General features: G+C 67.4%; 52 protein-coding genes and 2 tRNA genes (2 of these 54 cut by a window edge). 32 read left to right on the top strand and 22 right to left on the bottom strand.

Annotation, left to right across the window (positions count from 1 at the left end; all coding sequences use genetic code 11):
* Nucleotides 1–231, bottom strand: partial view of a replicative DNA helicase gene (dnaB, locus tag IEZ21_RS13495; protein WP_033321282.1) — the start only. Its footprint begins 1242 nt before the window's first position; only the first 231 of its 1473 coding nucleotides appear in the window; it begins with the start codon at nt 229–231; its stop codon lies off the left edge, out of view.
* A gap of 459 nt (nt 232–690) precedes the next feature.
* On the opposite strand from dnaB, the gene IEZ21_RS13490 reads away from it, so the two are divergent.
* Nucleotides 691–2028, top strand: coding sequence for an MATE family efflux transporter (locus tag IEZ21_RS13490; protein WP_189322103.1), 1338 nt, complete (start codon nt 691–693; stop codon nt 2026–2028).
* A 212-nt stretch (nt 2029–2240) separates the two neighbouring features.
* Here the strand turns inward: IEZ21_RS13490 and rplI are convergent, their stop codons facing one another.
* From rplI to rpsF, 4 genes are all read right to left on the bottom strand, one after another.
* Nucleotides 2241–2687 carry a 50S ribosomal protein L9 gene (rplI, locus tag IEZ21_RS13485; RefSeq protein WP_033321283.1) on the bottom strand — a complete coding sequence of 149 codons (447 nt, stop codon included), beginning with the start codon at nt 2685–2687 and terminating at the stop codon, nt 2241–2243.
* 18 nt (nt 2688–2705) lie between these two features.
* Nucleotides 2706–2942 carry a 30S ribosomal protein S18 gene (gene rpsR, locus IEZ21_RS13480; protein ID WP_003949403.1) on the bottom strand — a complete coding sequence of 79 codons (237 nt, stop codon included), beginning with the start codon at nt 2940–2942 and terminating at the stop codon, nt 2706–2708.
* 45 nt (nt 2943–2987) lie between these two features.
* Nucleotides 2988–3590: a single-stranded DNA-binding protein gene (locus tag IEZ21_RS13475; protein ID WP_189322102.1), complete on the bottom strand. Its 603-nt coding sequence runs from the start codon at nt 3588–3590 to the stop codon at nt 2988–2990.
* Between the two features lie 78 nt (nt 3591–3668).
* The gene (rpsF, locus tag IEZ21_RS13470) at nt 3669–3959 is read right to left on the bottom strand and encodes a 30S ribosomal protein S6 (RefSeq protein ID WP_033321285.1); all 291 of its coding nucleotides are present in this window, start codon (nt 3957–3959) and stop codon (nt 3669–3671) included.
* A 275-nt stretch (nt 3960–4234) separates the two neighbouring features.
* Between rpsF and IEZ21_RS13465 the strand changes: the two genes are divergently transcribed.
* The 3 genes from IEZ21_RS13465 (at nt 4235) to IEZ21_RS13455 (ending at nt 6966) form a co-directional block, all read left to right on the top strand.
* The gene (locus IEZ21_RS13465) at nt 4235–4537 is read left to right on the top strand and encodes a hypothetical protein (RefSeq protein ID WP_033321286.1); all 303 of its coding nucleotides are present in this window, start codon (nt 4235–4237) and stop codon (nt 4535–4537) included.
* Between the two features lie 210 nt (nt 4538–4747).
* Nucleotides 4748–5869: a peptidoglycan bridge formation glycyltransferase FemX gene (gene femX, locus IEZ21_RS13460; protein ID WP_189322101.1), complete on the top strand. Its 1122-nt coding sequence runs from the start codon at nt 4748–4750 to the stop codon at nt 5867–5869.
* A gap of 65 nt (nt 5870–5934) precedes the next feature.
* The gene (locus IEZ21_RS13455; RefSeq protein WP_033321288.1) at nt 5935–6966 is read left to right on the top strand and encodes an alanine racemase; all 1032 of its coding nucleotides are present in this window, start codon (nt 5935–5937) and stop codon (nt 6964–6966) included.
* Between the two features lie 79 nt (nt 6967–7045).
* On the opposite strand, the gene IEZ21_RS13450 is transcribed toward IEZ21_RS13455, so the two are convergent.
* Both IEZ21_RS13450 and IEZ21_RS13445 read right to left on the bottom strand, forming a co-directional pair.
* Nucleotides 7046–8560, bottom strand: coding sequence for a glycosyltransferase family 87 protein (locus tag IEZ21_RS13450; protein WP_189322100.1), 1515 nt, complete (start codon nt 8558–8560; stop codon nt 7046–7048).
* A gap of 183 nt (nt 8561–8743) precedes the next feature.
* The gene (locus tag IEZ21_RS13445; RefSeq protein ID WP_189322099.1) at nt 8744–11461 is read right to left on the bottom strand and encodes a transglycosylase domain-containing protein; all 2718 of its coding nucleotides are present in this window, start codon (nt 11459–11461) and stop codon (nt 8744–8746) included.
* A 375-nt stretch (nt 11462–11836) separates the two neighbouring features.
* Here IEZ21_RS13445 and IEZ21_RS13440 point away from each other — a divergent pair, with 375 nt between their 5' ends.
* The 4 genes from IEZ21_RS13440 to IEZ21_RS13425 all read left to right on the top strand — a co-directional run bounded on the left by IEZ21_RS13440 (nt 11837) and on the right by IEZ21_RS13425 (nt 15619).
* A complete protein-coding gene (locus IEZ21_RS13440; RefSeq protein ID WP_033321290.1) occupies nt 11837–12520 on the top strand; it encodes a PadR family transcriptional regulator in 684 nt (227 codons plus the stop codon).
* A 44-nt stretch (nt 12521–12564) separates the two neighbouring features.
* Nucleotides 12565–13647, top strand: coding sequence for an inositol-3-phosphate synthase (locus IEZ21_RS13435; protein WP_189322098.1), 1083 nt, complete (start codon nt 12565–12567; stop codon nt 13645–13647).
* Nucleotides 13648–13745: 98 nt separating this feature from the next.
* Nucleotides 13746–15026, top strand: coding sequence for an MFS transporter (locus IEZ21_RS13430; protein WP_189322097.1), 1281 nt, complete (start codon nt 13746–13748; stop codon nt 15024–15026).
* A gap of 101 nt (nt 15027–15127) precedes the next feature.
* Nucleotides 15128–15619, top strand: a complete 492-nt coding sequence (locus IEZ21_RS13425; protein ID WP_189322096.1) for an LppU/SCO3897 family protein — start codon at nt 15128–15130, stop codon at nt 15617–15619.
* Between the two features lie 116 nt (nt 15620–15735).
* On the opposite strand, the gene IEZ21_RS13420 is transcribed toward IEZ21_RS13425, so the two are convergent.
* Nucleotides 15736–17202 carry a CCA tRNA nucleotidyltransferase gene (locus IEZ21_RS13420; RefSeq protein ID WP_189322095.1) on the bottom strand — a complete coding sequence of 489 codons (1467 nt, stop codon included), beginning with the start codon at nt 17200–17202 and terminating at the stop codon, nt 15736–15738.
* Between the two features lie 233 nt (nt 17203–17435).
* Here IEZ21_RS13420 and IEZ21_RS13415 point away from each other — a divergent pair, with 233 nt between their 5' ends.
* The 7 genes from IEZ21_RS13415 to trxA all read left to right on the top strand — a co-directional run bounded on the left by IEZ21_RS13415 (nt 17436) and on the right by trxA (nt 27135).
* A complete protein-coding gene (locus IEZ21_RS13415) occupies nt 17436–19823 on the top strand; it encodes a DUF6049 family protein (RefSeq protein ID WP_189322094.1) in 2388 nt (795 codons plus the stop codon).
* Between the two features lie 45 nt (nt 19824–19868).
* A complete protein-coding gene (gene murJ, locus IEZ21_RS13410; RefSeq protein ID WP_189322093.1) occupies nt 19869–22097 on the top strand; it encodes a murein biosynthesis integral membrane protein MurJ in 2229 nt (742 codons plus the stop codon).
* A 119-nt stretch (nt 22098–22216) separates the two neighbouring features.
* A complete protein-coding gene (locus IEZ21_RS13405) occupies nt 22217–23938 on the top strand; it encodes a protein kinase family protein (RefSeq protein WP_189322092.1) in 1722 nt (573 codons plus the stop codon).
* Nucleotides 23939–23963: 25 nt separating this feature from the next.
* Nucleotides 23964–24680 carry an RNA polymerase sigma factor SigM gene (gene sigM / locus IEZ21_RS13400; protein WP_189322091.1) on the top strand — a complete coding sequence of 239 codons (717 nt, stop codon included), beginning with the start codon at nt 23964–23966 and terminating at the stop codon, nt 24678–24680.
* Entirely contained in the window at nt 24677–25603 is a 927-nt protein-coding gene (locus IEZ21_RS13395; RefSeq protein WP_189322090.1) for an anti-sigma factor family protein, read from the top strand. The genes sigM and IEZ21_RS13395 overlap by 4 nt, the downstream gene beginning before the upstream one ends.
* Nucleotides 25604–25788: 185 nt before the next feature.
* Nucleotides 25789–26760 carry a thioredoxin-disulfide reductase gene (gene trxB, locus IEZ21_RS13390; protein ID WP_189322089.1) on the top strand — a complete coding sequence of 324 codons (972 nt, stop codon included), beginning with the start codon at nt 25789–25791 and terminating at the stop codon, nt 26758–26760.
* 42 nt (nt 26761–26802) lie between these two features.
* Nucleotides 26803–27135 carry a thioredoxin gene (gene trxA / locus IEZ21_RS13385; protein ID WP_033321301.1) on the top strand — a complete coding sequence of 111 codons (333 nt, stop codon included), beginning with the start codon at nt 26803–26805 and terminating at the stop codon, nt 27133–27135.
* Between the two features lie 114 nt (nt 27136–27249).
* On the opposite strand, the gene IEZ21_RS13380 is transcribed toward trxA, so the two are convergent.
* The 9 genes from IEZ21_RS13380 to rpmH all read right to left on the bottom strand — a co-directional run bounded on the left by IEZ21_RS13380 (nt 27250) and on the right by rpmH (nt 34304).
* Complete coding sequence (locus IEZ21_RS13380; protein ID WP_189322088.1) at nt 27250–27867, bottom strand: GNAT family N-acetyltransferase; 618 nt, start codon at nt 27865–27867, stop codon at nt 27250–27252.
* A gap of 325 nt (nt 27868–28192) precedes the next feature.
* Nucleotides 28193–29305 (bottom strand): ParB/RepB/Spo0J family partition protein, encoded by a 1113-nt coding sequence (locus IEZ21_RS13375; RefSeq protein WP_189322087.1) that lies wholly within the window; start codon nt 29303–29305, stop codon nt 28193–28195.
* Nucleotides 29302–30375, bottom strand: a complete 1074-nt coding sequence (locus IEZ21_RS13370) for a ParA family protein (RefSeq protein ID WP_189322278.1) — start codon at nt 30373–30375, stop codon at nt 29302–29304. Before IEZ21_RS13370 ends, IEZ21_RS13375 begins: the two co-directional genes overlap by 4 nt.
* A gap of 301 nt (nt 30376–30676) precedes the next feature.
* Nucleotides 30677–31393, bottom strand: a complete 717-nt coding sequence (gene rsmG, locus IEZ21_RS13365) for a 16S rRNA (guanine(527)-N(7))-methyltransferase RsmG (protein ID WP_033321304.1) — start codon at nt 31391–31393, stop codon at nt 30677–30679.
* Nucleotides 31394–31533: 140 nt separating this feature from the next.
* Nucleotides 31534–32046, bottom strand: coding sequence for a Jag family protein (locus tag IEZ21_RS13360; RefSeq protein WP_189322086.1), 513 nt, complete (start codon nt 32044–32046; stop codon nt 31534–31536).
* Nucleotides 32047–32061: 15 nt separating this feature from the next.
* The gene (yidC, locus tag IEZ21_RS13355; RefSeq protein WP_189322085.1) at nt 32062–33408 is read right to left on the bottom strand and encodes a membrane protein insertase YidC; all 1347 of its coding nucleotides are present in this window, start codon (nt 33406–33408) and stop codon (nt 32062–32064) included.
* Between the two features lie 3 nt (nt 33409–33411).
* Complete coding sequence (yidD, locus tag IEZ21_RS13350) at nt 33412–33777, bottom strand: membrane protein insertion efficiency factor YidD (protein ID WP_033321307.1); 366 nt, start codon at nt 33775–33777, stop codon at nt 33412–33414.
* Entirely contained in the window at nt 33774–34145 is a 372-nt protein-coding gene (gene rnpA / locus IEZ21_RS13345; RefSeq protein ID WP_189322084.1) for a ribonuclease P protein component, read from the bottom strand. The genes yidD and rnpA overlap by 4 nt, the downstream gene beginning before the upstream one ends.
* A 21-nt stretch (nt 34146–34166) precedes the next feature.
* The gene (gene rpmH / locus IEZ21_RS13340; RefSeq protein ID WP_030354375.1) at nt 34167–34304 is read right to left on the bottom strand and encodes a 50S ribosomal protein L34; all 138 of its coding nucleotides are present in this window, start codon (nt 34302–34304) and stop codon (nt 34167–34169) included.
* 418 nt (nt 34305–34722) lie between these two features.
* Between rpmH and dnaA the strand changes: the two genes are divergently transcribed.
* From dnaA to IEZ21_RS13295, 9 genes are all read left to right on the top strand, one after another.
* Entirely contained in the window at nt 34723–36624 is a 1902-nt protein-coding gene (dnaA, locus tag IEZ21_RS13335) for a chromosomal replication initiator protein DnaA (RefSeq protein WP_189322083.1), read from the top strand.
* Nucleotides 36625–37572: 948 nt separating this feature from the next.
* Entirely contained in the window at nt 37573–38703 is a 1131-nt protein-coding gene (gene dnaN / locus IEZ21_RS13330) for a DNA polymerase III subunit beta (protein WP_033321309.1), read from the top strand.
* Nucleotides 38704–38830: 127 nt separating this feature from the next.
* Nucleotides 38831–39706: a phosphogluconate dehydrogenase (NAD(+)-dependent, decarboxylating) gene (gene gnd, locus IEZ21_RS13325; protein ID WP_189322082.1), complete on the top strand. Its 876-nt coding sequence runs from the start codon at nt 38831–38833 to the stop codon at nt 39704–39706.
* Nucleotides 39707–39811: 105 nt separating this feature from the next.
* Nucleotides 39812–40936 (top strand): DNA replication/repair protein RecF, encoded by a 1125-nt coding sequence (gene recF / locus IEZ21_RS13320; RefSeq protein WP_189322081.1) that lies wholly within the window; start codon nt 39812–39814, stop codon nt 40934–40936.
* Complete coding sequence (locus IEZ21_RS13315) at nt 40933–41475, top strand: DciA family protein (RefSeq protein ID WP_189322080.1); 543 nt, start codon at nt 40933–40935, stop codon at nt 41473–41475. The genes recF and IEZ21_RS13315 overlap by 4 nt, the downstream gene beginning before the upstream one ends.
* 310 nt (nt 41476–41785) lie before the next feature.
* Nucleotides 41786–43828 carry a DNA topoisomerase (ATP-hydrolyzing) subunit B gene (gene gyrB, locus IEZ21_RS13310; protein ID WP_189322079.1) on the top strand — a complete coding sequence of 681 codons (2043 nt, stop codon included), beginning with the start codon at nt 41786–41788 and terminating at the stop codon, nt 43826–43828.
* Nucleotides 43829–43870: 42 nt separating this feature from the next.
* The gene (gene gyrA, locus IEZ21_RS13305) at nt 43871–46462 is read left to right on the top strand and encodes a DNA gyrase subunit A (protein WP_189322078.1); all 2592 of its coding nucleotides are present in this window, start codon (nt 43871–43873) and stop codon (nt 46460–46462) included.
* Between the two features lie 18 nt (nt 46463–46480).
* Nucleotides 46481–47200: a DUF3566 domain-containing protein gene (locus IEZ21_RS13300; protein WP_189322077.1), complete on the top strand. Its 720-nt coding sequence runs from the start codon at nt 46481–46483 to the stop codon at nt 47198–47200.
* A 165-nt stretch (nt 47201–47365) separates the two neighbouring features.
* Nucleotides 47366–47439: transfer RNA gene (locus tag IEZ21_RS13295), tRNA-Ile, on the top strand.
* A gap of 106 nt (nt 47440–47545) precedes the next feature.
* On the opposite strand, the gene IEZ21_RS13290 is transcribed toward IEZ21_RS13295, so the two are convergent.
* On the bottom strand, nt 47546–47860 hold the full coding sequence (locus IEZ21_RS13290; RefSeq protein ID WP_308429631.1) for a DUF6344 domain-containing protein: 315 nt from the start codon (nt 47858–47860) through the stop codon (nt 47546–47548).
* Between the two features lie 344 nt (nt 47861–48204).
* On the opposite strand from IEZ21_RS13290, the gene IEZ21_RS47030 reads away from it, so the two are divergent.
* Both IEZ21_RS47030 and IEZ21_RS13280 read left to right on the top strand, forming a co-directional pair.
* Nucleotides 48205–48333 (top strand): DLW-39 family protein, encoded by a 129-nt coding sequence (locus IEZ21_RS47030; protein ID WP_003999697.1) that lies wholly within the window; start codon nt 48205–48207, stop codon nt 48331–48333.
* A gap of 208 nt (nt 48334–48541) precedes the next feature.
* On the top strand, nt 48542–49945 hold the full coding sequence (locus IEZ21_RS13280; RefSeq protein WP_246567671.1) for a hypothetical protein: 1404 nt from the start codon (nt 48542–48544) through the stop codon (nt 49943–49945).
* 93 nt (nt 49946–50038) lie between these two features.
* Here IEZ21_RS13280 and IEZ21_RS13275 read toward each other — a convergent pair whose 3' ends face one another.
* Both IEZ21_RS13275 and IEZ21_RS13270 read right to left on the bottom strand, forming a co-directional pair.
* On the bottom strand, nt 50039–51616 hold the full coding sequence (locus IEZ21_RS13275) for a serine/threonine-protein kinase (RefSeq protein WP_189322076.1): 1578 nt from the start codon (nt 51614–51616) through the stop codon (nt 50039–50041).
* A gap of 130 nt (nt 51617–51746) precedes the next feature.
* The gene (locus tag IEZ21_RS13270) at nt 51747–52295 is read right to left on the bottom strand and encodes a helix-turn-helix domain-containing protein (RefSeq protein WP_189322075.1); all 549 of its coding nucleotides are present in this window, start codon (nt 52293–52295) and stop codon (nt 51747–51749) included.
* Between the two features lie 177 nt (nt 52296–52472).
* Here IEZ21_RS13270 and IEZ21_RS13265 point away from each other — a divergent pair.
* Nucleotides 52473–52545 (top strand) — tRNA-Ala (locus IEZ21_RS13265).
* A 191-nt stretch (nt 52546–52736) separates the two neighbouring features.
* Here IEZ21_RS13265 and IEZ21_RS13260 read toward each other — a convergent pair.
* The gene (locus IEZ21_RS13260; protein WP_189322074.1) at nt 52737–53450 is read right to left on the bottom strand and encodes a DUF5324 family protein; all 714 of its coding nucleotides are present in this window, start codon (nt 53448–53450) and stop codon (nt 52737–52739) included.
* A 329-nt stretch (nt 53451–53779) separates the two neighbouring features.
* Here IEZ21_RS13260 and IEZ21_RS13255 point away from each other — a divergent pair, with 329 nt between their 5' ends.
* Nucleotides 53780–54307: a peptidylprolyl isomerase gene (locus tag IEZ21_RS13255; protein ID WP_189322073.1), complete on the top strand. Its 528-nt coding sequence runs from the start codon at nt 53780–53782 to the stop codon at nt 54305–54307.
* A gap of 229 nt (nt 54308–54536) precedes the next feature.
* Nucleotides 54537–55433, top strand: a complete 897-nt coding sequence (locus IEZ21_RS13250) for a rhomboid family intramembrane serine protease (protein WP_189322072.1) — start codon at nt 54537–54539, stop codon at nt 55431–55433.
* 293 nt (nt 55434–55726) lie between these two features.
* Here IEZ21_RS13250 and crgA read toward each other — a convergent pair whose 3' ends face one another.
* A complete protein-coding gene (crgA, locus tag IEZ21_RS13245) occupies nt 55727–55981 on the bottom strand; it encodes a cell division protein CrgA (protein ID WP_189322071.1) in 255 nt (84 codons plus the stop codon).
* A gap of 142 nt (nt 55982–56123) precedes the next feature.
* Here crgA and IEZ21_RS13240 point away from each other — a divergent pair, with 142 nt between their 5' ends.
* The 3 genes in view from IEZ21_RS13240 to IEZ21_RS13230 are tightly spaced (at most 52 nt apart) and all read left to right on the top strand, a layout consistent with a single transcriptional unit that may run on beyond the window.
* On the top strand, nt 56124–56903 hold the full coding sequence (locus tag IEZ21_RS13240) for a DUF881 domain-containing protein (protein WP_189322070.1): 780 nt from the start codon (nt 56124–56126) through the stop codon (nt 56901–56903).
* 18 nt (nt 56904–56921) lie between these two features.
* Nucleotides 56922–57602, top strand: coding sequence for a class E sortase (locus tag IEZ21_RS13235; protein WP_189322069.1), 681 nt, complete (start codon nt 56922–56924; stop codon nt 57600–57602).
* A gap of 52 nt (nt 57603–57654) precedes the next feature.
* Nucleotides 57655–57671, top strand: partial view of a hypothetical protein gene (locus IEZ21_RS13230; protein ID WP_033321333.1) — the beginning only. The gene runs 145 nt beyond the window's last position; only the first 17 of its 162 coding nucleotides appear in the window; its start codon is at nt 57655–57657; its stop codon lies off the right edge, out of view.

Below are 57671 nucleotides of genomic sequence, written 5' to 3'. Positions count from 1 at the left end.
GATGGCGTCCTTGGACAGCAGCATGCCGCCGAGGACTGACTGCTCGGCGTCCAGATCCTGCGGCGGCACACGCTCGAAGGACGAACCTCCGCCGTCCCAGACCCCGTTGTCCCGTCCGCGATCGTGTTGCTCGTCGCGCCCCCTGCCACCGTCACGGCGACGGGAGGCGGGCAGACGATCACTGGGACCGCTGTCGGCCCACGGGTCGTCCAAGGGCTCGGAAATACTCACCGAGCCACCTCCTCCCGTCCGCCGAGCGGACCTAGCCGTGCCTCATCTTTCTACGGCACGGCACTGACAAATGAGAGGCCCAACTCCGGTTCTCACGCATCGGTTTTGCGAGGTTTTCCGAGGACGGAAGGGAAGCGGGCGCCGGACCACGGTAGGCCTGCGGGCACCGTCAGCCAATCTGGTTATCCACAGGCCATGTGGACGACTGCCCGGATGCTGTGGAGAACCTCGCGAAACCTGTGCACGACCCGGTGGACAGGCCTGTGAACAAGCCTTCGCCTCCCTTTCCGCACTCGCCTTGACCTGCACATATCCCGTCCACCGGCTGTGCAGAAGAAAAACTTCCGCGATCAGACCAACATCGTTACGAACGGCCCGCAACAACACCTTCCGCAAGGGAAGAAGTAATGGGCGAACAATAGTTGCATCTATTACCTGTGGAAGATTAGATTGATGTGCATGACACAGGCTTCAGCGGCACCCAAGGCCGCCCGGCGTCGCCACGATCGAGAGATCGTCGCACTGGCCGTCCCGGCCTTCGGCGCACTCGTCGTCGAGCCTCTCTTCCTCATGGCCGACAGCGCCATCGTCGGCCATCTCGGCACTCCACAGCTCGCCGGTCTCGGTGTCGCCTCCGCCCTCCTCACCACCGCCGTCAGCATCTTCGTCTTCCTGGCGTACGCCACCACGGCCGCCGTTGCCCGCCGCGTCGGCGCAGGCGATCTCCAAGCCGCGATCCGTCAGGGGATGGACGGCATCTGGCTCGCGCTCCTGCTGGGAGCAGCCGTCATCGCCGTCGTCGTACCGACGGCTCCCGCCCTGGTGGAGCTTTTCGGCGCTTCGGACACCGCCGCTCCCTACGCCACCACATATCTGCGGATCTCGGCGCTCGGCATCCCCGCGATGCTCGTCGTTCTCGCCTCCACCGGAGTACTCCGCGGACTGCAGGACACAAAGACACCGCTGTACGTCGCCATCGCGGGCTTCATCGCCAACGGAGCCCTCAACGTCGGCCTGGTCTACGGTGCGGACCTCGGCATCGCCGGCTCCGCCTGGGGCACCGTGACCGCCCAGTGCGGTATGGCCGCGGTGTATCTCGCTGTCGTCGTCCGTGGAGCACGAAAGCACGGCGCCTCACTGCGACCGGACGCCGCCGGGATACGCGCCTGCGCCCAGGCCGGAACGCCTCTGCTGATACGCACGCTCTCACTGCGGGCCATCCTGATGATCGCCACCGGCATGGCAGCCCGGCTCGGAGACGCGGACATCGCCGCACACCAGATCATCCTGGGGCTATGGAATCTGCTCGCCTTCGCCCTGGACGCGATCGCCATCGCCGGTCAGGCGATCATCGGCCGTTATCTCGGCGCAGGTGACGCCCAAGGCGCCCGCGACGCCTGTCGCCGCATGGTGGAGTGGGGCATCACGGTCGGTGTCGTACTCGGCGTGCTGGTGATCGTCACCCGGCCACTCTTCGTCCCGCTCTTCACCAGTGACTCGGTGGTCAAGGATGCGGCACTGCCTGCTCTCGTCGTGGTGGCCCTCTCCCAGCCGGTCTGCGGCATCGTCTTCGTACTCGACGGCGTCCTGATGGGCGCCGGAGACGGCGCTTACTTGGCACGGGCGATGCTCGTGACGCTCGCTGTCTTCACGCCCGCCGCCCTGCTCGTACCTGTTCTCGGCGGCGACCTGACGGCGCTGTGGGGAGCAATGACTCTGATGATGACAACGCGCATGCTGACCTTGTGGCTGCGCTCCCGCTCAGGTCGCTGGATCGTCACCGGGGCAATGCGCTAAGCAGATCCGCGCACAACCGGATGCGCGCGGTTTCACGTGAAACGACGACCACTTGGCGGACCGGTCCACGCCGTTTCACGTGAAACACGGGTGTCCATACGTCCCAGCCAAAGCGTCTGCCTCCAAAGGACCCGGGCCGCATGCGCAGGGACATGCATATGGGGCCGCACCCCGAAAGGCACGGCCCCACACTGTTTCAGCGAGCGCAGCACTTAGGCAGCGACGACCTCGATGTTGACCTTGGCGGCAACCTCGGGGTGCAGACGCACGGACGTCTCGTGAGCGCCCAGTGTCTTGATCGGCGAGCCCAGCTCGATGCGGCGCTTGTCGACCTCGGGGCCACCGGAAGCCTTGATCGCCGAGGCGATGTCGGCCGGAGTGACGGAACCGAAGAGCCGACCGGCGTCGCCGGAGCGGACGGCCAGGCGAACCTTGACGCCCTCGAGGCGGGCCTTGATCTCGTTGGCCTGCTCGATGGTCTGGATCTCGTGGATCTTGCGAGCACGACGGATCTGCTCGACGTCCTTCTCGCCGCCCTTGGTCCAGCGGATCGCGAAGTTCCGCGGGATCAGGTAGTTGCGGGCGTAACCGTCCTTGACATCGACGACATCGCCCGCGGCGCCGAGGCCGGAGACCTCGTGGGTGAGGATGATCTTCATATGTCGGTCACCCTTCCCTTATCGCGCGGTGGAGGTGTAGGGCAGCAGCGCCATCTCACGGCTGTTCTTGACAGCCGTGGCGACGTCACGCTGGTGCTGCGTGCAGTTGCCGGTCACGCGGCGGGCACGGATCTTGCCGCGGTCGGAAATGAACTTCCGCAGCATGTTCGTGTCCTTGTAGTCCACGTACGTGACCTTGTCCTTGCAGAAAGCGCAGACCTTCTTCTTCGGCTTGCGCACAGGCGGCTTCGCCATGGTGTATCTCCTGTGTGATCAAGAAGTGTGGGTACGAACCCGCCCTCAGAAGGGGGGCTCGTCCGAGTAGCCGCCGCCGTTGCCGCCGGAACTGCTGGAGCTTCCGCCCCAGCCGCCACCGCCGCCACCCTGCTGGCCACCGCCGGCCGGCGCACCGGTCGCCCAGGGGTCGTCGGCGGGAGCGCCGCCGCCCTGCTGCTGACCGCCGCCGGGGCCTGAGCCCCAACCGCCGCCCTGCTGGCCGCCGCCACTGCCGCCGCTGTAACCGCCCTGGCCGCCTCGGCCCGTGGTCTTGGTGACCTTGGCCGTGGCGTTGCGCAGGCTCGCGCCGACCTCGTCGACGTCGAGCTCGTAGACCGTGCGCTTGACGCCCTCACGGTCCTCGTAGGACCGCTGCTTCAGCCGGCCCTGCACGATGACGCGCATGCCTCGCTGGAGCGACTCGGCGACGTTCTCCGCCGCCTGACGCCAGACCGAGCACGTCAGGAAGAGGCTCTCGCCGTCCTTCCATTCGTTGGTCTGACGGTCGAAGGTGCGGGGGGTGGACGCGACACGGAACTTCGCGACCGCCGCACCGGAAGGGGTGAAGCGCAGCTCGGGGTCGTCGACAAGATTGCCGACGACCGTGATGACGGTCTCGCCTGCCATTGGGGGAACCTCTCGGCGGGTTTGCTGCTGGCTGCTTGTGCTGCTACTCGATGCCCGAGATCAACTGAGCGGAAGAGCTCAGTGCATCTCGGGACGGAGGACCTTGGTCCGGAGGACCGACTCGTTCAGGTTCATCTGGCGGTCGAGCTCCTTGACGACCGCAGGCTCGGCCTGCAGGTCGATGACCGAGTAGATACCCTCGGGCTTCTTCTTGATCTCGTACGCGAGACGACGACGGCCCCAGGTGTCGACCTTCTCCACCTTTCCGTTGCCCTCACGGACAACGGAGAGGAAGTTCTCGATCAGCGGGGAGACAGCGCGCTCCTCGAGATCGGGGTCGAGGATGACCATCACCTCGTAGTGACGCATGTGGAACCCACCTCCTTTGGACTCGGCGGCCACGGTCGTTCCGTGGCAGGAGGGTTGTGATGCGTTAGCAACGGTATCGGCCACCACTGACAATCGGGCTCGTCACTCAGTGAATTGAGTGGGAGTCGCGTCATGGCACGGGCAGACACCGGTGCAGACGGTACAGACTACCCGGACACCGGCTTCCGGTTGAAATCCGGGGGTGTGGGCCGTCAATCTGTACACATCGGGTGTGTATGGCGCTACGATGCGCCGTTTTCCGCAGGAGGTGCCCTATGGCACAGACAGTGCGCCCCAACGTCGCCGGATCCCTGTTCGCCACCGATCACAAGCCTCACCCGCTCCAGGACACGCTGCTCGCCGTGACGCTGGTGCTGGGGGCGACGTCCTTCATCACGGCGATGTTCCACCACCTGCACCTGATCAGCTCCTGGACAGGGCTGCTGGGGATTCTCACGGGGGCGACCGGGCAGTTCGTCTCCGTGACGACGCGGGAGCGCTTCGGTCTGATTCTGGGTCTCGGTGCGGCGGGTGTCGGCTTCATGCTCGGCATGGCGCACGGCGGTCTCTTCGGCTGAGCGATTCCCCCGGCGGACGGGGACATCGGCCAACAGCCTCCCCACTCCCGGCTCATGGGCCGGGCGCCCCTTCCGGACCTCCCGGCCGTGTATGCGCCGGGCCCAGGTTCCGTAGGGCCAGACGGGGCGCTCGCAGGGCGCAGTAGGCTTCGGCGCGAGAGCCGGAGCCCCTGTACCCATGGGGACACACCAGCCCGAGGAGCGCCCCGTATGAGCCTGACCCTGAGGACCATCAGTCGAGAGCAGCATCTGGCGTACATCCAGAGCCTGCCCGCGGCGAGCCACATGCAGGTCCCGGCCTGGGCAGACGTCAAGGCGGAGTGGCGCGCCGAGAATCTCGGCTGGTTCGACGACAGGACGGGCGAGATGGTCGGGGCGGGCCTCGTGCTGTACCGGCAGTTGCCCAAGATCAAGCGCTACCTCGCCTATCTGCCCGAGGGCCCGGTCATCAACTGGTTCGCGCCGAATCTGACCGAGTGGCTGGATCCGATGCTCGCGCATCTCAAGCAGCAGGGCGCCTTCTCCGTGAAGATGGGCCCACCGGTCATCATCCGCCGCTGGGAGGCCGCTTCGATCAAGAAGGGCATCCAGGATCCGGATGTGAAGCGGCTGCGCGACATCGAGGCCGACTTCATCGAGCCGCGGGCCTTCGAGGTGGCCGACCGGCTGCGTCGCATGGGCTGGCAGCAGGGCGAGGACGGCGGGGCCGGCTTCGGCGACGTACAGCCCCGATATGTCTACCAAGTACCGCTTGCGAACCGGTCCTTGGAAGACGTCCACAAGGGCTTCAACCAGCTGTGGCGGCGCAACATCAAGAAGGCCGAGAAGGCCGGCGTCGAGGTCGTCCAGGGCGGCTACCAGGACTTGGAGGAGTGGCAGCGCCTCTACGAGATCACCGCTGCTCGCGACCACTTCCGGCCCCGCCCGCTCTCGTACTTCCAGCGCATGTGGACGGCCCTCAACAACGAGGACCCCAACCGCATGCGGCTCTACTTCGCCCGGCACGAGGGCGTGAACCTGTCCGCCGCGACGATGCTGGTCGTCGGCGGGCATGTCTGGTACTCGTACGGCGCCTCGGACAACATCGGGCGTGAGGTCCGGCCCTCGAACGCGATGCAGTGGCGCATGCTGCGCGACGCCTACGCGCTCGGTGCCACGGTCTACGACCTGCGGGGCATCTCCGACTCGCTGGACGAGACCGACCACCTTTTCGGCCTCATCCAGTTCAAGGTGGGTACGGGCGGGCAGGCCGCCGAGTACCTCGGCGAGTGGGACTTCCCGCTCAACAAGCTGCTCCACAAGGCGCTCGACATCTACATGTCGCGCCGCTGATGCATCAGAATTCGCCTTCATACCTCTGATACACCGCAGCCACGAGAAAGGTTCCAGGTCCGGCCATGGCGCTCACCCTCTACGTCGACACCGCGCGCTGGCGGGCGCACCACAAGCACGTGTCCGAGCAGTTTCCGGGGCTCGTCCCCGTCTGCAAGGGCAACGGGTACGGCTTCGGCCACGAGCGCCTTGCGGACGAGGCCACGCGCCTGGGTTCGGACATTCTGGCCGTCGGCACGACGTACGAGGCTGCCCGGATCAAGGACTGGTTCGGCGGTGACCTGCTGGTGCTGACGCCGTTCCGGCGGGGCGAGGAGCCCGTGCCGCTGCCCGATCGCGTGATCCGCTCCGTGTCGTCGGTCGACGGGGTCTACGGCCTCGTGGGCGCCCGCGTCGTCATCGAGGTCATGTCCTCGATGAAGCGGCACGGTGTGAGCGAGCACGACCTGCCCCAGCTCCACGCCGCCATAGAGAACGTGCGGCTGGAGGGCTTCGCGATCCACCTGCCGCTGGACCGTACCGACGGCTCGGATGCCGTCGAGGAGGTCATCGGCTGGATGGACCGGCTGCGTGCGGCCCGGCTGCCGCTGCACACCATGTTCGTCAGCCATCTGAAAGCCGAGGAACTCGCCCGTCTGCAGCAGCAGTTCCCGCAGACGCGTTTCCGCGCCCGCATCGGTACACGGCTGTGGCTGGGGGACCACGAGGCGACGGAGTACCGCGGAGCCGTCCTGGACGTCACTCCCGTCTCCAAGGGCGACCGCTTCGGATACCGGCAGCAGAAGGCCGCATCTGACGGCTGGCTGGTGGTCGTGGCGGGCGGTACGTCGCACGGGGTGGGCCTGGAGGCCCCGAAGGCCCTGCACGGCGTCATGCCGCGCGCCAAGGGCGTCGCCCGGGCCGGCCTCGCCACGGTCAACCGGAACCTCTCGCCGTTCGTCTGGGGCGGCAAACAACGCTGGTTCGCGGAGCCTCCGCACATGCAGGTCTCGATCCTGTTCGTGCCCTCGGACGCCCCGGAACCGAAGGTCGGCGAGGAGCTGGTGGCCCATCTGCGGCACACCACCACGCAGTTCGACCGGATCGTCGAGCGCTGACCGCCCGAACCTCAACGCAAAAGGCCGTACATGGACTCTGTGTACGGCCTTTTGCGTGGCTTCCCCACGTCCTGTTCGCTCAGGGCGAACCGCCACCCGCCGGCGTGCCCCGACTGCCCCACTCCACGTGCGGCCCGTCGAAGTGCGCCGCATGCTGCGGCGGATGGGCCGCGGCCCCCAGTACGAAGGCGTCCTCCGCCCAGTCCAGTACCCCACCCGACGGATCGTCGTCCCCTGCTCGGCGTACCACGTCTCGTTCCGGCATGAGGATGTCGCGTACGACGACGGCGCACAGGTAGAGCGTCCCCAACAGGTGGATGACGATGACGACGTGATAGCCGTCGGTGGGCAGTCCCTTGTGGGCGTCGCCACTGGTCGTGTACGCGAGGTACATCCAGATCCCGAGGAAGTAGGCGACCTCGCACGCCTGCCAGATCAGGAAGTCCCGCCACTTGGGGCGGGCCAGCGCGGCGAGGGGGATCAGCCACAGCACGTACTGCGGTGAGTAGACCTTGTTGGTGAGGATGAAGGCCGCGACGACCAGAAAGGCGAGTTGGGCGAAGCGCGGCCTGCGCGGGGCGGTCAGCGCGAGTCCCGCGACGCCCAGGCAGGAGAGCAGCATCAGCACCATGGCGAGCGTGTTGACGGTCTCGGTGGTGAGCGGGCTGTCCATGCGATGGGACAGGACGAGCCAGAACGAGCCGAAGTCGACGCCGCGCTCCTGGCTGAATGTGTAGAACTTCGACCAGCCCTCTGGGGCGAGCAGCAGCACCGGGAGGTTCACGACCAGCCAGGCGCCCCCTGCGCCGCGCAGCGCGGTGCCGAACTCCCGCCACCTGCCCGCGCGCCAGCACAGCACAAGCAACGGCCCGAGGAGCAGGAAGGGATAGAGCTTGGCGGCCGTGGCAAGGCCCAGCAGGACGCCGAAGGCGAGCGGGCGGCTCCGCGCCCACATCAGCATCGCGGCGGCCGTCAGGGCGACGGCCAGCAGGTCCCAGTTGACGGTGGCGGTGAGCGCGAAGGCGGGTGCGAGGGCGACCAGCAGACCGTCCCAGGGCCGCCGGCGGTGGGTGCGGGTCGCACAGACCGCGATGACCGCCGCGCACACCATCAGCATCCCGGCGTTGACCATCCAGTAGACCTTTGCCTGGTCCTGGATGCTGCCGCTGCCGGGTGTCAGCCAGGAGGCGACCTCCATGAACACGCCGGTCAGCACCGGGTATTCGAGGTACTCCATATCGCCGCTGAGCTTGTCGAAGTACGGCACGAGCCCTTCGGCGAAGCCGCGGCCCTGGTAGAGATGCGGGATGTCGGAGTAGCACGCGTGCGTGTACTGCGAGCTGGCCCCGACGAACCAGGCGCCGTCGTAGCACGGCAGCTTCTGCACCATGCCGAGGGCGAACATGCCGATCGCGACGAGCACGATGACGCGTACCGGGGTCCACCAGGACGTTCCGAGCAGCGCGCGCCGTCCGATGGGACCACCGATCAGCTCGCTGCCGGTCGCGGCGACCGCGTCCTCCTTGGTCGGCCGTACCGGCTCCGGCTCGTGCGAGCTCGCTCGCTTCGTCTCTGCACTGGGCATGCCGACCATCCTGCCGTACGTAGCTGAGGGTGTGCTGGGTCCAGTCGCCGTGGCCGTGGCTGGTTGTCTGGCTGAAGGGCTTCGCCTTGTGTACGACAAGGGCCGCCGCACCCTGGTCGGTGCGGCGGCCCTTGTTTCACGTGAAACAGCGTGTTTCACGTGAAACACACACGGTGACGGCTACTCAGTGCCTCATCCGAAGATGCCTCCGTTGTCGTTACCGCCGTTGTTGCCAGGAGGATCGGACTCCGTCGGTGAAGCGCTCGCACCTCCGTCGGCTCCGCCGTTATCAGCACCACCATTGTCCTCTCCTCCGTTGTTGTTGCACTCGAAGTCGAAGGGCTCGCAGGTGTTGCTCGGCGTGGGCGAGGGACTCGTCGTCGGCTCGCTGGGCGTCGGGCTCGGCGTCGGGGTCTCCTCCTCCTCGGGCTCGGGCTCGGGGAGCGTCGGGGTCGGGGTCGGGGTCGGGATGTCGTTGACGACCTGGCCGATGGGTTCGGGCGTCGGGAACTTCTCCGCGCGCTTGCCCTTGAGCGCGTCCTCCATGTAGTCGTGCCAGATCTCGGCCGGGAACGAGGCACCGTGGATCTTCTTCTGGCCGCCTGTCCCGTACATCTCCAGGAACTTGCGGTTTTTGTTGTTCGCGTTGTCGTCCATGCGATACATGGAGATCGCGGTCGAGAGCTGCGGGGTATATCCGACGAACCAGGCGGACTTGTTGCCGTCGGTGGTACCGGTCTTGCCCGCCACCTCACGGTCGTCGAGCGCCGCCGCGGTGCCGGTGCCGTCCTCCACGACGGTCTTCAGAACGTCGGTGACGTTGTCGGCGACCTCGGGAGTGAAGGCCGTGCTGGTCTTGGCGACGTCCGCGTGCCTGAAGACGATCCCGTCCGCGTCCTCGATCTCGGTGACCGAATACGGGGCGTTCTGCTTGCCACTGGCCGCGAACGTGGCGTATGCGCCTGCCATTCGGATCGCGCTCGGATCGGACGTGCCGAGCGAGAAGGACGGGTAGTTCGCGCTGGCCAGACTGCTCTCCAGGACGCCCGCGCTCATCGCTGCCTCCCTGACCTTGTCCAGACCCACGTCCATACCGAGCTGCACGTAGGCGGAGTTCGCCGAGACCCTCATCGCCTCGCGGAGGTCGATCTGGTAGCTCGGCGCGTTGTACGACTCACCGCCGTCGTTCTTCTGCAGCCACACCTTGCCGTCCTTGTCCTGCCAGACGTTGCCGTCGTAGTCCTTGATCTTGAGCTTGTTCTTGCCGCTGTAGAAGCTCTTCGGCGAGACGATCGTCCGCTCGTCCTGCGCTTGGATCGCGTCGCCCTCAGGATTGCGCACACCCCACTGCATGGCGGACGCCAGCACGAACGGCTTGAACGTCGAACCGACCTGGGCGCCGGTCTGGTCGGCGTTGTTGGTGAAGTGCTTCGTCGCGTCCTCGCCGCCGTAGATGGCCCTGATGGCGCCGTCCTCCGGGTTCACGGAGGCTCCGCCGAACTGGACGTACTTGTCCGTCTCGGGACGCTCGCCCGGCTTGATGTTCTCCTTCTGGACCTTCTTCACCGCGTCTTCGAGCTGGTTGACCATCTTCTTGTTGAAGGTCGTCCGGATCGTGTAGCCGCCCCGCTGGAGTTTCTCGGCGGTGATCTTGGTCTTGTCGCTGTTGTTGATGATGTACGACTTGGCGAGGTCGACGAGATAGCCGGTCTGGCCGCTCAGCGCGGTGTTCAGCCGCGGATTCTGGGTCTTGGGGAACCCCTGCTTCTTGTACTTGGCGCCCTCCGAGGCCGGCAGATGACCGTCCTTGACCATTTCGCCGAGGATCCAGCTCCATCGCTCCGTGGCCCTCTTGCGGTTGGCCTCGCGAGTGGCGGCAGGGTCGATCGATTCCGAGCCCGCGGGGTCGTAGTACGTGGCTCCCTTGAGCACCGCCGCCAGGAAGGCGCACTCGCTCGCGTTGAGCTTCTCGGCCTCCTTGTTGAAGTACGCACGCGCGGCCGCCTGGATTCCGTAGGCGTTGCGTCCGTAGTAGGCGGTGTTCAGGTAGTTGGCCATGATCTCCTTCTTGTCGACCGTGGCGCCGACCTTGATGGAGATGAACAGCTCCTTGAACTTACGCGTGAGCGTCTGCGACTGGTCGCTCAGCAGCGCGTTCTTCACGTACTGCTGGGTGATGGTGGAGCCGCCCTGCGTGTCGCCGCCCTTGGCCATGTTGAACAGGGCGCGGCTGATGCCCATGGGGTCCACGCCTCGGTCGGTCTCGAACGTCTTGTTCTCGGCCGACATGACGGCGTAGCGCATCTCCTTGGGGATCTGGGCGTAGCCGATGATCTGGCGGTTCATCTCGCCGCCGGTGGCGACCATCGTGTCGCCGTTGGCCCATTGGTAGACGTTGTTCTGCGCCTCCGCCGTCTCGTCGACTTTCGGGACGCCCACCATGGCGTACGCGATGCCGGCCACGGCCATCATGCCGCCGAGGAAGCCGACGAACGTACCCGTCACAAGCTTCCATGACGGCACCCATCGCGCCGCGCCGTACTTGCCCGCGCGCGGATAGTCGATGATGCGCTTCTTGGGCGGCTCGGCCCCGCGGCCCCTGCCGCGCCCGGGCCCGTTCGGCCCGCCGGGACCGCCTCGGCGGCCGCCACCACCGTGGCCACCGCCTCCCGCGCCGTCGGCAGCTCTGCGCCGACCGCCGCCGCTGGTGCTTCTCTGGGCAGCCTTTCGGGCCTCTGCTCGGCCACCGTACGGCCGTTCCTCGCCCCCTGATCCGTAGGAGGCGGAAGGAGACCCGGTGGCGCTTCGCGGTGCCGCGCGGCGGCCGGAGGACGAGCCGGTTTGGCCGCGTCGGGCCGCGGCGCGTCCGCCGCCTTGCGGCTGCGGCGGTTTGCGACGGTGCTCGCTCATCGAACGGTTACTCCTCGGGCAGGCGCACCTTTGCGCGCCTGGAAACGGCGGCTGGTTTCCCGGTCCCCCCGAAGTACGGATGCGGTCGTTCTGTCATTCACCCGTACTGCACCGAGGACGAGGACGTCCCCAAACGTCACTTGGTTCCCGGTGATGTGCATGGCGCACAGACTACGCACCGGCAAAACCTACCGAGGGCCGAAGGCAACCCCAAAACAGGCAACTCGCTTCCCATGAATCGGTGATGTGACGCCGCTCACTGTGCCCCCTCTTGTCGCGTACGGATGACCGTTCTATCGTGCTGATGTATCGAGTCGATACATCAGCTCGGCATAACGACCGTCACGGCAAGGCTGCTGCAGAGAGGAGGCGACGATGAGCCGGCGTTCCGGGATCCTCGAGTTCGCCGTACTCGGCCTGCTCCGCGAGTCCCCGATGCACGGCTATGAGCTGCGTAAACGGCTCAATACTTCACTGGGCGTGTTCCGTGCCTTCAGCTACGGGACGCTCTACCCCTGCCTCAAGACGCTGGTCGCCAACGGCTGGTTGATCGAGGAGTCGGGGGGTGCCCGCGATGAAGCACCTGCCGCTCCACTCGCGGGACGCCGCGCCAAGATCGTCTATCGGTTGACGGCGGAAGGTAAGGAGCACTTCGAGGAGCTGCTCTCGCAGACGGGTCCCGACGCGTACGAGGACGAGCACTTCGCCGCTCGCTTCGCCTTCTTCGGGCAGACGTCGCGGGATGTACGTATGCGGGTCCTCGAAGGCCGCCGCAGTCGTCTCGAGGAACGCCTGGAGAAGATGAGCGCCTCTCTGGCGCGCACCCGGGAGCGCCTCGACGACTACACCCTTGAGCTCCAGCGCCACGGAATGGAGTCCGTGGAGCGCGAAGTGCGCTGGCTGAACGAGCTCATCGAGAGCGAGCGGGCCGGACGGGACCAGCAGCGTCCCGCCTCGGACCGCTCCGCTCAGCAGGACAGCACATCTGGAGAGTCGGGCGGCCTGCCCCGGCACGGGGACAATCCCCGGCCGGATCCGTCCGACGACACCGCCACGTGAAGCCCGCTCAGGGCTTCACCGAGTACACACAGGGAGCAACCGGAATGGGTTCGGTTCGCGTAGCCATCGTCGGCGTGGGCAACTGCGCCGCCTCGCTGGTCCAGGGCGTCGAGTACTACAAGGACGCCGACCCGACCGCCAAGGTGCCGGGTCTGATGCACGTCCGGTTCGGCGAGTACCACGTCCGCGACATCGAGTTCGTGGCCGCCTTCGACGTCGACGCGAAGAAGGTCGGCCTCGACCTCGCGGACGCCATCGGTGCCAGCGAGAACAACACCATCAAGATCTGCGATGTCCCGAACTCCGGTGTGCCCGTGCGGCGCGGCCACACCCTGGACGGGCTCGGCAAGTACTACCGCGAGACCATCGAGGAGTCCGCCGAAGCCCCGGTCGACGTCGTCCAGGTCCTCAAGGACCAGCAGGTCGATGTCCTCGTCTGCTACCTGCCGGTCGGTTCCGAGGACGCGGCGAAGTTCTACGCCCAGTGCGCCATCGACGCCAAGGTCGCCTTCGTCAACGCCCTTCCGGTCTTCATCGCCGGCACGAAGGAGTGGGCGGACAAGTTCACCGAGGCCGGAGTCCCGATCGTCGGTGACGACATCAAGTCGCAGGTCGGCGCCACGATCACACACCGCGTCATGGCGAAGCTGTTCGAGGACCGGGGCGTCATCCTGGACCGCACGATGCAGCTGAACGTCGGCGGCAACATGGACTTCAAGAACATGCTCGAGCGCGACCGCCTGGAGTCGAAGAAGATCTCCAAGACGCAGGCCGTCACCTCCCAGATCCGCGACCGCGAGATGGGTGCCGACAACGTCCACATCGGCCCGTCCGACTACGTGGCCTGGCTGGACGACCGCAAGTGGGCGTACGTCCGTCTCGAGGGCCGCGCCTTCGGTGATGTCCCGCTGAACCTGGAGTACAAGCTCGAGGTCTGGGACTCCCCGAACTCCGCGGGTGTCATCATCGACGCCCTGCGCGCCGCGAAGATCGCCAAGGACCGCGGCATCGGCGGCCCGATCCTCTCGGCGTCGAGCTACTTCATGAAGTCCCCGCCGGTCCAGTACTACGACGACGAGGCCCGCGAGAACGTCGAGAAGTTCATCAGCGGCGAGGTCGAGCGCTAAGCGCTTGGTTCCATGGGCTGTTGAGGGTCCCCGGGTCGTGCGCCCGGGGACCCTTCCCATATGTCCGGGGACCCTTCCCATATGTGAGGCTGTGCCGCATGGCTGTCGTACGGGACCTGCGCGTACTTCTGCGCTTTAGGAACTTCCGGCGTCTGCTCGCCGTACGACTGCTGTCCCAGGGCGCCGACGGCGTCTACCAGGTCGCGCTCGCCACGTACGTCGTCTTCTCGCCGGAGCGGCAGACCTCGCCGGCCGCGATCGCCTCGGCGATGGCGGTGCTCCTCCTCCCGTACTCGCTCGTCGGCCCCTTCGCGGGCGTGCTGCTGGACCGCTGGCGACGCCGCCAGGTCTTTCTGTACGGGAACCTCCTGCGGGCGCTGCTGGCCTCCCTGACGGCCGTGCTGATCGTGAGCAGCGTCCCGGACTGGCTCTTCTACGTCTCCGCGCTGAGCGTCACCGCGGTCAACCGCTTCGTCCTGGCGGGTCTGTCCGCCGCGCTGCCCCGTGTCGTCGACTCCGAGCGCCTGGTGATGGCCAACTCCCTGTCGCCCACGGCCGGGACTCTCGCCGCGACTGCGGGCGGCGGGATCGCCTTCGTCGTACGTCTCGTCATCTCGGACTCCGACGCCGCGGTCGTCCTCGTCGGGGCGGCGCTCTATCTGTGCGCGGCACTCGCCTCGCTGCGCATGGCGCGGGAACTGCTGGGTCCCGACCAGGAGTTGGTGCAGCCGCATCTGAAGGCGGCCCTGGCGGGTACGGCACGTGGTCTGGTGGCCGGCGTGCGCCATCTGGCCGAGCCCGCACGCCACGAGGCCGCCTGGGCGCTGACCGCGATGACGCTGATGCGGTTCTGTTTCGGCGCCCTGACCGTCATGGTGCTGATGCTCTGCCGGTATGCCTGGTCGTCCGGCTCCGGGGAGGACGGTCTCGCTCTGCTGGGGCTGGCCGTGGGGATCTCCGGGGCGGGCTTCTTCGTGGCGGCGGTGGTGACTCCGACGGCAGCCGGGAGGCTTGGTCCGGGAGGCTGGATCGTCGTCTGCGCCGGATCCGCCGCGGTCCTGGAACCCGCGCTCGGTCTGTCGTTCACCGAAGTGCCCGTACTGATCTCGGCCTTCGTCCTCGGCCTCACCACCCAGGGCGCGAAGATCGCCACCGACACCGTGGTCCAGTCGTCCGTCGACGACGGCTTCCGTGGCCGGATCTTCTCCGTGTACGACGTGCTGTTCAACGTCGCCTTCGTCGGCGCCGCCGGAGTAGCCGCCCTGATGCTGCCTCCTGACGGCCGCTCAGTCCCGCTGGTGGTCACGGTGGCCGTTATCTACGCGGCAGTTGCTGCGTCTATGGCCCGCTTTGAACGGCGTCGAGTGTCACATCAATGACACAGAGCGTCTCCGAAGCATTGAGTTGTCAGTGAGGGCCGATAGCTTACGTGGGTCTTATTTCGCGCCACGCGCTCCTAACGTTCTAGGGGGACCCTCAAGTGACCACTCCACCGCCTCAGGGCCAGAATCCGTACGCTCAGGGGCAACCGCCTCAGGGCCAGAACCCGTTCGCCCAGGGCCAGACGGCACCCCAGGGTCAGCCTCAGTTCCCCGGCCAGCCCGGCTACCCGCAGCAGCCGAACGCGCCGTACGCCCCGGTCCCGCCTCAGCAGCGGAAGCGCGGAGCCAAGTTCTTCCTGCGCATCGGAATCGTCGTTGCCGCCCTCATCGCTGCGGGCATCGGCGTGGTCGCGAGCCAAGACGACGCACAGGCCGCCGAGGTCGGCGACTGCATGAGCATCGGCAACCCGGACAGCGCCACCGACCCGGACCTCGAGGTCGTGGACTGTGGTAACTCCAAGGCCGCGTACAAGGTCGAGCAGAAGAAGACCGACGACTCCAGCTGCGACCGCACCAAGTACGCCCAGTACACCGAGACCGGCGGCAGCAGCGACTTCACGCTCTGCCTGTCGGAGTACTCCGCCAAGTAGAGACTCACCTGACGCGCGAGGGCCGTTGTTTCACGTGAAACAACGGCCCTCGGCGTATCCGGATCCAGCCGACGCCGGGTCATGTTTCACGTGAAACATGACCCCTGTTTCACGACTCAGCTCTGCGCGGCCCACCACTCCTTGAGCGCCGACACCGCCGCATCGTGCTCCATCGGCCCGTTCTCCAGGCGCAACTCCAGCAGGAACTTGTACGCCTGGCCGATGACTGGGCCAGGGCCGACACCGAGGACCTCCATGATCTGGTTGCCGTCGAGGTCCGGCCGGATGGCGTCCAGCTCCTCCTGCTCCTGGAGCTGGGCGATGCGCTCTTCCAAGCCGTCGTACGCACGAGAGAGTGCGGCGGCCTTGCGCTTGTTGCGCGTGGTGCAGTCGGAGCGGGTCAGCTTGTGGAGGCGGTCAAGGAGCGGGCCTGCGTCGCGCACATAGCGGCGGACCGCGGAGTCCGTCCACTCGCCGGTGCCGTAGCCGTGGAAGCGCAGGTGCAGCTCGACCAGTCGCGAGACGTCCTTCACGAGGTCGTTGGAGTACTTGAGGGCCGTCATGCGCTTCTTGGTCATCTTGGCGCCCACCACCTCGTGATGGTGGAAGGAGACCCGGCCGTCCTTCTCGAAGCGGCGCGTGCGCGGCTTGCCGATGTCGTGCAGCAGCGCGGCAAGGCGGAGGGTGAGGTCGGGACCGTCCTCCTCCAGCTCCATCGCCTGCTCGAGCACGATCAGCGAGTGGTCGTAGACGTCCTTGTGCCGGTGGTGCTCGTCCCGCTCCAGACGCAGTGCGGGCAACTCGGGCAGCACATGCGCGGCGAGCCCGGTGTCGACGAGCAGCGTCAGCCCCTTACGCGGGTGGGTGGAGAGGATCAGCTTGTTCAGCTCGTCCCGGACACGCTCGGCGGAGACGATCTCGATACGCTCGGCCATGGCCTTCATCGCGGCGACGACGTCCGGTGCCACCTCGAAGTCGAGCTGTGCGGCAAAGCGGGCGGCCCGCATCATCCGCAGCGGATCATCGGAGAAGGAAGCCTCGGGCGTACCCGGAGTACGCAGCACACGCTCCGCCAGGTCGCGGCGCCCGCCGTGCGGGTCGATGAACTCCTTCTCCGGCAGCGCCACGGCCATCGCGTTGACCGTGAAATCGCGGCGTACAAGGTCTTCCTCGATGGAGTCGCCGTACGACACCTCGGGCTTGCGCGAGGTCCGGTCGTACGCCTCCGAGCGGTACGTCGTCACTTCGATGTCGAAGCGCTGAACAGCGTCCCCGACCTGGGATTCCTTCTGCACCCCGACCGTCCCGAAGGCGATCCCGACCTCCCACACGGCGTCCGCCCAGGGCCGCACGATCTTCAGTACGTCCTCGGGGCGGGCGTCGGTCGTGAAGTCCAGGTCGTTTCCGAGCCTGCCCAGGAGGGCGTCCCGGACCGAGCCGCCGACCAGGGCGAGGGAGAATCCGGCCTCCTGGAAACGACGGGCGAGATCGTCGGCGACGGGGGACACCCGCAGCAGTTCGCTCACCGCGCGGTGCTGCACCTGGCTCAGTGCATTGGGATTGTCTTCGTTGGCGTTCGGCACAACAGAAAAGGGTACGTGGCGCAGGCGACGGCGAGCGCCTCCATTAATCGTGTACCGGTGCTTCCCTCATGCTTGGTGGGGCGCCTCCCTCAATACGTGCACATAGGCGACAGCTCGGCCCTGGCCCCCGATCTTGTGGGGCGGACCGCGGCACTTCCCCTCAGCGCGCATCGTTACCATGCGTGGACGTACATTCCGACGACCACTGACGACGACGAGGGACGGGCGAGCGCGTGGCCGAGGCGGCAGACTTCCAGAGGACGAGTGCCTCAGCTGCCCGCCGGTGGCTTCGGCGCACCGGAGTACTGCTCGCCGGAGCGCCTTTGCTGGCCGGCCTGCTCCAGCTGCCCGCCTCGCCCACCGCGGGTGCCACCGAGCGCACCGCCGTGGCCGACGCCACCGGCTCCAGCACGGTCGACGTCTCCCTGGACTCGCTCAGCCCCAGCGTCCCCTCGGACGGGGACACGCTCACCGTCTCGGGCCGGGTCAACAACAAGGGCAAGCAGTCGGTCACGGACGCCCAAGTCGGTCTGCGCGTGGGACCGACGGTGAACGGCCGCTCGTCGATCGACACGGCCGCGAAGAGCAACCCGTACGCGGGCACCGAAGTCGGCGGCTCATACGTGCGGGATTTCGCCGAGCTGACGCCGGGTGTCCCGCAGAGCTTCAGCATCTCCGTCCCCGTCGACGACCTGGACCTCGGCGCCGATGGCGTCTACCAGCTCGGGGTCACGCTCACCGGGGAGACCGCCGCCCAGCCGTACGAGCGGATTCTCGGGATCGAGCGGACCTTCCTGCCGTGGCAACCCGAGGCGGCGGAGACGAAGACCAGGACGACGTTCCTCTGGCCCCTGATCTCCACCCCCCATATGACGGCCGAGACGAGTTCGAACGAGCAGCAGACCCGTGTCTTCAAGGACGACGACCTGGCCGCGGAGCTGGCGCCCGGCGGCCGACTGCAGCAGCTCCTCACTCTCGGCAAAGAGCTGGACGTCACGTGGGTGATCGATCCGGACCTCCTGGCCTCCGTGGTCGCGATGATGAGCGGCTACGAGATCCAGACCGGCGCCGAAACCACCACAGCGGGCACCCACCAGGCGGTCGCCAAGCAGTGGCTCGCCGAGCTGGAGAAGGCGGTCGAGGGCAAGGAAGTCGTCGCCCTTCCCTTCGCCGACCCGGATCTGGCGTCGCTGGCACACAAGGGCACGAAGGTCGCCGGGTCGCTGAGCCACCTCAAAGACGCCACGGAGGTGGCCGCCACCACGGTGGAGTCCATCCTCCATGTGACGCCCAGCACGGACTACGCCTGGCCCGCGAACGGTGCGATCGACCCCTCGATCGTCAAGGTCGCCACCTCCGCCGGCGCCGACACGGTGATCTCCCGCAGCGACAGCCTGAAGGAGACCGGCGGCCTGTCGTACACACCCAATGCTGCCCGCCCCATCGGCGGCGGCACCACGGCGGTGGTCGCGGACGCCCTCCTGTCGACGGCGTTCCAGGGCGACATGGCGGTGGCCGGCAACTCCACGCTCGCCGTGCAGGAATTCCTCGCCCAGACCCTGATGATCACCCTGCAGCAGCCGGGGAAGCCGCGCAGCATCGTGGTCGCCCCGCAGCGCATGCCGTCCGCCAGCCAGGCCCAGACGATGGCGCAGGCGCTCACAGCCCTCCAGGGCGGGAACTGGTCGCAGTCGGCGGACCTGTCCGCGGCCACCGAGGCCAAGCCCGACCCCGGCGCCACCACGCGGGTCCCTTCGGCGTACCCCTCCTCGCTGCGCAAACAGGAGCTGCCGCCGGAAACCTTCGAGCAAATCGAGGAAACTCAGCGGAAGATCAACAAATTCCGGGTGATCCTCACCGAGGAGGACCGGGTGATCACCCCCTTCGGGCGGGCCCTGAACCGGGCGATGTCCACGTCCTGGCGCGGTCACGAAGCCGAGGAGGTCGTGTACCGCTACGGCGTGGATGCGTATATCGATGAGCTCACCGAGCAGGTCGCACTGATCAAGAAGTCCGAGGCGAAGCTGTCGGGCCGCAGCGCCACGATTCCGATCACCGTGCAGAACAACCTTGTCCAGGGCGTCGACCATCTGGTGCTGCGCCTGACGTCGGAGCAGCCGTCGCGCCTGCGCATCGGTGAGCGTGCCTACTCGGTGGAGGTGTCGGGCGGGCACAGTGAGTCGGTGAAGTTCACCGCCAACGGCCGGGCCACCGGCCGGTACGCAGTGACCGCCCAGCTCTACACGGAGGACGGCCAGCGGTACGGCGACCCCATCACGTTCGACGTGAACGTCACCGAGATCCCCCCCGCCGTGATGCTCGTCATCGCCGGCGGTGTCCTGCTGCTCGTACTCGCCGGCTTCCGGATGTACACCCAGCGCAAGCGCGCGGCCGCCCGGCAGGCCGAGGAGGGGCTGGACGACGGTCCTGAGGACGACGCCGAGGACGGTCCTGAAGAGGCGTTCCACTCGGATTCGGAGACGGAGTCCGAAGCGGAATCGGGGTTGGCGTCCCCGGCGGAATCGAGGGCAGACGACCCGGAGCAGCCGAGTGACCCTCCACCGGACACCGCACCGGAGAGCACCGACCCGTCCGGCACGGGTGAGAGAGTGGACCGTTGAGCGATGTCGTGGCCGGTGGGCCGGGGACGATGAGGTGGGGTAACCATGAACGCGCCGTACGACGGTGACCGCGGTGAGGGCGCGGGGGGCTCCGGCTACCCCGACGACCCGCCGCAGGGACCGCCGGAGCCCGGCCAGGTGCCGCCACAGCCCCCCACCGATATGTACGCCCAGGACGCCTACGGACAGGATCCCTACGGGGTACGGGATCTCGCCGCCCAGGACCCGGTCGGCGAGGCGCTCCACGACCGCGCCGCGCATCCCCCGCCGCCGCCCGGCACGTACCCGCCGCCGCAGCAGCTCTACGCCCAGCCGCCGCAGTCGCCGTACGCTCCCGATCCACGCGTGTGGGCGCAGACCCCGGCGCCCGAGCCGGAAGGCCTGTCGCAGCGTCTTCCCTACGGTGACGACGCCCGTACGACCCAGTTCGTGGGCGTGGACGACCTGGTGACACAGGCCGGGGAGCAACGCCACGAGCCGGATGCCTTCGCGTATCTCTTCCGTGACCAGCAGCAGGGCGGCGCATACCCGCCCGCGGCCCCGCCCGGTGTGCCGTCCCCCACACCCGAGCCGGCTCCCGCCGCCCCCCAGTCTCCGCCGCCCGCGCCCGCATCGGCGCCGACGCCCGCTTCGAAGAAGTCCGGGGGCCGCGCGTCGAGTCTGCTGAAGTCGAGCGCGGTCATGGCGGCGGGCACGATGGTGTCCCGTCTCACCGGCTTCATCCGGTCCGCGCTGATCGTCGCCGCACTGGGCACCGCCCTCCTGGGCGACACCTTCCAGGTCGCGTACCAGCTGCCGACGATGATCTACATCCTGACGGTGGGAGGCGGCCTCAACTCCGTCTTCGTACCGCAGCTGGTGCGTGCCATGAAGGAGGACGAGGACGGCGGTGAAGCCTATGCGAACCGTCTTCTGACCCTTGTCATGGTGGCGCTCGGCGCGCTGACCCTGCTCGCGATGTTCGCCGCACCACTCCTGGTCCGCATGCTGTCGAACTCCGTCGCCACCACCCCCGCGGCCAACGAGGTCGCCATCACCTTCACCCAGTACTTCCTGCCCACGATCTTCTTCATGGGCATCCACGTGGTGATGGGTCAGATCCTCAACGCCCGCGGCAGCTTCGGGGCGATGATGTGGACTCCGGTCCTCAACAACATCGTCATCATCGTGACGCTCGGCATGTTCATCTGGGTGTACGGCACTTCGGCGAACTCCGGGATGGCCGTCGGAAACATCCCGCCGGAGGGCCAGCGGCTGCTCGGTATCGGTGTCCTGCTCGGCCTTGTCGTCCAGGCCCTCGCGATGATCCCGTACCTGCGCGAGACCGGGTTCCGGCTGCGGCTGCGCTTCGACTGGAAGGGCCACGGCCTCGGCAAGGCCGCGATGCTCGCCAAGTGGACGATCCTGTTCGTCCTCGCGAACCAGGCGGGCGCCGTCGTCGTCGCCCAGCTGGCCACCGCAGCGGTCACGGACACGGGGACCGCCGGTACCGGCTTCAGCGCCTACGCCAACGCCCAGCTCATCTGGGGTCTCCCGCAGGCCATCATCACCGTCTCACTGATGGCTGCCCTGTTGCCGAGACTCTCGCGCTCGGCCGCTGAGCAGGATGCGGGCGCCGTCCGCGACGACATCTCCCAGGGCCTGCGCACCACGGCCGTCGCGATCGTGCCGATCGCCTTCGGCTTCGTCGCACTCGGCATCCCGATGTGCACCCTGATCTTCGGCTCCTCCGGCACCGACGCGGCCACGAAGATGGGTTACATGCTGATGGCCTTCGGGCTCGGCCTCATCCCGTACTCCGTGCAGTACGTCGTGCTGCGCGCCTTCTACGCGTACGAGGACACCCGGACCCCCTTCTACAACACGGTCATTGTGGCCGCCGTCAACGCAGCGGCCTCGGCGCTCTGCTACCTTCTTCTGCCACCTCTCTGGGCGGTGGCAGGAATGGCCGCCTCCTACGGTCTCGCGTACGCGATCGGCGTGGGCGTGGCCTGGCAGCGGCTACGCAAGCGGCTGGGCGGCGACCTGGACGGAGCTCGCGTCCTGCGTACGTACGCCCGCCTCGGCATCGCCTCGGTACCGGCGGCGTTGCTCGCCGCCGCGGCCTGTTACGGGATCACCCAGGGGCTGGGGCAGGGTGTTCTCGGCTCCCTGGCCGCCCTCCTCGGCGGTGGAATCGCCCTGCTCGGCGTCTTCTTCGTCGCGGCTCGGCGGATGCGCATCGAGGAACTGAACGGAATGGTCGGCATGGTCCGGGGGCGCCTCGGGCGCTGAGGCGGGGTACGCGCACAACCATCGTCCGGGACCGCGTGTCGTGCATAGCGGCGGACTGTGGGCACAATTGGCTTTGGCGTCGGACAGCGGGCAATGGAGATGGGGAGGCAGGAACGACGGTGGCGGAACGGAGCACGGCTGCCGTCGACGTGGCAGACAACAGCGGTGATGAGCCGCTGACCGCCAAGGCGGACCAGTCCACGGCCGACGGGGTGGCCCAGAACCGGGAGCGGGACACGAAAAGCTCGGAGAGCGAAGAGGCACAGGGGAGCGGCGGGGACGAGAGCCCCGGCAGGACCTCACCGCCCGAGTTGCACAGCGGCCACAAGCTCGCCAGACGCTACCGGCTCGAAGAGTGCGTCACCCGTCTGGACGGTTTCAGCAGTTGGCGTGCCGTGGACGAGAAGCTGCGTCGCGCCGTCGGCGTGCACCTGCTGCCCGCCGATCATCCGAGAGCGCGCTCCGTCCTGGCGGCGGCCCGTTCCTCCGCCCTCCTGGGCGATCCCCGCTTCGTCCAAGTGCTGGACGCGGTCGAGGAGGACGACCTGGTCTACGTGGTGCACGAATGGCTGCCGGATTCCACGGAGCTGACGACGCTTCTGGCCGCCGGCCCGCTGGAGGTGCACGACGCGTACCAGATGGTCAGTCAGGTCTCCCAGGCGATGGCGGCCGCGCACCGCGAAGGGCTGGCGCATCTGCGGCTGACTCCGGGCGCCGTGCTGCGTTCCTCGTCCGGCCAGTGGCGCATCCGTGGGCTCGCCGTGAACGCCGCGCTGCGCGGCATCAGTTCCGACACCCCGCAGCGCACCGACACGGAAGGGATCGGCGCGCTGCTGTACGCCGCCCTCACCCAGCGCTGGCCGTACGAGAACGACGCGTACGGCCTCTCCGGGCTGCCGAAGGGTGTCGGGCTCATCGCGCCCGATCAGGTGCGGGCCGGAGTGCACCGCGGCCTGGCGGAACTCGCGATGCGCGCGCTCGTCAACGACGGCGCGACGGCATCCCGTCAGGAACCGCCGTGCACCACGCCGGAGGAGTTGGTGAAGGCGATCGGCGAGATGCCCCGCATCCGCCCGCCGGAGCCCGCGTTCACCGGGCCGCCGGACTACCAGCGCACCACGTACCAGCAGGGCAGCTACGGGCGTCAGACACCGCGGCCCGGCGCCACGCAGCCGGTGCCGACGCCGCCGGCCCCGCTGCAGAGCCGTACCGGCAAGGCCCTCAAGTGGGGCGTGTCCGCGTTGCTCATCGCCGCGCTGGGCCTTGGCAGTTGGCAGTTGGCAGATGCCCTCATGGAGCGCGGGAAGCCCGACGACACCAACAAGACGCAGACGACGGACGACAACGACAAGGGCAGCGACAAGACCAGGCCGGTCAAGCCGATCACCGTTCAGGGAGCGCAGGAGTACGTTGCGGAGGGCGGGTCTCAGGCACCCGAGGACGTGGCCGCGACCTACGACGGCGACAGCTCCACCTACTGGCGGACGAAGAGCTTCCTGGACGGTCCGGAGATGGTCATCAAGCCCGGTGTCGGAATCGTTTACGACCTCGGTTCGGAACAGGAGATCTCGGCCGCCTCGATAGGACTTCGGTACGCCGGTGACCACACGACGATCTCTCTGTACGCGACGGACTCGATGAGTTCCTCGACCTCGCTGAGTTCGATGCAGAAGCTCGGGACGGTGAAGACAAGCGCCACCGACGCGAAGGTGACGATCGACAAGACTGTGAAGAGCCGGTACGTACTCGTGTGGCTCACCGCGTTGCCGCAGGCGCCGGCCGACGGTTACAGCCTGGCCGGCTACAAGCAGGCGATCACCGACGTGAAGTTCACGGGCTGACAGCTCACCGAGGGGGGAGGGTCCGATGGCGGACGACGCCGAGTACAGCGGAACAAGCGATCAGGACCTTCTTACCCGCCATGTGGAGGGTGACCAGGAGGCCTTCGGTGAGCTGGTGCGGCGCCACCGCGACCGGCTCTGGGCGGTGGCCCTGCGGACTCTGGGAGATCGTGAGGAGGCCGCGGACGCGGTCCAGGACGCTCTTGTCTCCGCCTATCGCGCCGCCCACACCTTCCGCGGCCAGTCAGCCGTCACCACGTGGCTGCACCGCATCACGGTGAACGCCTGCCTGGACCGCGCACGCAAGACGGCATCACGGAAGACGTCTCCCGTCGACGACACGGAACGCCTTGAGCAACTCCTGGAGCCCCACGAGTCGGCGTCCGCGCCGGCCGAGCGCAACGATCTGCACCGCGAGCTCCTCGAAGCCCTCGGCACCCTGCCGCTCGATCAGCGGGCCGCCCTCATCCTGGTGGACATGCAGGGCTACCCGGTGGCAGAGGCTGCCCGCGTGCTCGACGTGCCGACCGGCACGGTCAAGAGCCGTTGCGCACGCGGCAGAGCAAGGCTCCTCCCGCTGCTCAGACATCTGCGTACGGACGCCGGAAGTGGCGAGGGCAGCAAGAAGTCGGGCGAGGGACGGAACCGCACGCAGGGGACATCCGTCCCACCCGCAGCGGGGGTACAGGATGCAGGGCCAAGCGATTCAACTGCTGTGAAGGGCGGAGGTGGGCGAGCGTGACATCGACCGACACGGCCGGGCACCCGGAAGTCACAGAGATCTCCGACCTCACCGAAGGTCTGCTCCCGCCCTCGCGTATGACAGATGTGCGCCGGCACGTGGAGGACTGCGCGCTCTGTGCCGACGTGTACGCATCGCTGGAAGAGATCCGCGACATGCTCGGCACACTGCCGGGCCCATCACGCATGCCTGCCGACGTCGCGGAGCGCATCGATGCCGCTCTCGCCGCGGAGGCACTGCTCAATGCCACGGAGCCTGACGCCGACACCGCGGGCGCCCGGGAGCCTGTGGGTGCCTCCCGTCCCGTGGCCGACGAGAGCGACGGCACGCGTGTTTCACGTGAAACATCGACCGCGGCCGACCGCCCGGCAGGCCGCCCTCGCGCCGCCACCGGACCGGGTCGTACGAAGCGCACACGCCCAGGCCGTCGCGGCGCCGTCCTCCTCGGCGCCATGTTCACGGCAGCCGCACTCGGGCTGGGTGGCGTGCTCCTTCAGTCGATGGGCGACGACACCCCGGGCACCACTCCGGAGCAGGGTCGTGCCGACTCCGCGAACACCTTCACCGAGGGGAAGCTGGAGAGTCAGGTCGCGGATCTTCTCGCCTCGAGCGAGGGCCAGGACAGCGGCAGTCGCAACAACAAGTCGACCTGGGGCTCCCAGTCCGACCCAGACGAGCCGAGCACGCTGAAGGAACCCAAAGTCGCGGTGCCCGAGTGCATCCAGCAGGGCATCGGTCGCAACGAAGCCGCTCTCGCCTTCAAGACAGGCACGTACGAAGGCACGAACGTCTATCTCGTGGTGCTGCCCGACGCCTCCAACGCCACACGAGTCACGGCCTATGTCGTCGACTCCGCCTGCGTGGCCAAGTCCCCGGACTCGGCGGGCAAGGTGCTGCTGCAGCAGTCCTACAAGCGACGCTGAGCGACCTCCACTCTGGTCCATGGCATCCAAATGGCATCCGTGCTGTCGCCGTGCGGTCACGCGTCGCCGTGTGCCCGGACACAGTGGGAATGCACGCCCCTTAGGATCCGTTGGGTGGGGTGAGGGCTCTGAGAAAAGCTCCCACCAGTCGTACGAAGCAGTCTTCAGAGACGAGGAATCAAGCCGTGAGCGACGTCCGTAACGTGATCATCATCGGTTCGGGGCCCGCCGGCTATACGGCGGCGCTGTACACCGCACGCGCGTCGCTCAAGCCGCTGGTGTTCGAGGGCGCCGTGACCGCGGGTGGCGCGCTGATGACCACCACAGAGGTGGAGAACTTCCCCGGCTTCCAGGACGGCATCATGGGCCCCGAGCTCATGGACAACATGCGCGCCCAAGCCGAACGCTTCGGCGCCGAGCTGGTCCCGGACGATGTCGTGGCGGTCGATCTGTCCGGGGAGATCAAGACGGTCACGGACACCGCGGGCACTGTGCACAAGGCCAGGGCCGTCATCATCGCCACGGGCTCACAGCACCGCAAGCTCGGTCTGCCCAACGAGGACGCACTATCCGGACGCGGCGTCTCCTGGTGCGCGACCTGTGACGGCTTCTTCTTCAAGGACCAGGACATCGCGGTGATCGGCGGCGGCGACACGGCGCTGGAGGAGGCCACCTTCCTCTCCCGGTTCGCCCGCTCCGTGACGGTGGTCCACCGCCGGGACACGCTGCGCGCCTCCAAGGCGATGCAGGAGCGTGCGTTCGCCGACTCGAAGATCACGTTCGTGTGGGACAGCGAGGTCGCCGAGATCCAGGGCGACCAGAAGCTCTCGGGGCTCAAGCTGCGCAACGTCAAGACCGGCGAGCTGACCGAGCTGGCGGTGACGGGCCTGTTCATCGCGATCGGCCACGACCCGCGCACCGAACTGTTCAAGAGCCAGCTCGACCTGGACGACGAGGGCTACCTCAAGGTCGACGCCCCCTCCACCCGAACCAACCTGACCGGCGTCTTCGGCGCCGGCGACGTGGTCGACCACACCTACCGCCAGGCCATCACCGCGGCCGGCACCGGCTGCTCCGCCGCCCTCGACGCCGAACGCCACCTCGCCGCCCTCGCAGACCACGAGGCCGCGGCGGAGCCCGAGAAGACCACCGTCTGACCCCCAACCACCTCACCGCACCAACCAGTTAAGGAGCCCGCAGTGGCCGGCACCCTGAAGCATGTGACCGACGACTCCTTCGAGCAGGACGTCCTCAAGAGCGACAAGCCCGTCCTGGTGGACTTCTGGGCCGCCTGGTGCGGTCCGTGCCGTCAGATCGCGCCGTCGCTCGAGGCAATCGCCGCCGAGTACGGCGACAAGATCGAGGTCGTCAAGCTCAACATCGACGAGAACCCGGGTACGGCCGCCAAGTACGGCGTCATGTCCATCCCGACCCTGAACGTCTACCAGGGCGGCGAAGTCGCCAAGACCATCGTCGGTGCCAAGCCGAAGGCCGCGATCGTCCGGGACCTCGAGGACTTCATCACCGAGTAACCGAGCTATGCCGTTGCACGGACGCGGCGTTGTTTCACGTGAAACACGAATGGGCCAACCCGGAGGGGGTGGCCCATTCGCATGTACGCCCGGAAGCAACAGACGCCACAGCGTTTACAGCGGCCGAAGAGCCGGCTCCTTCTGCACCGCCCCCAAGAGCCGGTCGAGCGCCAGCTCCACGTCTTCCTTCCAGGAGAGCGTCGTCCGCAGCTCCAGCCGCAGTCTCGGGTACGTCGGATGGGGCCGGACCGTCTTGAAGCCCACCGCCGTCAGGTGGTCGGCGGGCAGGACGCAGGCCGGTTCCTTCCACCGGGCGTCCCCGAACGCCTCGATCGCCTTGAAACCCCGACGCAACAGGTCCTTGGCGACAGTCTGGACCATCACACGTCCGAGTCCCTGTCCCTGATAGCCCGGCATGATGAAGGCCGTCATCAACTGGACCGCGTCAGGGGAGACCGGGCTCGTGGGAAACGCTGTGGATCGCGGCGCATACGCGGGCGGCGCGTAGAGCACGAAGCCCACCGGCACCTCGTCCACGTAGACGACCCGACCGCAGGACCCCCACTCCAGAAGGACGGCGGAGATCCACGCCTCCTTCTCCAGCTCGGGTGTGCCTGCCTTTACCGCGGCCTCACCGCTGACTGGGTCCAACTCCCAGAAGACGCACGTGCGGCAGCGCTTGGGGAGGTCCTGGAGGTTGTCCAGCGTGAGCGGTACGAGCCGACGCCCCATGAAGGCAGTTCCTCACTTCCTTCGCCCGCGGCATCACGAGCGGCTGTCAGAGCGCTCCTTTCCCTGAGCAGGCTGCCGACGAACCCGCCGACCGCGCCAAGCCCCAGGCCCGCGCTCACCAGTCCGGTGCGGTTCATGGCCCGCATGGCCCCCGCCTCCCCATAGAAGGTGCTGTCAGGTGGATGCGCCATACCCGAACGCATCGTATCCACGATGCGATTCCATCGATACCGCCAGAAAGCAAAAGGCGGGCCGTGTTCCGGTACACACCGGACACGACCCGCTCTGGGGGTCGGCCGATAGGAATCGTGACCACCCTTGAGGCTCAGGCCTCAGACCCCTCGGAATCCTCGGAGTCATCGTCCAAGAGACTCTTCTGGAGGACCGGCCCCTCGCCGGGGGCCAGCGAGCCGAGGATCCGTTCCAGATCATCTATTGAGGCGAACTCAACGGTGATCTTTCCCTTCTTCTGGCCGAGGTCGACCTTCACTCGGGTCTCGAAGCGGTCCGAGAGGCGCGTGGCCAGGTCGGTCAGCGCCGGAGAGACCCGCGTGCCGGCCCGTAGCCCCTTGGAGCGTGGCGCGGACTTGGGCCGCGATCCCATGAGGGTGACGATCTCCTCGACGGCCCGCACCGAGAGACCCTCGGCCACGATGCGATGAGCCAGACGGTCCTGCTCCTCCGAGTCGTCGACAGAGAGCAAGGCCCGCGCATGACCGGCAGAGAGCACCCCAGCAGCGACACGGCGCTGGACCGCAGGCGAGAGCTTCAACAGACGCAAGGTGTTGGAGACCTGCGGACGGGACCGGCCGATCCGGTCTGCCAACTGGTCGTGCGTGCAGTTGAAGTCCTTCAACAGCTGGTCGTAGGCGGCCGCCTCCTCCAGCGGGTTCAGCTGAGCGCGGTGCAAGTTCTCCAGGAGCGCGTCCAGGAGAAGCTTCTCGTCCTCCGTGGCCCGCACGATCGCCGGAATGGCCTCGAGCCCTGCCTCACGGCAAGCCCGCCAGCGCCGTTCACCCATGATCAGCTCATAGCGACCCGGGCCCAACTGCCGTACGACGACAGGCTGGAGAAGACCGACCTCCTTGATGGAGGTGACAAGTTCTGCGAGAGCGTCCTCGTCGAACACCTCACGGGGCTGGCGCGGGTTCGGCGAAATGGAGTCGAGGGGCAGCTCGGCGAAATGCGCCCCGACAGGAGCCGCCGGCACTTCCGCGAAACCGTTCGCCGATGGCTCCGCGGTTTCATGTGAAACATTGCCCGGCGGAAGCGTGGCGACCTTGGCCGCCGCGACCCCACGCTCTGCGGTGAGTACGGGCACCGCGGCCGGCGAGGTCGATGCCCCGCCCGCCGCCGGAGGCGCCGCCTTCTCCCCTGCCGGGGCCGCTGGGATCAATGCGCCGAGACCACGGCCCAACCCCCTCCGTCGCTCGCTCACTGGATCCCCTCCACCATGCTCTGATCGTTGTGTGCGCCCAAGTGGGCATGCTGCGCGTCATACGTCACGCCGACGCCGCGCAACGCGATTTCCCGTGCCGCCTCAAGATAGGAGAGGGCACCGCTCGACCCTGGGTCGTAAGTCAGCACCGTCTGCCCGTAGCTCGGCGCCTCGGAGATGCGAACCGAGCGCGGAATGCTCGTCCGCAGCACCTCCTCGCCGAAGTGGCTGCGCACCTCGTCCGCGACCTGGGATGCCAGTCGCGTCCGGCCGTCGTACATGGTGAGCAGGATTGTCGAGACATGCAGGTCGGGGTTGAGATGGCCTCGCACCAGGTCGACGTTCCGCAGCAGCTGACCCAGACCCTCCAGCGCGTAGTACTCGCACTGAATGGGGATCAGGACCTCCGCACCGGCAACCAGTGCGTTGACCGTCAGCAGACCCAGCGACGGCGGGCAGTCGATGAGGATGTAGTCCAGCGGCTGCTCGTACGACTGGATCGCTCGTTGCAGCCGACTCTCCCGTGCCACCAGAGAGACGAGCTCGATCTCCGCACCGGCGAGATCGATCGTGGCGGGTGCACAGAAGAGACCCTCGACGTCGGGCACCGGCTGGACGACCTCGGAGAGCGGCCTGCTCTCGACCAGGACATCGTAGATCGACGGGACTTCGGCGTGATGATCGATACCGAGCGCAGTGGACGCATTGCCTTGAGGGTCGAGGTCGACCACCAGGACCCGCCCACCGTGCAGGGCGAGCGAAGCGGCGAGGTTGACCGTCGTCGTGGTCTTCCCCACTCCGCCCTTCTGATTGGCGACCACCATCACACGGGTCTGCTCGGGCCGTGGCAGACCCTCGCCGGCGCGGCCTAGAGCCTCCACCGCCAGTTGGGCAGCACGACCGATGGGAGTGTCGTCCATCGGGGGCGGTGTTTCACGTGAAACACCGCCCCCCATCGACTCGGTACGGGGACCGGGGACCGGATCGGTCATCGGTCCCGCGATGTTGGCGTCGGACCGCAAGGATTCACTCTCCTCGACTTCAGGCTCGCAATGAACAGAGCCTCCCATGCCTTCGGGGTCGTGAACCAGCGAGGTCCGTTCTTCTGTGGAGAAATCCGCCACTGTGGACAACTTCGCACCCTCTCCGGGCGACGTGTCGTTGCCCGGAGAGGGTTTCCTCTTGAAGGATCTGAGGGGATTGCGGTCACGGGGTCCGGCCTCAGTGCGGCCGCGATTGATGATGCCCTGCAGCAGTGAGCGACGTTTCACGTGAAACACGATGCACAGCGTCCGCGAGGACGCTTGCCCGACACTCCGGCATACGCAGTTTTGGCAGCTTGCGTGGAGTACGTCTCGTCGTCGGGACGGATCAGCGACGACGCCGTGTTCGTCCGGTCCGTGCCGCCTTGGCACGCTTGGCCGCGAAACGTACCCCTCCCGGGCTCTCCCCGACCTCGACCCGTACCACGGTGGCGAGCGGACTCACCACACCCTCTCCTACGTGGAGTACGGAGGTCTCCACGGCACCGAGCTTGCCCAGAGCGGCCCCGGCACTCTTGACCTCTTCCTCCGCGGTGTCGCCCTTGAGCAGAAGCATCTCTCCGTACGGACGCAGTAGCGGCACGCCCCATGCCGCGAGGCGGTCCAAGGGCGCCACGGCCCGTGCCGTCACCACATGGACCGGAGGCAGCTTGCCCAAGACCTCCTCGGCGCGGCCACGGACCACGGTGACATGGTCGAGGCCGAGCAACTCGACGACCTCGGTGAGGAAGTTCGTACGCCGCAACAGCGGTTCGAGCAGCGTGATCTTCAGGTCTGGGCGGACGAGGGCCAGTGGGATGCCGGGCAGCCCGGCGCCGGAGCCGACATCGCACACTGTCACTCCTTCGGGCACGACTTCCGAGAGCACTGCACAGTTCAGCAGGTGCCGCTCCCACAGGCGAGGCACTTCGCGGGGACCGATCAGGCCTCGCCGTACTCCCGCGTCCGCCAGCAGTTCCGCGTATCGGACCGCGTCTGCGAAGCGATCGCCGAATACCGCCCGGGCCTGCTCAGGCGCAGGGGGGAGCTCCGCTGCCTCCATCACGGGGAACCGTCCTTCCGTACCGCACAAGCGCACTGGGCGCTGATCACCAGGGCCACAAGGAACCAACAGGCACTATCAGGCTGACAAAGTTCGGCCCCGCCTGCGCAACAGACGGGGCCGGAGGAACCGTACGTACCGATTCAGGCGGGAAGCACGACGACGAAGCGCTGCGGCTCCTCGCCCTCGGACTCGCTGCGCAGGCCCGCAGCCTTGACCGCGTCGTGCACCACCTTGCGCTCGAAGGGAGTCATCGGCTTCAGCTTCACTGTCTCACCGGAGCTCTTGACCTCGGCCGCGGCCTTGGCGCCCAGCTCGGACAGCTCCTCGCGCTTCCTGGCGCGGTAGCCCGCGATGTCCAGCATCAGCCGGCTACGGTCTCCGGTCTCCCGGTGGACAGCCAGCCGCGTGAGCTCCTGAAGAGCCTCAAGCACCTCGCCGTCACGGCCGACCAGCTTCTGCAGATCACGGCTGCCCGTGTCGCTGATGATCGAGACAGCGGCGCGATCGGCCTCGACATCCATGTCGATGTCACCGTCGAGGTCGGCGATGTCCAGCAGACCCTCGAGGTAGTCCGCCGCGATCTCACCCTCCTGCTCCAGGCGGGTCAGAGTATCGCCACCCTCGGTGGCGGCGGACGTGGTGCCTTCCATCACGGGATGGACTCCTTCTTACTTCTTGGAGGGAGACTTGGGCCGCTGCGGACCCTTGCGTCCGGACTGGGCCTTGCTGCGTGTGCTGCCCGAGGCGGACTTGCCACCCGAGGCAGGCTTACCGCCCGAGGCGGACTTGTCACCCGTCGGCTTGGTGTCCTCCGGCTTGGCGTCCTGCGGCCCGTCGGACTTGCTCAGGGAGGTCTTCGCCCCGGAGTCACCCGTCGTCTTGGCGCCGCTGGTGCCGCTGGTGCCGCTGGTGCCGCTGTGAGTGCTGCCCGACTGACGCCGGGACTTGCTCTGCCGCTTGGGCTGCTGGCGCTTGGGGGTACTGGTCGCCGGGGCACCGTCCTCAATCTCGGCGACGGTCGTGACCTCGCTCTTCACCACGGTGCCGTCGGCCTGGGCCGCGAGGCCCGCCTTGGTCAGACCGTTGATGAACTTGCGCTCGTACTCATTGCGGTCACGGCCCTTGGCCACAATGGCCTTGACGATGGCCTTCTCACCGCGGCCGCGCGTCTTGCCGTGGTGCGTGACGCGCTTGTCCAGGCGCTCCAGGTAGGAGGCCTGGGCCTTGGAGCCCGGGGTCGGGTTGTTGTGGATCACGTACATCTGCTGGCCCATGGTCCACACGTTGGTGGTCAGCCAGTAGACGAGGACACCCACGGGGAAGTTGATGCCGAAGACGGCGAACATGATGGGGAAGACGTACATCAGCATCTTCTGCTGCTGCATGTACGGCGTCTTCACCGTGGTGTCGACGTTCTTCGTCATCAGCTGGCGCTGCGTGTAGAACTGCGACGCCGACATCAGGACGATCATGACCGCGGTGACGATACGGACGCTGGTCAGCGAGGCCTCGAGCGCCGTGACGTCCGCAGAGCTGTCGGTGAACTTCGCGGCCAACGGGGCACCGAAGATGTGCGCCTGCTGCGCACTCTCCAGCAGGCGCGTGTTGATCACACCGACGGTGTCGTTGTTCGCGATGCTGTTGAGCACGTGATACAAGGCGAAGAAGAACGGCGACTGCGCCAGGATGGGAAGGCACGAGGAGAGCGGGTTGGTGCCCGTCTCCTTGTACAGCTTCATCATCTCTTCGGACTGACGCTGCTTGTCGTTCTTGTAGCGCTCCTGGATCTTCTTCATCTCGGGCTGGAGCGTCTGCATGGCCCGGGTCGCCTTGATCTGCTTCACGAAGAGCGGGATCAGGCAGATACGAATCAGGATCACCAGGGACACGATGGACAGGCCCCAGGCCCACCCGGTGTCGTCGCCGAAGAGAGCGCCGTACACCGAGTGGAACTGGACGATGACCCAGGAAACGGGCGTCGTGATGAAACTGAAAATACTGGCAATCGTGTCCACTAATCAGGCTCCTTGAGCATGCGACGGGGTCTCGGCGGCCGGGCTCGAGGGCTGGTCGGACATACCGTGCCCTCCAATGGCCGGTTCGGCGGCGGAGTTCCCGCCCTTGCGTGCGCGCCAGGTGTTACGCAGCATTTCGTGCCACCGCGGACGCTTGCGCGGCGGGACATGGTCCACACCGCCCAGCGACCACGGATTGCACCGCAGGATCCGCCAGGCAGTGAGTGCCGTTCCCTTGATCGCACCGTGGCGGTCGATGGCCTGGTACCCGTAGTGGGAGCACGACGGGTAGTACTTGCACACCGGCCCGAGCAACGGGCTGATGGTCCACTGGTACAGCTTGATGAGAGCCAGCAGTGGGTACTTCATCGCGCGCCCCCTCCCAGTAGCCGCCGCAGAGCGGCATCCAGGTCTTGGGCCAGCTGTGCATGGTCGGCGTCACCCGCACCGGGCAGCGCTCGTACGACTACCAGGCTACCGGGGGGCAGCAGAGCCACTCGATCGCGCATCAGATGACGAAGTCTGCGCTTCACCTTGTTGCGTACGACCGCGCCGCCCACCGCCTTGCTGACAACGAAACCCGCACGCGACGGGGGAGCGCACTCCCCAGGCGCGTGCGGGTCCATTGCACCACTACGCAGGTGGACGACGAGAAGCGGGCGTCCGGCCCGGCGTCCCCGGCGTACCGCGGTCGCGAAGTCCTCGCGCCGCCTCAGCCGATTCTCGGTAGGCAGCACGTCATGACCTGTGCTGCGAGATCAGGCGGACAGGCGGGCGCGACCCTTGCCACGGCGGGTCGCGAGAATCGCGCGGCCGGCACGGGTGCGCATACGCAGCCGGAAGCCGTGGGTCTTGGCGCGACGACGGTTGTTCGGCTGGAAGGTGCGCTTGCTCACTCGGGGGCTCCAGAAAGAATCGGTAGTTGCGGGGTGCCGTCCTGGCTGTCACCGTGCGCCCACGAGTAGCTCGCATTACGCCCGAGTGCACCGCTTCCCGATCACTCCTACGTGATCTATGCCCATCGGAGGCAGGCGGCAGCAGCCATCGACAACTCGACCTGGCAACGGTACGCGCGGCTACGCCATCCGGTCAAACCAGCGGTGACAGGAGACACTATCCACAGGCTGGGGACAACAACTTGAACCGCAGCGGTCGCCCTGACTACCGTGGCTGGACTTCGATTCGTTCCCTTCTCCTGACCCATCTGATTCGTTCGCCCCGCCTGAACTGCCTGGTTCCACCCGCCCACCCGAGTGACATACCGACCCGTCCCGCGAACCACTCGTTCGAGGGACCCGTGAGAGAGCGTGCCCTGTGGCTGACGTACCTGCCGATCTTGCCGCAGTGTGGCCACGCGTATTGGAACAACTCCTCGGTGAGGGACGAGGGCAGGGCGTCGAGGCGAAGGACGAGCACTGGATCAAGCGCTGCCAGCCGCTGGCCCTGGTCGCGGACACCGCACTGCTCGCGGTTCCCAACGAATTCGCGAAGGGCGTGCTCGAAGGGCGCCTGGCGCCGATCGTCAGTGACACGCTGAGCCGCGAGTGCGGCCGTCCGATCCGTATCGCGATCACCGTCGACGACTCCGCCGGCGAGCCCCCGCCGACACCCCCCGCCCAGCGCCGGCCGCGCTACGAGGAGACCGAGCCCCCGTCCGCCCAGGGCGGCAGAGACGGATACGAGGGACGGGACGGATACGAGGGACGGGACGGATACGAGGGGTACGGCCGCCACCGCGCGGACGACCGGCCCCACGACCGCAACCACGACCACCCTCAGGGCCGCCCCGACCCGCTCCCGACCGCCCGTGCGGATCAGCTTCCCACCGCCCGCCCTGCGTATCCCGACTACCGGCCGCGCCCCGAGCAGGGCAGCTGGCCGCGGCCCTCGCAGGGCGACGACTACGGCTGGCAGCAGCAGCGGCTCGGCTTCCCGGAGCGGGACCCGTACGCGACGCCTCCGCAGGACTACCGGCCGCAGTCCCTGGAGCGCCCGCGCTACGAGCAGCAGCGGCCCGACTACGACCAGCGGCCGGACCGCCGCGAGCTGCCCGAGCAGCCGTCGCCGTCCAGCAACGGCCACGTCCACCGCGGCGGCCCCGTCGGCTCGACCCTGCCCGCCTCCAGCGGCGCACCCGGCCCGCTGGCCGCACAGCCGGCTCCCGCGACAGGTCCCGGCGAGCCCACCGCACGCCTGAACCCGAAGTACCTCTTCGACACGTTCGTCATCGGGGCCTCGAACCGTTTCGCGCACGCGGCCGCGGTCGCCGTCGCCGAGGCACCGGCGAAGGCGTACAACCCCCTCTTCATCTACGGAGAGTCGGGACTCGGCAAGACACACCTGCTGCACGCGATCGGCCACTACGCCCGCAGCCTCTACCCGGGCACACGCGTCCGGTACGTGAGCTCCGAGGAGTTCACCAACGAGTTCATCAACTCCATCCGCGACGGCAAGGGCGACAGCTTCCGCAAGCGCTACCGCGAGATGGACATCCTCCTTGTCGACGACATCCAGTTCCTCGCGGACAAGGAGTCGACGCAGGAGGAGTTCTTCCACACCTTCAACACGCTCCACAACGCGAACAAGCAGATCGTGCTGTCCTCGGACCGGCCGCCCAAGCAGCTGGTGACCCTGGAGGACCGGCTGCGGAACCGTTTCGAGTGGGGGCTGATCACCGATGTCCAGCCGCCCGAGCTGGAGACACGCATCGCCATCCTTCGCAAGAAGGCGGTGCAGGAGCAGCTCAACGCCCCTCCGGAGGTCCTGGAGTTCATCGCCTCGCGGATCTCACGGAACATCCGTGAGCTGGAGGGCGCGCTGATCCGCGTCACGGCGTTCGCCTCGCTCAACCGGCAGCCGGTGGACCTCGGCCTCACGGAGATCGTCCTCAAGGACCTGATCCCGGGCGGCGAGAACGCGGCCCCTGAGATCACGGCGACGGCCATCATGGCCGCGACCGCCGACTACTTCGGGCACACCGTGGAGGACCTGTGCGGAGCCTCGCGCAGCCGGATTCTGGTGACAGCCCGGCAGATCGCCATGTATCTGTGCCGGGAACTCACCGACCTGTCGCTCCCGAAGATCGGCGCGCAGTTCGGCAACCGTGACCACACGACCGTCATGCACGCCGACCGCAAGATCCGCGCCCTGATGGCCGAGCGGCGCTCCATCTACAACCAGGTCACCGAGCTCACGAACCGCATCAAGAACAGCTGACAGCTCTTTCCATACGTCGCTGACGGCGCCCCCGGGACACTTCCCCGAGGGCGCCTTTCGCTGATCTCGTACGGCTCCTGCCGGGTTCTCGCGGGTCTTCTGCGGTCGTCCTCCGCCGCTGCGGACCGTGATCTCCCATCGAACCGCGGTCATCCGGCGAGCACCCGCTGTTCGAATACGTGCCGCGTTACGGCCACCCTCCACAGATTCCGGGACTTTCTCGCGTCCACACCCTGGGGACCGGGAAGTTGTCCAGACTGTGTCCACAGGGCGAGCCGGCGAAAAAGGATCGAGCCAGGTCAGCCGACTGTGGATTCGTGGACGGACGATCTCCACAGCCTGTGGACGACGAGAAGATCCACAGGCTGTGCGGAAAGTTGTCCACCGGCGGCCCACAGGTTGAGGCTGGTTGTCCCCAGCGATCTCCGACTTCTCCACATCACTGTCCACTGTTCGGCAACGTGACGTGCACTTTCACCGCCCCGAGTGAAAGGCGTCACACCAAGGTGTCCGGTTGGGCTGTGGGGAACCTGGGCAAACCTGGGGACGCCGCTGGGGAGAACTACCCCGATCCTGTGCATCGAATGTGCAGAACTTTTCCCCGTCCACAGAACACCTGGGTTGTCCACCGCCTCCACCCACAGGGCCAGTGGACAAAAAACCGGTGCTGACCTGCGCATACGGGGTTATCCACGGTATCCACAGCCCCTACTACTACTCCCAACTAGAGAGAGCTGAGAATTCGTTTCGAAGACGGGGCTGTGCACAACTCACTCTCGGCGCCTCAGGTGCTGCTCGGAACGACTTGACCCCGAGGGGCACCGACTGTCAGTGCCGTGCGTCAGACTGGTCCCCGGTGTCCTTCCCCTGAGCGGACCGAGCGACACCGAGTCAGACGACGAACGCGAAGCAGGGCGAGAGCGCCGGCAACAGACGGAGGCGGCAACGGTGAAGATCCGGGTGGAACGCGACGTACTCGCGGAGGCAGTGGCCTGGGCGGCACGCAGCCTCCCGGCACGACCGCCGGCGCCTGTGCTCGCCGGCCTTCTGCTGAAGGCGGAGGAGGGCGCGCTGAGCCTGTCCAGCTTCGACTACGAGGTCTCGGCGCGCGTCTCCGTGGACGCCGAGGTCGACGAGGAAGGCACGGTGCTCGTCTCCGGGCGCCTGCTCGCCGACATCTGCCGCGCCCTGCCCAACCGGCCGGTGGAGATTTCCACAGACGGTGTACGGGCGACGGTGGTCTGCGGCTCATCGCGCTTCACGCTCCACACACTGCCTGTGGAGGAGTACCCGGCGCTGCCACAGATGCCGTCGGCCACGGGCACGGTCCCCGGTGAGGTCTTCGCCTCCGCAGCCGCCCAGGTGGCCATCGCCGCCGGCCGCGACGACACGCTGCCCGTCCTCACCGGCGTACGCATCGAGATCGAGGGCGACACGGTCACGCTGGCGTCCACCGACCGCTACCGCTTCGCGGTCCGCGAGTTCTTGTGGAAGCCGGAGAACCCGGAGGCGTCCGCGGTCGCCCTGGTGCCCGCCAAGACGCTCCTGGACACCGCCAAGGCCCTCACGAGCGGCGACAGTGTGATCCTGGCGCTGTCCGGTTCGGGCGCGGGCGAGGGCCTGATCGGCTTCGAGGGCGCGGGACGGCGTACGACCACGCGCCTGCTGGAGGGCGACCTCCCGAAGTACCGCTCGCTGTTCCCGACAGAGTTCAACTCGATCGCCGTCATCGAGACCGCCCCCTTCGTGGAGGCCGTCAAGCGCGTGGCCCTGGTCGCCGAGCGGAACACCCCGGTGCGGCTCTCCTTCGAGCAGGGTGTGCTGATCCTGGAGGCCGGTTCCAGCGACGACGCACAGGCTGTGGAAAGGGTGGACGCCCAGCTGGAGGGCGACGACGTCTCGATCGCCTTCAACCCGACCTTCCTGCTCGACGGCCTCAGCGCCATCGACTCTCCGGTGGCCCAGCTCTCCTTCACGACGTCCACCAAGCCGGCGCTCCTCAGCGGCAAGCCAGCCGTGGACGCGGAAGCGGACGAGGCGTACAAGTACCTGATCATGCCGGTGCGGCTGAGCGGCTGACGAGTCCGCAGTTGAGGGCGTACGTCTGAGCGGCTATGCCCACAGATGTGCGGGAGCGTCCGGGTTTAGGCTCGGACGCAGGTACGAAAGTGCCCTCACGCCACGTCGTCAGTGAAGGAACCCCCTGATGGAGCTCGGTCTCGTCGGTCTCGGCAAGATGGGCGGCAATATGCGCGAGCGCATACGCCGCGCAGGTCACACCGTCTTCGGATACGACCGCAACCCGGACCTCGCCGATGTCCACAGCATCGAGGAGCTTGTGGGCAAGCTCGACGCTCCTCGCGTGGTGTGGGTGATGGTCCCGGCCGGGGCGGCGACCCAGTCCACCATCGACGAGCTCGCCGATCTCCTGGAGCCCGGCGATGTCGTCGTGGACGGCGGCAATTCGCGCTGGACGGATGACGAGAGGCACGCCGAGGAGCTGGCGGCCAAGGGCATCGGCTTCGTCGACTGCGGTGTCTCAGGCGGCGTCTGGGGCCTGGAGAACGGCTATGCGCTGATGTACGGCGGCGACGCCGAGAACATAGCCAAGGTGCGGCCGGTCCTCGACGCGCTCAAGCCGGAGGGCGACGCGGGCGCCGTGCACGCGGGCAAGGTGGGCGCCGGGCACTTCGCGAAGATGGTCCACAACGGCATCGAGTACGCGATGATGCAGGCCTACGCCGAGGGCTGGGAGCTCCTGCAGGCCGCCGACTCCGTCACCGATGTACGCGAGGTCTTCCGCTCCTGGCAGGAGGGCACGGTCATCCGCTCCTGGCTGCTCGACCTGGCGGTCAACGCCCTCGACGAGGACGAGCACCTGGAGCAGCTCAAGGGTTATGCACAGGATTCCGGAGAGGGCCGCTGGACTGTGGAAGCGGCCATCGACAACGCGGTTCCGCTGCCGGCGATCACCGCGTCGCTCTTCGCGCGCTTCTCGTCCCGGCAGGACGATTCGCCGCAGATGAAGATGATCGCGGCGCTGCGGAACCAGTTTGGCGGCCACGCGGTCGAGAAGAAGTAGTCCACATCCCGGGTTCTCCACACCTGGGATGACCTGGTCGTCCACAAGCAGGGGACAGGCCGGAGGCAACCGGAAGCATCACGTTGGGGAGGTCGGCGAACGACCATGCACGTCACGCATCTGTCGCTGGCCGACTTCCGCTCGTACGCCCAGGTCGAGGTCGCGCTCGATCCGGGCGTCACGGCGTTCGTGGGCCCCAACGGACAGGGCAAGACGAACCTCGTCGAGGCGGTCGGCTATCTGGCGACCCTCGGCAGCCATCGCGTCTCCTCCGATGCGCCTCTTGTACGGGTGGGCGCGGACCGCGCGATCATCCGGGCGCAGGTTCGGCAGGGTGAGCGCCAGCAGCTCGTCGAGCTGGAGCTGAACCCCGGAAAGGCGAATCGCGCCCGTATCAACAGGTCGTCGCAGGTCAGACCCCGTGACGTACTCGGCATCGTACGAACCGTGCTGTTCGCCCCCGAGGATCTTGCGCTCGTCAAGGGCGACCCGGGCGAGCGCCGACGTTTCCTCGACGAGCTGATCACCGCGCGCGCCCCGCGAATGGCGGGCGTGCGCTCCGACTACGAGCGCGTACTCAGGCAGCGGAACACGCTCCTGAAATCGGCCGCGCTGGCCCGCCGCCACGGCGGCCGATCCATGGATCTGTCCACACTTGATGTGTGGGACCAGCATCTCGCGCGCGTGGGCGCCGAGTTGCTCGCGCAGCGGCTCGATCTGATAGCCGCGCTTCAGCCGCTGGCCGACAAGGCGTACGAGCAGCTGGCGCCCGGCGGCGGCCCCGTTGCCCTGGAGTACAAGCCCTCCTCGCCCGAAATCGTCGGCCACGCGCGCGAGGAGCTGTACGAGCAGCTGATGGCGGCCCTGGAGGAGTCCCGTAAGCAGGAGATCGAGCGGGGCGTCACGCTGGTCGGCCCGCACAGGGACGAGCTGTTGCTCAAGCTTGGCCAGATGCCCGCGAAGGGATATGCGTCACACGGCGAGTCCTGGTCGTACGCGCTGGCGCTGCGCCTGGCCTCGTACGACCTGTTGCGGGCCGAGGGCAATGAGCCGGTGCTGGTCCTCGACGACGTGTTCGCCGAGCTGGACACCCGGCGCCGCGAACGTCTTGCCGAGCTGGTCGCGCCGGGTGAGCAGGTCCTGGTGACGGCGGCGGTCGACGACGATGTACCGGCCGTGCTGACGGGGACGCGGTACGTGGTGGCGGAGGGCACGGTGGAGCGCGTATGAGCAAAAACACACCGGAACCGGAGAAGAGCCCCAAGTCTCCCGAACCGTCCGGCGTGGACCTCGCGCGCGTGGCCCTGCGCGCGGCGAAAGAGCAGGCACGCGCGCGTGGAGACGCGGCGCAGCAGAAGAAGCAGGCGCGGCGTGGTGGCCTGCGCTCCGGCGCGCGCGCCGACGGCCGCGATCCGATGGCGCTCGGCTCCGCCATCAACCGGCTGATCACCGAGCGCGGTTGGGAGACTCCGGCCGCTGTGGGCGGGGTCATGGGCCGGTGGCCTCAGATCGTCGGGGACGACCTGGCCAAGCACTGCGTACCCGAGAAGTACGACGAGGACGAGCGGATCCTCGCCGTACGGTGCGATTCCACGGCGTGGGCGACGAATCTGCGCCTGCTCGCCCCGCAGCTGGTGGCCCGCCTGAACGAGGACCTCGGCCACGGCACGGTGCAGCTGATCAAGGTGCATGGTCCCGGGGGTCCCGTCCGCCGCTTCGGCCCCCTGCGCGCGCCCGGCAGCAAGGGTCCCGGCGACACCTACGAGTGAGCCAGACCGGGCGGTATGCCGTTCGTAGCGCGGGGTTGGTATCCCGAAGCGCTGAGTGCCGCTGTGAGCCTCTTGGACTCCCAGTCGACGTATGGGGAGTCGTCCGAGTCCGGTTCAGGGCGGCACATGCGGACTCAGGTACCGGCAAACGCCCATCACTGTCGGCGCTACCGGTAGACTGGAGGCTAATCCCGCCCCACTTGTGGGACACACCGAGCAACGCTGACTAAGGCTTACCAACGCAACACGCCGCAGCCGCTCCGGCCATCCGCTGAGAGCTTGGTCTGTGCTGTGCCAGAAAGGGCGCTTCGTGGCCGATTCCGGCAACCCCAACGAGAACATCCCGTCCACCGACGCCGGCGCGAACGGCGAGGTCACAGCCTCGTTGTACGACGCCAGTGCCATCACCGTCCTCGAGGGTCTGGACGCGGTCCGCAAGCGACCCGGCATGTACATCGGCTCGACCGGTGAGCGCGGACTGCACCACCTGGTGCAAGAGGTCGTCGACAACTCCGTCGACGAGGCGCTGGCCGGCCACGCGGACACCATCGACGTCACGATCCTCGCCGACGGCGGCGTGCGGGTTGTCGACAACGGTCGTGGCATCCCGGTCGGCATCGTCCCCTCCGAGGGCAAGCCGGCCGTCGAGGTCGTGCTGACGGTCCTGCACGCGGGCGGAAAGTTCGGCGGCGGCGGCTACGCGGTCTCCGGCGGTCTGCACGGCGTGGGTGTCTCTGTCGTGAACGCCCTGTCGTCCAAGGTCTCCGTCGAGATCAAGACCGACGGCCATCGCTGGACGCAGGACTACAAGTTGGGGGTCCCGACGGCCCCGCTTGCCAAGCACGAGGCCACGGACGAGCACGGCACCACGGTCACCTTCTGGGCCGACCCGGACATCTTCGAGACCACCGAGTACTCCTTCGAGACGCTCTCGCGGCGTTTCCAGGAGATGGCGTTCCTCAACAAGGGGCTGAGGATCAACCTCACCGACGAGCGCGAGTCGGCGAAGGCCACAGCCGGGGCGGACGAGGCGGGCGAGGACGAGAAGCACGAGGTCAAGAGCGTCTCGTACCACTACGAGGGCGGCATCGTCGATTTCGTGAAGTACCTCAACTCCCGCAAGGGAGACGTGGTGCATCCCACCGTGATCGACCTCGAGGCCGAGGACAAGGACAAGAGCCTTTCCCTCGAACTCGCCATGCAGTGGAACAGCGGTTACAGCGAGGGCGTGTACTCCTTCGCCAACATCATCCACACGCATGAGGGCGGTACGCACGAAGAGGGCTTCCGTGCCGCGCTGACGAACCTGGTCAACAAGTACGCGCGCGACAAGAAGCTGCTGCGTGAGAAGGACGACAACCTCACGGGCGACGACATCCGCGAGGGTCTGACCGCGATCATCTCGGTCAAGCTGAGCGAGCCCCAGTTCGAGGGCCAGACCAAGACCAAGCTGGGCAACACCGAGGTGAAGACCTTCGTCCAGAAGGTCGTCTACGAGCACCTCAACGACTGGCTGGACCGCAACCCGACCGAGGCCGCGGACATCGTCCGCAAGGGCATCCAGGCGGCCACCGCGCGCGTGGCGGCCCGCAAGGCGCGCGACCTGACGCGCCGCAAGGGCCTGCTGGAGTCGGCGTCTCTGCCGGGCAAGCTCTCCGACTGCCAGTCGAACGACCCCACCAAGTGCGAGATCTTCATCGTCGAGGGTGACTCCGCCGGCGGCTCCGCCAAGTCCGGCCGCAACCCCGAGTACCAGGCGATCCTCCCGATCCGAGGCAAGATCCTCAACGTCGAGAAGGCACGGATCGACAAGATCCTGCAGAACCAGGAGATCCAGGCGCTGATCTCGGCCTTCGGTACCGGAGTCCATGAGGACTTCGACATCGAGAGGCTCCGCTATCACAAGATCATCCTGATGGCGGACGCCGACGTCGACGGCCAGCACATCAACACCCTGCTGCTGACGTTCCTGTTCCGCTTCATGCGGCCGCTGGTCGAGGCGGGGCACGTCTTCCTGTCGCGCCCCCCGCTCTACAAGATCAAGTGGGGCCGGGACGACTTCGAGTACGCGTACTCGGACCGCGAGCGTGACGCGCTGATCGAGCTCGGTCGGCAGAACGGCAAGCGCATCCGCGACGACTCGGTCCAGCGCTTCAAGGGTCTCGGCGAGATGAACGCCGAGGAGCTGCGCATCACGACCATGGACCAGGAGCACCGCGTCCTCGGCCAGGTCACGCTCGACGACGCCGCCCAGGCCGACGACCTGTTCTCGGTCCTGATGGGCGAGGACGTCGAGGCGCGCCGCCAGTTCATCCAGCGCAACGCCAAGGACGTCCGGTTCCTCGACATCTGAGTCGGTCTCAGCTGACCGCACCAGAAAGGATCTTCACCAGCAATGACCGACGAGAACATTCCAGTCACGCCCGTGGACGAGGGCCTGGCCCTGCGCGTCGAGCCCGTCGGGCTCGAGACGGAGATGCAGCGCTCCTACCTCGACTACGCGATGTCCGTCATCGTCTCGCGCGCGCTGCCGGACGTACGGGACGGTCTCAAGCCCGTCCACCGCCGTGTGCTGTACGCCATGTACGACGGCGGCTACCGCCCCGAGAAGGGCTTCTACAAGTGCGCCCGCGTCGTCGGCGACGTCATGGGCAACTACCACCCGCACGGCGACTCCTCGATCTACGACGCGCTGGTCCGCCTCGCGCAGCCGTGGTCGATGCGGATGCCGCTGGTGGACTCCAACGGCAACTTCGGCTCTCCGGGCAACGACCCGGCCGCGGCCATGCGGTACACCGAGTGCAAGTTGATGCCGCAGTCCATGGAGATGGTCCGCGACATCGACGAGGAGACCGTCGACTTCACGGACAACTACGACGGCCGCTCCCAGGAGCCGACGGTCCTGCCGGCCCGTTTCCCGAACCTGCTGATCAACGGCTCGGCGGGCATCGCGGTCGGCATGGCCACCAACATCCCGCCGCACAACCTGCGCGAGGTCGCGGCCGGCGCCCAGTGGTATCTGGAGAACCCCGACGCCTCCCACGAGGAGCTTCTGGACGCCCTGATCGAGCGCATCAAGGGACCTGATTTCCCGAGTGGTGCTCTAGTAGTGGGCCGAAAAGGCATCGAGGAGGCCTACCGCACGGGCCGCGGCTCCATCACGATGCGCGCGGTCGTCGAGGTCGAGGAGATCCAGAACCGCCAGTGCCTGGTGGTCACGGAGCTGCCTTACCAGGTCAACCCGGACAACCTCGCGCAGAAGATCGCCGACCTCGTGAAGGACGGCAAGATCGGCGGCATCGCGGACGTACGCGACGAGACCTCGTCCCGTACCGGCCAGCGCCTGGTCATCGTCCTGAAGCGCGACGCGGTCGCCAAGGTCGTACTGAACAACCTCTACAAGCACACCGATCTGCAGACGAACTTCGGCGCCAACATGCTGGCGCTGGTGGACGGCGTGCCGCGCACGCTGTCGCTCGACGCGTTCATCCGCCACTGGGTGAGCCACCAGATCGAGGTCATCGTCCGTCGTACGCGCTACAGGCTGCGCAAGGCCGAGGAGCGCGCGCACATCCTGCGCGGCCTTCTGAAGGCCCTGGACGCCATCGACGACGTCATCGCACTGATCCGGCGCAGTGACACCGTCGAGGTCGCGCGAGAGGGCCTGATGGGCCTTCTGGAGATCGACGAGATCCAGGCCAACGCCATCCTCGAGATGCAGCTGCGGCGCCTGGCCGCCCTGGAGCGCCAGAAGATCGTCCAGGAGCACGACGAACTCCAGGCGAAGATCACCGAGTACAACGCGATCCTCGCCTCGCCGGTGCGCCAGCGCGGCATCATCAGCGAGGAACTCGCCGCGATCGTCGAGAAGTTCGCCGACGACCGCCGCTCCAAGCTGGTGCCCTTCGACGGCGACATGTCCATGGAGGACCTGATCGCAGAAGAGGACATCGTCGTCACCATCTCGCGCGGCGGTTACGTCAAGCGCACAAAAACCGACGACTACCGTTCCCAGAAGCGTGGCGGCAAGGGCGTACGCGGCACAAAGCTCAAGGAAGACGACATCGTCGACCACTTCTTCGTGTCGACGACGCACCACTGGCTGCTGTTCTTCACCAACAAGGGCCGCGTCTACAGGGCCAAAGCGTACGAGCTGCCGGATGCCGGCCGGGACGCGCGCGGGCAGCACGTCGCGAACCTGCTGGCCTTCCAGCCGGACGAGGCGATCGCCGAGATCCTCGCGATCCGCGACTACGAAGCGGCGCCTTATCTCGTACTGGCCACCAAGGGGGGGCTGGTAAAGAAGACGCCTCTCAAAGATTACGATTCCCCGCGTTCCGGCGGCGTCATCGCGATCAACCTCCGTGAAACAGAGGCCGGTTCCGACGATGAACTGATCGGCGCCGAACTGGTTTCGGCCGAGGATGATCTGCTTCTGATCAGCAAGAAGGCGCAGTCGATCAGGTTCACGGCGACCGATGACGCCCTGCGCCCCATGGGCCGTGCGACCTCGGGTGTGAAGGGCATGAGTTTCCGTGAGGGCGACGAGCTGCTCTCGATGAATGTTGTTCGAACAGGTACGTTCGTGTTCACTGCCACCGACGGTGGGTACGCGAAGCGGACGCCCGTCGACGAGTACCGCGTCCAGGGTCGCGGTGGCCTCGGCATCAAGGCCGCCAAGATCGTGGAGGACCGCGGATCGCTCGTCGGCGCGCTGGTGGTCGAGGAGACGGACGAGATCCTCGCCATCACGCTGTCGGGCGGTGTGATTCGTACACGGGTCAACGAGATCAGGGAGACGGGCCGTGACACCATGGGCGTCCAACTGATCAACCTGGGCAAGCGCGATGCCGTCGTCGGTATCGCTCGGAACGCCGAGGCCGGTCGCGAGGCCGAGGAGGTCGACGCTGTGGACGTCGACGAATCGGACGAGGCCGACACGGTCGACGGCACGACGGACGAGGGCGACGAGTCCACGGCCGAGTAGCGCGAGGAGTGAGTCATCGTGAGCGGAGCCACGGGCGCCGGATCGACCGGTACGGAGACGGACGGCGGCCGTGGCCCCGCCACGGATGCGAAGGACTCCCACGACTCCAATGACTCCCATGACGCACATGGATCCCAGGGGGCAACTGTGACGGACACCCGAGGCGCGCAGACGCCGCAGTACGCGGCGGGCGCGGCCCCAGGCGCGCCGGTGCCCCCGGCTTCCGGTTCGCCCTTGCCCGGCGAGCGGCAGCCCCAGCAGCCCGCTCAGCCGTACCACCCGCCGCAGGCGTACCCGACACAGCCGCCACCACCGCCGGCGGCCGGCGCCGTCCGCCGGCCGCGCACCGGGGCGAGTACGACACCTCGCACCCGCAAGGCGCGCCTTCGAGTGGCCAAGGCCGACCCCTGGTCGGTGATGAAGGTCAGCTTCCTGCTCTCCATCGCGCTCGGCATCTGCACGATCGTCGCGTCCGCGGTGCTGTGGATGGTCATGGACGCCATGGGCGTCTTCTCCACGGTGGGCGGCACGATCTCCGAGGCCACGGGCTCGAACGAGTCCAACGGCTTCGATCTGCAGTCCTTCCTGTCGCTGCCGCGCGTGCTCATCTTCACGTCGATCATCGCGGTCATCGACGTCGTCCTCGCCACCGCGCTCGCCACCCTCGGCGCGTTCATCTACAACCTCTCCGCGGGCTTCGTCGGCGGTATCGAGCTGACGCTCGCGGAGGACGAGTAACCGTCTTCGGGGCCTCTTGACGGTGTGAGCACATCCTTGCCAGGGATGCGTTCCAACGCTGTCCGGGCCGGCATGAGGCCACGTCGGATATCGATTTTGGGACTGACCCGGAGGTGCGCTAATCTTCAGAGGTCAGCGCGCGGGACGTACACCGCAGAGCGCGGCGGGGCTATAGCTCAGTTGGTTAGAGCGCATCCCTGATAAGGATGAGGCCACAGGTTCAAATCCTGTTAGCCCCACACCACGAAGACCCCCAACCAGTCGCGGTTGGGGGTCTTCTTCGTGTCCTGTGGCGTACGCAAGTTCGCCCGGCTGTGAGGTTGCGAGGGACGATCGGCGGCTACGTCAGGTCGTGCACGGGGTGGCGGAGTCCGCCGCCTCCTGGGCCTCGGACGGGGTCTCCACGTCCGTCGGCGGGCGGTGGCGGCAGTTGGGGGCGGAGCCGTGGGCCTCGGCGTGGATGCGTTGCTTCATGGTGGGAGGCAGGGTGCGGCTGAAGGACAAGGCCCAGCCGGACATCGCGGGGGCCGTGACCGTGGGGCTCGCATTGCGGGCGGACTCGGTCTGGGGTACCGCGGTGGCCGCGCCGGCTGTCGTGACGAGTCCGAGCGTCGTGCACAGTGCGATGAAGGCGGTGATGACTGCGGTCCACAGCTTCATGACCTTGTTCCTGGCCACGGTCCCTCACTTTCGGGTTGGGTGATTTGCGTACTTTCCTCATGATGTGTAGGGGAACCGTGAAGTGGTGGACCGACGCTCGTGGCGCGTTGCTCTTCAGATGAACACCACCCGGATGGACCCAAGAAGTCCGTAGAGTGGATAAAGGCGCTGAAAGTTGCAGAATGTGGCGAGTTGTCGCTCTGCGGTCGGAGCCATGGCGTCCGCTTCTACGGCTGCGTGCCGGGCGGGAGTTGAGGGCCGACGCAGGTCACCGATCGGTATCGGTCGGTGTGTATAGTCGGGCGCCAGAAGTCCCCTACGTCAAGGAAAGACGAGGTCGCGCGGTGAAGAAGCTTCTCCTGGTCGCACTGGCCGCCATCGGCGGGCTCCTCGTGTACCGCCAGATCCAGGCGGATCGCGCCGAGCAGGATCTGTGGACGGAGGCGACTGACTCCGTGCCCACGGGTTCGTGAGTACCGACGACAGTCCCAGTACAGACCCCGGCCGCCCTCGCGGTCGGGGTTTTCGTTGTCCACATGTCTTCGTGTTCCTCCACGTGTCCTCCCACAGGAAGCGCTTGCGTCGCCGAAGCGGGGGATGACGCGATGGCGGGCGGGGCAGGATGGTCGGGGCTTCGCGATGTCCGGGGCATGACGATGCCGGTCCGCGGGAGCCCGGTGGGTGACGATCCGGGGCTACGACGAGGGGTGGCGCGTGATGAGGCGGCGCACGGGGTGGTGGCGCGGCCGTACGGCCTTGACCTGCGTGGCGGCGCTGTGCGCGGTCGCGGCGCTGCCCGGACCGATGCAGGGGCAGGCGCGCGGCCAGGGGATGGCAGCCGGTACGCCTGATCCGTACGTCTTCGCCGAGGACGCCCAGCGGATCGATGGCGCGCCGAACGCGGCCGAAGCCGTACAACTGGCCCCGGGCGAGACCTACAAGAGCTCCGTCCAGAACAACGAGAAGGTCTACTACCGCCTCCAGCTCGACAACGTCTCCAACGCGTACGTCTCGGCCACCGCCCTCCCCAGGACGGGGACGAACGTCGCCTCCTCGGACGGCCTCAAGGTCTCCCTCCAGGACCCCGACGGCCACAGTTGCTTCTCCGGAGACGCCGAGGTGGCCCGCTTCGGGCCCACCGAGAGCCCGCGCCCCCTCACGGCCTGGGCGTCGCGCCGGGCCGGCGGGTACGCCTGCCGGACGGCAGGGACGTACACCGTGGTCGTGGAGCGCATCAGCCGAGCCGATTCCTCACCGGACGACTGGAGCCTGGAGCTTCAGTACGTGTCCGAGCCCGCCCTGAAGAGGACCGGTCCGACGACCGCCCCCGAGACCTGGAACTCCGCCACCCCCAAGCCCGTCAGCGGCACGCCGAAGATCCGCAGGGGCGGCACGAGCTTCAACGAGGCGCGCGCCCTCGAGCAGGGCGTCTGGAAAGACGGCATCCGGGCCGGGCAGACGCGCTTCTACCGGATCCCGGTCGACTGGGGGCAACAGTTCTACGCCACGGCCGAACTGGGCGCGGCCGACGGCGACGGCTCCCTGGGCAACGCCCTCGTCATGTCGCTCTACAACCCCGTGCGCGCCTTCGTGGACGACGCCGACACCGGATACGACGGCACACCGAAGTCGACCGCCCTGGAGCCGCTGCCGGCGGTCGCGTACGAGAACCGGTACACCGTCGACAACCAGGTCAGCGGGATGCGGTTCGCCGGCTGGTACTACCTCGCCGTGCATCTCGGCGCCGAGACGGCCGACAAGTTCGGCGACGGGCCGCTCGGGCTGACGCTGCGTGTGCGGGTGAGCGGGGCGGCGGGCGCCGAGCCGGCGTACGCGGGGGTGGCCAGGCCTCGCGGTGTGTTCGACATCACAGCGGGGGACAAGGGCGCGGCGGCGGACGGACGTGACGGCGGGGACAGCGACACAACGATGAGGCTGGTGGCCGCGGGCGGGATCGGCGCGGGGAGCGTGCTCGTGTTGGGGCTCGGGGTGTGGACTGTGGCCGCCCGGCGACGGGCGGATGGTGCGGCAGCGATGGCCGGCGGTGCGGTCGCACGGGAGTACGAGCCGCCGCGGGCCCGGTAGTTCGCCGACTCAGGCCGGGGCCTGGCCGACTCAAGCCGGGCTTCGCCGACTCAGGTCCGGCTCTCCGCGACCTCAGGTCCGGGCCTCGCGGGCTCAGATCTGAGTCAGGGCCCAGAACCCGACCGCGAAGCAGACCAGCGCGAGCAGCAGCACCGGAATCGCCACCTGCGCGGGCGGCCCGGGGCGCCGGAGCGCGCGCCTGCCACGGTGCCGCGCAACTGGCTGTGGCTGAGGCGGAACCTGAACGTCGCGAGCGGTGTACGAACCAGTAGAGGCGAATGCGTGCGGCTGCGACGCGGGGGTCGCGGCCTGAGGGGAGGGCACATGCGTGGGCCCGTACGACGGAGCATGGGCGGGAGCCGGGAGCGCGAACGAGCTGAGGGGAGTGGGGGCCTGCTGTGGCTGTGCTGGTTGCTGGGGCTGTGGGGGGAACTGTGGTTGGGCCGGCCGCGGGTGCTGCTGCGGATGAGAGGTGGCTGTCCGGGGCTGAGGCGGAGGCGGCAGGTGGAAGCTGCCGGTGTCCGACATCGTGGACTTCGGGGAGGGCTGTGGGGGTACGGCATCGGGAGCCGGGGGAGGCGGTACGGCGTCGGTCGTGGGGGTGCCGTCAGGGGGTACGGCGCCCGCGCGGGCCGGAGTCGAGACGGCACCCGTCTGCGGATGTGGCGGCGCGGTGCCGGCGTTGGTGTGCTGAGTCGCGCTGCCGTGGCCAGGACCGGGGTGCTGAGGAGTGCTGGTCTGCTCACGGTCAGACGTGGTCGGGAGTGTGCCGCCCGGGCCGGACCCCGCGGGGAGCGGACCTTCCGGGCCGAACCCCGGCGGAAGCGGGCCGAGTTGGTCGAAGATCTCGATCACTTCGTCGTCGGGGCCGGGGTCCTGCAGAAGCTCCCTGGCCGAGGCGAGCGCCTTGCGCGCCCCCGTGGCGGTGCGGAACCGCGCCTGTGGGTCCGGCTGCACCAGGGCCGCCACGACCTGCCACAGCGGCTCCGGAAGGCCCTTCGGGGCACCCGGGGTGCCGTGCGCCGCGAAGTACTCGATGAGCGCCTTGGCATCGGGCCTGGCGCCCTCCAGCAGATAGAGGGCGACCAGACCCACGGCGAACAGATCGGCGGGGAAGTCCGGCTCCTCGCCCAGCAGTTGCTCGGGCGCGAGGTAACCGGGCGTCCCCACCACATAGTTGGTCTCCGTCAGCCGTGGCTCACCCAGGCGCATCGCGATGCCGAAGTCGGACAGCCGCAGCCGCGGGCGGCCCGTTCCGGTCGCCTCCAGCAGGATGTTGGCAGGCTTGACATCGCGATGCACGACCCCCTCCGCGTGCACCGCGGCAAGCCCCGCCAGCAGCTGGTCGAGCAGAGTGCAGACGAACATCGGCGGCAGGGGACCGTAATCCCCGACCAGATGAACCAGCGAGCCTCCGCCGACCAGGTCCATGGTGAACAGGACCTTGTCGTCGTCGGCCGCCCAGCTGGCGGGAGCAAGCACATGCGGATGATCGATCCGCAGCGCCTGCTCCCGCACGAAGCGCAACAGCGCGTGCGCGTCGCTCTGTTGCAGAACCTTGGCGGCCACATACCGGCGCCGCCGGTGGTCCCAGGCGCGCCAGACCGCACCGACTCCCCCGCGTCCGATCGGATCGACCAGTTCGTACCGGCCGGCGAAGACCTCACCCATGGTCGTGCGTCGCTCCCCCTTCGGCGGTCGGCACGGCGGCCTCATCGAGAAGCCCGGCTGCCTGACTTCCCGCCTCCAGCAGGCTCAACAGACCTACGGCTACGAGGTGTTCGACGGCCGGGCGACGGACTTAGCTCTGGTGGGACTGGTAGTGCGCGACCGCGTCGGAAGTGCGACCCGCCCCGTACACCCGGAGGAACTCTGCCAGTTCCGGGTGGCTCGGGGCGAGACTGTCCGCCGCCTCGATGATGTCCCCCGCGGCCGACACGGAGCGCAGCAGCGACTGTATCTCGCGCACCACACGCTTGACCGTGGGAGCACCCGAACTGGTCGACGACTGCGTGCTGTTGTTGAGCACCGAGCCCCCCTGCGACTTCTTGATCTCCTCCATGCGCTCGGTGGCCTCAGCCGCGCTCACGCTGCCGTCGGCGACCTGACCCGCGAGGTCCTGCAGCAACTGCACTCGCTGCACCACCGCCGGGTTGCCGATTTTGGCGCGCTGACCACTCATCAGCTGCGACAACATCGGTGCTGACAGTCCCAATACCCCCGCCAGACGAGCCTGGTTGAGCCCCAGGTCGTCTATGAGCCTACGGAAGAGCGCCCCCAGCGGCTCCCCGTACCAATTCCGCTGCAGCTCCCGCGCTCTTGCGGTTGCTTCCTGCTGTGCGGCGTCCATGCGCGTCTCCCCATCGCTTCGTACCGCGGTTCGCTGAAGCGAACCACGTCGAGCATCTTATGGAGAGTGGTCGTCCGCTGGGACCCCAATCCTTTTGCAGGATCCTGGGGGTAACCCGGTACTCTGGGCTGCGACGCTCTTCCGGGAGAAGATTCTCCCGGCGGACGCGTCCCTTCCGGGGCCTTAGCTCAGTTGGTAGAGCGCTGTCTTTGCATGGCAGATGTCAGGGGTTCGACTCCCCTAGGCTCCACACCCTGAAGACCCCTCTGACCTGCGGAAACGCGGTTGGAGGGGGCTTTCTGTACAGGCTTTCCCCGATCCCCGATCCCCGGCCGACTCGGCTGGTTCCACGTGAAACATCGTTGTGGGCGGGAGACCTCAGGTCTCCCGCCCACAACGATGTTGAAACCAGTGGATACGAGCCGACATGAACCGGCGGCGTCAGCCGCGCTTGTCGCGCTCCGCCGCCTCTGCCTCGGCCTGCTTCGCCTGGACCTCGGGATCGAGCGCCTCCTGGCCGCTGCCGTCGACCGAGGCCAGCTGACCGGTGTCCGGCACCTCCGTGGCGGCCGGCGGCTCCACCAGCCAGTCGGGGTTGGCCTGCTTGTCCCACCACTTCCAAGCGGCGAAGGCACCGCCCGTCAGGACGCCAAGAACAGCCAGCCCCTTCGCAAGGCGCCCGACCCTGGCCCGCCGCTGATGCCTACGGGCCAGCTTCTCGATCTCCTTCGGTGAGACCTGGCCGCGCAGCGCCGCCAGCGCCGCCGCACTACGGGCCGCAGCCTCCTCACGGACAGGCCCAGCCGCCGCCCTGGCCTGCTCGATCCTCGGCCGGGAGTAGTCAGCGGCCTGCCGGGCAGCGATGCGGGCGCGCAGCGCCGCCTCGTGGGCGGCGTAGTCGACCTTCGGCGGCACATGAGTGCGCGCCTGCTCCAGACGCGGCGCGAGATGGGCGTCGTACTGCGTACGAGCCTGATCGGCGGCCTGGTGAGCGGCAGCCGACACCTTCGGCGCGAGCCGTACGCGTGCTTCCTGCGCGTAGTGCGCGGCCCGGTCCTTGGCCGTGTCGGCGTAGGGCGCCACCGCTTCCGCGGCGTGCAGCACGCTGCCCTTCGCCGAGCCGGTCGCGGCGCGCACGCTGTCGATGCGGGTCACGGGATCCTCCTCCTCGGTGGCGTACGGGGGGCATTGAGAAATCCCCCAGAAAGACACAGTTCACCTTTCCACCCTTATCAGGATCATGCCTGTCGGAGCGCTCCGGAGCATTCGCGAGCGGGCATCCGAGCCACGCGTACCGACCGCAAGCGCACTCGGGGCAATAACTGATCAATACGGTGCAACAAGGGCTTGCCGACGACAATGCCACGGATCCTCCGGCCACGCGCCCCTTTGGTACGAAGCAGCTCAGACCGGTGGCGACGCGAGACGGGCAGCGCAGGCCGTGCGAGGATCGAGGAGTACCAAAGGACAACGGAAGGCAGATCGTGGCCGAGCAGCTCTACGCCACCCTGAAGACCAACCAAGGCGACATCGAAGTGCGGCTCCTGCCGAACCACGCGCCCAAGACGGTCCGGAACTTCGTCGAACTCGCCAAGGGCGAGCGTGAGTGGACCAACCCCGAGACCGGGGAGAAGACCACGGACAGACTCTACGACGGCACGGTCTTCCACCGGGTGATCAGCGAATTCATGATCCAGGGCGGCGACCCCCTGGGCAACGGCACAGGCGGCCCCGGCTACCAGTTCGAGGACGAGTTCCACCCCGACCTCGCCTTCGACAAGCCGTACCTGCTGGCCATGGCGAACGCCGGCCCGGGCACCAACGGCTCGCAATTCTTCATCACCGTCTCCCCGACGGCCTGGCTGAACCGCAAGCACACCATCTTCGGCGAGGTCACCGACGCGGCCAGCCAGAAGATCGTCGACGCCATCGCCTCGATGCAGACCAACCCGCGCACCAAGCGCCCCGTCAACGACGTGGTCATCGAGTCGGTCGTCGTCGAGACCCGCTGAGCCCCGACCGTCGCTGAAGACCCGACCGTCGCTGAGGCCGGCCACCGCCGAAGCCAAGCCTCCGCGCCCGTACTCGCGGGAGCCAGGACGCGAGCCAGGGCCCGAAAACCAAGGCCAGGGAACCAATGCGCCCCGCCCGTCCGTAGAAGGAAGGGCGGGGCGGTGCATTGGGGTATCCGCCCCCTGGGACACCGCCGAGTGCCCGCCGTACGGAGAATGAGGGGACCCCATGGACCAGGTGCCAGGCAGCCCGCAGGGACCGCAGGACGCCCAGAACCTGCCCACCTGCTACCGGCACCCCGACCGGGAGACCGGCATCCGCTGCACCCGCTGCGAGCGCTCCATCTGCCCCGAATGCATGGTCAGCGCCTCAGTCGGCTTCCAATGCCCCGAGTGCGTACGAGACGGCTCCGGCACAGGCCACTCACCGGCCGCCAGTCGGCCACGCACCCTCGCCGGCGGCACGATCACCGAAGACCCCCGGCTCATCACCAAGATCCTCCTCGGCCTCAACCTCGCCCTCTTCCTCGTCCAGCTCTCCATCGGCGACCGCTTCACCGACAGCTTCGACCTCATCGGCCGCGCATACGTACCCATCCTCGGAGACGTCGAAGGCGTCGCCGAAGGACAGTGGTACCGCCTCGTCACGGCCATGTTCCTGCACGGCAGCGTCATCCACATCGCCTTCAACATGCTCAGCCTGTGGTGGATCGGCGGCCCTCTCGAAGCAGCCCTCGGACGCGCCCGCTACATCGCCCTCTACGCAATCTCCGGCCTCGCAGGCAGCGCCCTCACCTACCTGCTCGCCGAACCCAACCAGCCCTCACTCGGCGCCTCCGGCGCCATCTTCGGCCTCTTCGGCGCGACCGCCATCCTCATGCGTCGGCTCAACTACGACATGCGCCCCGTCATCGCCCTGCTGGTGATCAACCTGATCTTCACCTTCGGGTGGAGCAACATCGCCTGGGAAGCCCACATCGGCGGCCTCGTCGGCGGCGTGATGATCGGCTACGCGATGGTCCACGCACCTCGCGCACGGCGGACTCTGATCCAGTACGGCGTCTGCGCGCTGGTGCTGATAGCCGTTGTGGTCATGACACTCATCAGGACCGGTCAGCTCACCTGAGGTGCCGACGTTGTCCACAGACTGTGCCGGATCTTGTGCATGCTGTGTGGGAACGGGTGTGCCCCCTGCCGCTGACCTGGGTTTCCCCAGGCAGGGCAGGGGGCGAACGGACTTCCGGATCCCGGTAGGTCAGTCACACCGGGGTCAACGCCCAATGAGTTATCCACAGATCAGTTGTGTTTTCCACCGCTGATCGGCCATGTTTTCCACCGCTGTGGACAGCTGTGGATAACTTTCCGTGGGCAGCTTCAGTCAGGACTTGCCGTACAGGTCCTCGACACCTTGGGGCCGCGTTACTTCCACTGCGTCGAAACGCCGAACCCCGCGGCGATGAAGCCGAAGCCCACCACGATGTTCCAGTTGCCGAGGGAATCGATCGGCAGCGAGCCGTCCGTCACATAGAAAACGACGATCCAGGCGAGGCCGATGAGGAACATGGCCAGCATGACCGGGGCGACCCAGCTGCGGCTGGTCAGCTTGATGTTGGTTGCCTGCTTCGCCGCGGGCGGCGTGTAGTCGGCCTTCTTGCGGATACGTGACTTCGGCACGAGGGTCTCTCCTGTCGATGCGCTGCGTGGCCGCGCAGGGAACGTGGGCTGGCTCCGGGGCAGCGTACAAGGGGACTCTTAGGGCTCCCCCGGGCGTCCGTTAGCGTAGTGCTTCCGCGGCGCCGAAGGAGATAAGGGTACGTTGAGCAATTCTGCCGACTCGCCCCAGGCGGGTTCCAGCCCTGTGCGTATGCGGCGTTTTCGTCCGGTGCGTGTGCTGACGGTGGCTGTGTTCGCTCTCGCCGGGTTGATCTTCTTCACCAGTTTCAACACGGCCAAGGGCACCAATATCCGTACGGATGCCTCGTTGCTGAAGCTCTCCGATCTCATCCAGGAGCGCAGCCACAAGAACGGCCGGCTCGGCGAGAGCAACGCGACGTTGCGCGAGGATGTCGAAGCCCTCGCCGAGCGTGACGACGGCAGTACGAAGGCGGAGGACGAAAGGCTCGCTGCTCTGGAGGGCAACGCGGGCACGCAGAAGCTCAAGGGCGAGGCCCTCACGGTCACGCTGAACGATGCGCCGCCGAATGCCACGGCCAAGCTCCCCGGTTATCCCGAGCCGCAGCCGGACTACCTGGTCATTCACCAGCAGGATCTGCAGGCGGTGGTCAACGCCATGTGGCAGGGCGGCGCCAAGGGCATCAAGGTCATGGACCAGCGGCTGATCTCCACCAGCGCCGTGCGCTGCGTCGGCAACACCCTGATCCTTCAGGGCCGCGTCTATTCGCCCCCGTACAAGATCACCGCGGTTGGTGACCCGGAGAAGCTGCAGAAGGCCCTGGCGGCGTCTCCTGCGATCCAGAACTACATGGTGTACGTCAATGTCTATGGGCTCGGCTGGAAAGTCGAGGAGGAAGGGGCAGTGACTCTTCCCGGCTACTCGGGCACAGTGGATCTCCACTACGCGAAGCCTGTGGAGTAAGCCCGCCGGGAGCCGCCGATGCGAGTGGTCATCAGGACGTTCAGCGAACTGTGCATCACCGTGGGCGGCGTCATCGTGCTCTTTGTCGTCTATGTGCTGTTCTGGACGGGCGTGAAGGCCGACAGTGCGATGGACGACCAGATCGACAGCCTCCAGGACCGGTGGTCGAAGGGGACGGTCGCGGCCGAGGCCCCCGCAGTCGAGAATCCCGAGCCGCCGGCGCCGTACGAGGACGGCAAGCCCTTCGCCGTCATGTACATCCCGCGCTTAGGTTTCACGTGGAACAAGCCCGTGCTCGAAGGCACGAAGACCGGCACGCTGAAGAAGGGTCTTGGTCACTACGCGAGTACGGCGCAGCTCGGCCAGGAGGGCAATTTCGCGGTTGCGGGCCATCGCCGCACGTATGGGGACCCGTTCAAGGACTTTCCCAAGCTGCGCCCCGGTGACGCGGTGGTTCTGACCGATGGCACGACCTGGTTCACGTACCGGATCGACACCGAGCCGTACAAGACGCTGCCCAGTGATATCGCGGTCATTGACCCGGTACCGAGGAAGTCCGGGTATACGCGGGCGGGCCGCTATCTGACGCTGACGACCTGTGAGCCGGAGTGGGGGCACAGTCACAGGCTGATCGTGTGGGCGCACCTTGATGCCACGCAGCCCGTGGAGGCTGGGAAACCGGAGGCTCTACGCGGTTAGTCTGGTCGTGTACGGCGTGAGTCTGGTGCCGTGGCGTGACGGAAGGGACGGCATGTACAGCTTCATCTG

This window comes from Streptomyces flaveus (assembly GCF_014647675.1).
Taxonomy (GTDB): Bacteria; Actinomycetota; Actinomycetes; order Streptomycetales; family Streptomycetaceae; genus Streptomyces; species Streptomyces flaveus.
This window is presented reverse-complemented; position numbering and strand designations above follow the sequence as displayed.

Bases quoted from the DNA above. Each gene is read 5' to 3' on its own strand.
- IEZ21_RS13490 (WP_189322103.1), top strand. From the start codon at position 691: ATGACACAGGCTTCAGCGGCACCCAAGGCCGCCCGGCGTCGCCACGAT.
- rplI (WP_033321283.1), bottom strand. From the start codon at position 2,687: ATGAAGATCATCCTCACCCACGAGGTCTCCGGCCTCGGCGCCGCGGGC.
- rpsR (WP_003949403.1), bottom strand. From the start codon at position 2,942: ATGGCGAAGCCGCCTGTGCGCAAGCCGAAGAAGAAGGTCTGCGCTTTC.
- IEZ21_RS13475 (WP_189322102.1), bottom strand. From the start codon at position 3,590: ATGGCAGGCGAGACCGTCATCACGGTCGTCGGCAATCTTGTCGACGAC.
- rpsF (WP_033321285.1), bottom strand. From the start codon at position 3,959: ATGCGTCACTACGAGGTGATGGTCATCCTCGACCCCGATCTCGAGGAG.
- IEZ21_RS13465 (WP_033321286.1), top strand. From the start codon at position 4,235: ATGGCACAGACAGTGCGCCCCAACGTCGCCGGATCCCTGTTCGCCACC.
- femX (WP_189322101.1), top strand. From the start codon at position 4,748: ATGAGCCTGACCCTGAGGACCATCAGTCGAGAGCAGCATCTGGCGTAC.
- IEZ21_RS13455 (WP_033321288.1), top strand. From the start codon at position 5,935: ATGGCGCTCACCCTCTACGTCGACACCGCGCGCTGGCGGGCGCACCAC.
- IEZ21_RS13450 (WP_189322100.1), bottom strand. From the start codon at position 8,560: ATGGTCGGCATGCCCAGTGCAGAGACGAAGCGAGCGAGCTCGCACGAG.
- IEZ21_RS13445 (WP_189322099.1), bottom strand. From the start codon at position 11,461: ATGAGCGAGCACCGTCGCAAACCGCCGCAGCCGCAAGGCGGCGGACGC.
- IEZ21_RS13440 (WP_033321290.1), top strand. From the start codon at position 11,837: ATGAGCCGGCGTTCCGGGATCCTCGAGTTCGCCGTACTCGGCCTGCTC.
- IEZ21_RS13435 (WP_189322098.1), top strand. From the start codon at position 12,565: ATGGGTTCGGTTCGCGTAGCCATCGTCGGCGTGGGCAACTGCGCCGCC.
- IEZ21_RS13430 (WP_189322097.1), top strand. From the start codon at position 13,746: ATGGCTGTCGTACGGGACCTGCGCGTACTTCTGCGCTTTAGGAACTTC.
- murJ (WP_189322093.1), top strand. From the start codon at position 19,869: ATGAACGCGCCGTACGACGGTGACCGCGGTGAGGGCGCGGGGGGCTCC.
- sigM (WP_189322091.1), top strand. From the start codon at position 23,964: ATGGCGGACGACGCCGAGTACAGCGGAACAAGCGATCAGGACCTTCTT.
- IEZ21_RS13380 (WP_189322088.1), bottom strand. From the start codon at position 27,867: ATGGGGCGTCGGCTCGTACCGCTCACGCTGGACAACCTCCAGGACCTC.
- IEZ21_RS13370 (WP_189322278.1), bottom strand. From the start codon at position 30,375: ATGGGAGGCTCTGTTCATTGCGAGCCTGAAGTCGAGGAGAGTGAATCC.
- yidD (WP_033321307.1), bottom strand. From the start codon at position 33,777: ATGAAGTACCCACTGCTGGCTCTCATCAAGCTGTACCAGTGGACCATC.
- gnd (WP_189322082.1), top strand. From the start codon at position 38,831: ATGGAGCTCGGTCTCGTCGGTCTCGGCAAGATGGGCGGCAATATGCGC.
- recF (WP_189322081.1), top strand. From the start codon at position 39,812: ATGCACGTCACGCATCTGTCGCTGGCCGACTTCCGCTCGTACGCCCAG.
- IEZ21_RS13315 (WP_189322080.1), top strand. From the start codon at position 40,933: ATGAGCAAAAACACACCGGAACCGGAGAAGAGCCCCAAGTCTCCCGAA.
- gyrA (WP_189322078.1), top strand. From the start codon at position 43,871: ATGACCGACGAGAACATTCCAGTCACGCCCGTGGACGAGGGCCTGGCC.
- IEZ21_RS13290 (WP_308429631.1), bottom strand. From the start codon at position 47,860: ATGAAGCTGTGGACCGCAGTCATCACCGCCTTCATCGCACTGTGCACG.
- IEZ21_RS13275 (WP_189322076.1), bottom strand. From the start codon at position 51,616: ATGGGTGAGGTCTTCGCCGGCCGGTACGAACTGGTCGATCCGATCGGA.
- IEZ21_RS13270 (WP_189322075.1), bottom strand. From the start codon at position 52,295: ATGGACGCCGCACAGCAGGAAGCAACCGCAAGAGCGCGGGAGCTGCAG.
- IEZ21_RS13250 (WP_189322072.1), top strand. From the start codon at position 54,537: ATGGACCAGGTGCCAGGCAGCCCGCAGGGACCGCAGGACGCCCAGAAC.
- IEZ21_RS13235 (WP_189322069.1), top strand. From the start codon at position 56,922: ATGCGAGTGGTCATCAGGACGTTCAGCGAACTGTGCATCACCGTGGGC.